At 53.3% G+C, this 57,008-nt stretch carries 51 protein-coding genes, 5 tRNA genes and 3 pseudogenes (2 of these 59 running past the window's edge); 30 read left to right on the top strand and 29 right to left on the bottom strand.

The features are described from left to right. The 12 genes from secY to oxyR all read left to right on the top strand — a co-directional run. Positions 1–1,253 carry the 3' portion of a preprotein translocase subunit SecY gene (gene secY / locus IUJ45_RS07035; protein ID WP_002215450.1) on the top strand. 58 nt of this gene lie to the left of the window's left edge, so 1,253 of the gene's 1,311 nt are visible here — the last part of the coding sequence; its start codon lies beyond the left edge, outside the window; it ends in the stop codon at positions 1,251–1,253. A gap of 4 nt (positions 1,254–1,257) precedes the next feature. Next, on the top strand, positions 1,258–1,476 hold the full coding sequence (gene infA, locus IUJ45_RS07040) for a translation initiation factor IF-1 (protein WP_002215452.1): 219 nt from the start codon (positions 1,258–1,260) through the stop codon (positions 1,474–1,476). 20 nt (positions 1,477–1,496) lie between these two features. Then, entirely contained in the window at positions 1,497–1,610 is a 114-nt protein-coding gene (rpmJ, locus tag IUJ45_RS07045; RefSeq protein WP_002216248.1) for a 50S ribosomal protein L36, read from the top strand. 65 nt (positions 1,611–1,675) lie between these two features. Continuing rightward, positions 1,676–2,038 carry a 30S ribosomal protein S13 gene (rpsM, locus tag IUJ45_RS07050; protein ID WP_002215453.1) on the top strand — a complete coding sequence of 121 codons (363 nt, stop codon included), beginning with the start codon at positions 1,676–1,678 and terminating at the stop codon, positions 2,036–2,038. Between the two features lie 19 nt (positions 2,039–2,057). Next, positions 2,058–2,453, top strand: coding sequence for a 30S ribosomal protein S11 (gene rpsK, locus IUJ45_RS07055; RefSeq protein ID WP_002216249.1), 396 nt, complete (start codon positions 2,058–2,060; stop codon positions 2,451–2,453). Positions 2,454–2,472: 19 nt separating this feature from the next. After that, the gene (rpsD, locus tag IUJ45_RS07060) at positions 2,473–3,093 is read left to right on the top strand and encodes a 30S ribosomal protein S4 (RefSeq protein WP_002215455.1); all 621 of its coding nucleotides are present in this window, start codon (positions 2,473–2,475) and stop codon (positions 3,091–3,093) included. A 25-nt stretch (positions 3,094–3,118) separates the two neighbouring features. Further along, positions 3,119–4,105: a DNA-directed RNA polymerase subunit alpha gene (locus IUJ45_RS07065; protein ID WP_002215457.1), complete on the top strand. Its 987-nt coding sequence runs from the start codon at positions 3,119–3,121 to the stop codon at positions 4,103–4,105. 23 nt (positions 4,106–4,128) lie between these two features. Beyond that, on the top strand, positions 4,129–4,497 hold the full coding sequence (rplQ, locus tag IUJ45_RS07070; RefSeq protein WP_002216251.1) for a 50S ribosomal protein L17: 369 nt from the start codon (positions 4,129–4,131) through the stop codon (positions 4,495–4,497). A gap of 146 nt (positions 4,498–4,643) precedes the next feature. Further along, complete coding sequence (gene minC / locus IUJ45_RS07075) at positions 4,644–5,357, top strand: septum site-determining protein MinC (protein ID WP_002220172.1); 714 nt, start codon at positions 4,644–4,646, stop codon at positions 5,355–5,357. Between the two features lie 28 nt (positions 5,358–5,385). After that, positions 5,386–6,201: a septum site-determining protein MinD gene (gene minD, locus IUJ45_RS07080; RefSeq protein ID WP_082308668.1), complete on the top strand. Its 816-nt coding sequence runs from the start codon at positions 5,386–5,388 to the stop codon at positions 6,199–6,201. A gap of 3 nt (positions 6,202–6,204) precedes the next feature. Then, positions 6,205–6,468, top strand: coding sequence for a cell division topological specificity factor MinE (gene minE, locus IUJ45_RS07085; RefSeq protein ID WP_002215465.1), 264 nt, complete (start codon positions 6,205–6,207; stop codon positions 6,466–6,468). A gap of 3 nt (positions 6,469–6,471) precedes the next feature. Beyond that, positions 6,472–7,392, top strand: coding sequence for a LysR family transcriptional regulator OxyR (gene oxyR, locus IUJ45_RS07090; protein ID WP_002215466.1), 921 nt, complete (start codon positions 6,472–6,474; stop codon positions 7,390–7,392). Here the strand turns inward: oxyR and IUJ45_RS07095 are convergent. Then, complete coding sequence (locus tag IUJ45_RS07095) at positions 7,389–7,622, bottom strand: hypothetical protein (protein WP_042507196.1); 234 nt, start codon at positions 7,620–7,622, stop codon at positions 7,389–7,391. The genes oxyR and IUJ45_RS07095 overlap by 4 nt on opposite strands. A 343-nt stretch (positions 7,623–7,965) precedes the next feature. On the opposite strand from IUJ45_RS07095, the gene IUJ45_RS07100 reads away from it, so the two are divergent. After that, positions 7,966–8,355, top strand: coding sequence for a DUF723 domain-containing protein (locus IUJ45_RS07100; protein WP_002231539.1), 390 nt, complete (start codon positions 7,966–7,968; stop codon positions 8,353–8,355). Positions 8,356–8,725: 370 nt separating this feature from the next. Here the strand turns inward: IUJ45_RS07100 and IUJ45_RS07105 are convergent, their stop codons facing one another. From IUJ45_RS07105 to IUJ45_RS07185, 17 genes and pseudogenes are all read right to left on the bottom strand, one after another. Beyond that, on the bottom strand, positions 8,726–11,563 hold the full coding sequence (locus IUJ45_RS07105; protein WP_002245792.1) for a valine--tRNA ligase: 2,838 nt from the start codon (positions 11,561–11,563) through the stop codon (positions 8,726–8,728). A gap of 96 nt (positions 11,564–11,659) precedes the next feature. Continuing rightward, positions 11,660–12,469, bottom strand: coding sequence for a zinc transporter ZupT (gene zupT, locus IUJ45_RS07110; protein WP_002215472.1), 810 nt, complete (start codon positions 12,467–12,469; stop codon positions 11,660–11,662). Positions 12,470–12,649: 180 nt separating this feature from the next. Next, the gene (locus IUJ45_RS07115) at positions 12,650–13,906 is read right to left on the bottom strand and encodes a D-amino acid dehydrogenase (protein ID WP_002245794.1); all 1,257 of its coding nucleotides are present in this window, start codon (positions 13,904–13,906) and stop codon (positions 12,650–12,652) included. Between the two features lie 78 nt (positions 13,907–13,984). Beyond that, a complete protein-coding gene (locus IUJ45_RS07120) occupies positions 13,985–15,376 on the bottom strand; it encodes an alanine/glycine:cation symporter family protein (RefSeq protein ID WP_002246764.1) in 1,392 nt (463 codons plus the stop codon). Between the two features lie 356 nt (positions 15,377–15,732). Beyond that, positions 15,733–16,509: an acyl-ACP--UDP-N-acetylglucosamine O-acyltransferase gene (gene lpxA / locus IUJ45_RS07125; RefSeq protein WP_002246769.1), complete on the bottom strand. Its 777-nt coding sequence runs from the start codon at positions 16,507–16,509 to the stop codon at positions 15,733–15,735. 42 nt (positions 16,510–16,551) lie between these two features. Beyond that, the gene (locus IUJ45_RS07130; protein WP_010981044.1) at positions 16,552–17,232 is read right to left on the bottom strand and encodes an Abi family protein; all 681 of its coding nucleotides are present in this window, start codon (positions 17,230–17,232) and stop codon (positions 16,552–16,554) included. Between the two features lie 310 nt (positions 17,233–17,542). Next, the gene (gene fabZ / locus IUJ45_RS07135; protein ID WP_002231544.1) at positions 17,543–17,992 is read right to left on the bottom strand and encodes a 3-hydroxyacyl-ACP dehydratase FabZ; all 450 of its coding nucleotides are present in this window, start codon (positions 17,990–17,992) and stop codon (positions 17,543–17,545) included. A 35-nt stretch (positions 17,993–18,027) separates the two neighbouring features. Then, positions 18,028–19,071: a UDP-3-O-(3-hydroxymyristoyl)glucosamine N-acyltransferase gene (gene lpxD, locus IUJ45_RS07140; protein ID WP_002245797.1), complete on the bottom strand. Its 1,044-nt coding sequence runs from the start codon at positions 19,069–19,071 to the stop codon at positions 18,028–18,030. 32 nt (positions 19,072–19,103) lie between these two features. Continuing rightward, complete coding sequence (locus IUJ45_RS07145; RefSeq protein WP_002245798.1) at positions 19,104–19,604, bottom strand: OmpH/Skp family outer membrane protein; 501 nt, start codon at positions 19,602–19,604, stop codon at positions 19,104–19,106. Positions 19,605–19,669: 65 nt separating this feature from the next. Continuing rightward, a complete protein-coding gene (gene bamA / locus IUJ45_RS07150) occupies positions 19,670–22,063 on the bottom strand; it encodes an outer membrane protein assembly factor BamA (RefSeq protein WP_002249222.1) in 2,394 nt (797 codons plus the stop codon). Positions 22,064–22,120: 57 nt separating this feature from the next. After that, positions 22,121–23,461 (bottom strand): annotated as a pseudogene (gene rseP, locus IUJ45_RS07155) (RIP metalloprotease RseP). A gap of 34 nt (positions 23,462–23,495) precedes the next feature. Beyond that, a complete protein-coding gene (gene ispC, locus IUJ45_RS07160) occupies positions 23,496–24,731 on the bottom strand; it encodes a 1-deoxy-D-xylulose-5-phosphate reductoisomerase (protein ID WP_014580704.1) in 1,236 nt (411 codons plus the stop codon). A 4-nt stretch (positions 24,732–24,735) separates the two neighbouring features. After that, positions 24,736–25,533 carry a phosphatidate cytidylyltransferase gene (locus IUJ45_RS07165; RefSeq protein WP_002245802.1) on the bottom strand — a complete coding sequence of 266 codons (798 nt, stop codon included), beginning with the start codon at positions 25,531–25,533 and terminating at the stop codon, positions 24,736–24,738. 2 nt (positions 25,534–25,535) lie between these two features. After that, positions 25,536–26,282, bottom strand: a complete 747-nt coding sequence (locus tag IUJ45_RS07170; protein WP_002230200.1) for an undecaprenyl pyrophosphate synthase — start codon at positions 26,280–26,282, stop codon at positions 25,536–25,538. A gap of 55 nt (positions 26,283–26,337) precedes the next feature. Next, positions 26,338–26,895, bottom strand: coding sequence for a ribosome recycling factor (frr, locus tag IUJ45_RS07175; RefSeq protein ID WP_002216270.1), 558 nt, complete (start codon positions 26,893–26,895; stop codon positions 26,338–26,340). Positions 26,896–27,075: 180 nt separating this feature from the next. Continuing rightward, positions 27,076–28,203 carry an FUSC family protein gene (locus IUJ45_RS07180; protein ID WP_002249224.1) on the bottom strand — a complete coding sequence of 376 codons (1,128 nt, stop codon included), beginning with the start codon at positions 28,201–28,203 and terminating at the stop codon, positions 27,076–27,078. A 75-nt stretch (positions 28,204–28,278) separates the two neighbouring features. Beyond that, positions 28,279–28,354: transfer RNA gene (locus tag IUJ45_RS07185), tRNA-Thr, on the bottom strand. Between the two features lie 258 nt (positions 28,355–28,612). Here IUJ45_RS07185 and IUJ45_RS07190 point away from each other — a divergent pair. The 3 genes and pseudogenes from IUJ45_RS07190 (at position 28,613) to IUJ45_RS07200 (ending at position 30,637) form a co-directional block, all read left to right on the top strand. After that, positions 28,613–29,046 (top strand): annotated as a pseudogene (locus IUJ45_RS07190) (hypothetical protein). A 95-nt stretch (positions 29,047–29,141) separates the two neighbouring features. Then, a complete protein-coding gene (gene rsmG, locus IUJ45_RS07195) occupies positions 29,142–29,765 on the top strand; it encodes a 16S rRNA (guanine(527)-N(7))-methyltransferase RsmG (RefSeq protein ID WP_002225959.1) in 624 nt (207 codons plus the stop codon). A gap of 98 nt (positions 29,766–29,863) precedes the next feature. Beyond that, positions 29,864–30,637: a ParA family protein gene (locus tag IUJ45_RS07200; protein ID WP_002236612.1), complete on the top strand. Its 774-nt coding sequence runs from the start codon at positions 29,864–29,866 to the stop codon at positions 30,635–30,637. Positions 30,638–31,585: 948 nt separating this feature from the next. Here the strand turns inward: IUJ45_RS07200 and rnhB are convergent. The 3 genes from rnhB to IUJ45_RS07215 form a co-directional block, all read right to left on the bottom strand. Then, positions 31,586–32,170 carry a ribonuclease HII gene (rnhB, locus tag IUJ45_RS07205; RefSeq protein ID WP_002236613.1) on the bottom strand — a complete coding sequence of 195 codons (585 nt, stop codon included), beginning with the start codon at positions 32,168–32,170 and terminating at the stop codon, positions 31,586–31,588. Between the two features lie 68 nt (positions 32,171–32,238). Next, positions 32,239–34,134 carry a tRNA uridine-5-carboxymethylaminomethyl(34) synthesis enzyme MnmG gene (gene mnmG / locus IUJ45_RS07210; RefSeq protein WP_033909302.1) on the bottom strand — a complete coding sequence of 632 codons (1,896 nt, stop codon included), beginning with the start codon at positions 34,132–34,134 and terminating at the stop codon, positions 32,239–32,241. 324 nt (positions 34,135–34,458) lie between these two features. Further along, positions 34,459–35,886 (bottom strand): alanine/glycine:cation symporter family protein, encoded by a 1,428-nt coding sequence (locus tag IUJ45_RS07215; protein WP_002215509.1) that lies wholly within the window; start codon positions 35,884–35,886, stop codon positions 34,459–34,461. A 159-nt stretch (positions 35,887–36,045) separates the two neighbouring features. On the opposite strand from IUJ45_RS07215, the gene pdxA reads away from it, so the two are divergent. Next, on the top strand, positions 36,046–37,035 hold the full coding sequence (gene pdxA, locus IUJ45_RS07220) for a 4-hydroxythreonine-4-phosphate dehydrogenase PdxA (RefSeq protein ID WP_002245804.1): 990 nt from the start codon (positions 36,046–36,048) through the stop codon (positions 37,033–37,035). 1,140 nt (positions 37,036–38,175) lie between these two features. Here pdxA and IUJ45_RS07225 read toward each other — a convergent pair. Beyond that, a complete protein-coding gene (locus IUJ45_RS07225) occupies positions 38,176–40,935 on the bottom strand; it encodes an Rne/Rng family ribonuclease (protein ID WP_002243201.1) in 2,760 nt (919 codons plus the stop codon). 493 nt (positions 40,936–41,428) lie between these two features. On the opposite strand from IUJ45_RS07225, the gene IUJ45_RS07230 reads away from it, so the two are divergent. Genes IUJ45_RS07230 through IUJ45_RS07250 form a run of 5 tightly spaced genes read left to right on the top strand, consistent with a single transcriptional unit; the run spans position 41,429 to position 44,570 of the window. Next, entirely contained in the window at positions 41,429–42,421 is a 993-nt protein-coding gene (locus tag IUJ45_RS07230) for an RluA family pseudouridine synthase (protein ID WP_002224797.1), read from the top strand. Between the two features lie 47 nt (positions 42,422–42,468). Continuing rightward, complete coding sequence (gene lpxB, locus IUJ45_RS07235; protein WP_079887158.1) at positions 42,469–43,641, top strand: lipid-A-disaccharide synthase; 1,173 nt, start codon at positions 42,469–42,471, stop codon at positions 43,639–43,641. A gap of 7 nt (positions 43,642–43,648) precedes the next feature. Then, positions 43,649–43,894, top strand: coding sequence for a hypothetical protein (locus IUJ45_RS07240; RefSeq protein ID WP_002246754.1), 246 nt, complete (start codon positions 43,649–43,651; stop codon positions 43,892–43,894). Positions 43,895–43,911: 17 nt separating this feature from the next. After that, on the top strand, positions 43,912–44,307 hold the full coding sequence (locus tag IUJ45_RS07245; RefSeq protein ID WP_029770368.1) for a hypothetical protein: 396 nt from the start codon (positions 43,912–43,914) through the stop codon (positions 44,305–44,307). A gap of 17 nt (positions 44,308–44,324) precedes the next feature. After that, complete coding sequence (locus tag IUJ45_RS07250; protein WP_033909046.1) at positions 44,325–44,570, top strand: hypothetical protein; 246 nt, start codon at positions 44,325–44,327, stop codon at positions 44,568–44,570. Here the strand turns inward: IUJ45_RS07250 and dapB are convergent. Together dapB and IUJ45_RS07260 are read right to left on the bottom strand one after the other, a co-directional pair. Further along, the gene (gene dapB, locus IUJ45_RS07255) at positions 44,567–45,376 is read right to left on the bottom strand and encodes a 4-hydroxy-tetrahydrodipicolinate reductase (protein ID WP_002246737.1); all 810 of its coding nucleotides are present in this window, start codon (positions 45,374–45,376) and stop codon (positions 44,567–44,569) included. The two genes, IUJ45_RS07250 and dapB, sit on opposite strands and share 4 nt — an antisense overlap. 9 nt (positions 45,377–45,385) lie before the next feature. After that, positions 45,386–45,763: an outer membrane protein assembly factor BamE gene (locus tag IUJ45_RS07260; RefSeq protein WP_002228895.1), complete on the bottom strand. Its 378-nt coding sequence runs from the start codon at positions 45,761–45,763 to the stop codon at positions 45,386–45,388. A gap of 218 nt (positions 45,764–45,981) precedes the next feature. On the opposite strand from IUJ45_RS07260, the gene fur reads away from it, so the two are divergent. Both fur and aat read left to right on the top strand, forming a co-directional pair. Continuing rightward, positions 45,982–46,416: a ferric iron uptake transcriptional regulator gene (fur, locus tag IUJ45_RS07265; protein WP_002218609.1), complete on the top strand. Its 435-nt coding sequence runs from the start codon at positions 45,982–45,984 to the stop codon at positions 46,414–46,416. Between the two features lie 69 nt (positions 46,417–46,485). After that, positions 46,486–47,211 carry a leucyl/phenylalanyl-tRNA--protein transferase gene (aat, locus tag IUJ45_RS07270; protein WP_002246766.1) on the top strand — a complete coding sequence of 242 codons (726 nt, stop codon included), beginning with the start codon at positions 46,486–46,488 and terminating at the stop codon, positions 47,209–47,211. Positions 47,212–47,466: 255 nt separating this feature from the next. On the opposite strand, the gene gap is transcribed toward aat, so the two are convergent. Together gap and IUJ45_RS07280 are read right to left on the bottom strand one after the other, a co-directional pair. Further along, the gene (gap, locus tag IUJ45_RS07275) at positions 47,467–48,498 is read right to left on the bottom strand and encodes a type I glyceraldehyde-3-phosphate dehydrogenase (RefSeq protein WP_002221877.1); all 1,032 of its coding nucleotides are present in this window, start codon (positions 48,496–48,498) and stop codon (positions 47,467–47,469) included. A 199-nt stretch (positions 48,499–48,697) separates the two neighbouring features. Then, positions 48,698–49,537, bottom strand: a complete 840-nt coding sequence (locus tag IUJ45_RS07280; RefSeq protein ID WP_002228902.1) for an RnfABCDGE type electron transport complex subunit B — start codon at positions 49,535–49,537, stop codon at positions 48,698–48,700. Positions 49,538–49,685: 148 nt separating this feature from the next. Between IUJ45_RS07280 and IUJ45_RS07285 the strand changes: the two genes are divergently transcribed. The 6 genes from IUJ45_RS07285 (at position 49,686) to IUJ45_RS07310 (ending at position 52,997) form a co-directional block, all read left to right on the top strand. Then, on the top strand, positions 49,686–51,662 hold the full coding sequence (locus tag IUJ45_RS07285; RefSeq protein WP_082308669.1) for a monovalent cation:proton antiporter family protein: 1,977 nt from the start codon (positions 49,686–49,688) through the stop codon (positions 51,660–51,662). 69 nt (positions 51,663–51,731) lie between these two features. Continuing rightward, positions 51,732–51,807: transfer RNA gene (locus IUJ45_RS07290), tRNA-Val, on the top strand. Positions 51,808–51,839: 32 nt separating this feature from the next. Further along, positions 51,840–51,916 (top strand) — tRNA-Asp (locus tag IUJ45_RS07295). Positions 51,917–51,955: 39 nt separating this feature from the next. Continuing rightward, positions 51,956–52,031, top strand: a tRNA-Val gene (locus tag IUJ45_RS07300). 32 nt (positions 52,032–52,063) lie between these two features. Beyond that, positions 52,064–52,140: transfer RNA gene (locus tag IUJ45_RS07305), tRNA-Asp, on the top strand. Positions 52,141–52,898: 758 nt separating this feature from the next. After that, complete coding sequence (locus IUJ45_RS07310) at positions 52,899–52,997, top strand: hypothetical protein (RefSeq protein ID WP_014575118.1); 99 nt, start codon at positions 52,899–52,901, stop codon at positions 52,995–52,997. Between the two features lie 70 nt (positions 52,998–53,067). Here the strand turns inward: IUJ45_RS07310 and IUJ45_RS07315 are convergent, their stop codons facing one another. From IUJ45_RS07315 to gyrB, 3 genes and pseudogenes are all read right to left on the bottom strand, one after another. Beyond that, on the bottom strand, positions 53,068–54,387 hold the full coding sequence (locus tag IUJ45_RS07315; protein WP_002246767.1) for an L-serine ammonia-lyase: 1,320 nt from the start codon (positions 54,385–54,387) through the stop codon (positions 53,068–53,070). Positions 54,388–54,400: 13 nt separating this feature from the next. Next, positions 54,401–54,582: pseudogene (locus tag IUJ45_RS11230) on the bottom strand (hypothetical protein); the annotation flags it as partial. A gap of 123 nt (positions 54,583–54,705) precedes the next feature. After that, positions 54,706–57,008, bottom strand: partial view of a DNA topoisomerase (ATP-hydrolyzing) subunit B gene (gene gyrB, locus IUJ45_RS07320; protein WP_002234479.1) — the 3' portion only. 88 nt of this gene lie beyond the right edge of the window; only the last 2,303 of its 2,391 coding nucleotides appear in the window; its start codon lies off the right edge, out of view; its stop codon occupies positions 54,706–54,708.

Consider the following 57,008-nt stretch of genomic DNA (forward strand, 5'->3'; position numbering starts at 1 on the left):
TTTTGTTTCTATTTGGAGCATTGATTGTTTTTCGAATTGGTGCCCATATACCCGTACCTGGAGTTGATGCTGTTGCTTTAGCTAAATTATACGAAAGCGCTGGAAACGGCATCCTGGGAATATTGAATATGTTTTCCGGTGGGTCGTTAGAGCGCTTTAGTATATTTGCAATAGGAATTATGCCATATATTTCAGCTTCTATTATTGTACAGCTCGCTTCTGAAATTTTGCCATCATTGAAGGCTTTAAAAAAAGAAGGGGAGGCTGGTAGAAAGGTAATTACGAAATATACTAGGTATGGTACTGTTTTGTTAGCAATTCTTCAAAGTCTAGGTGTTGCATCTTTCGTATTTCAGCAAGGAATTGTTGTAACAAGTTCATTTGAGTTTCATGTTTCCACGGTAGTTTCTTTGGTAACGGGAACCATGTTTCTTATGTGGCTTGGGGAGCAAATTACTGAAAGGGGTATCGGGAACGGTATTTCTTTAATCATTACGGCAGGTATTGCTTCAGGTATTCCTTCGGGTATTGCAAAGCTGGTTACACTGACGAACCAAGGTTCTATGAGCATGCTTACGGCGTTGTTTATTGTATTTGGTGCCTTATTATTAATTTATTTGGTTGTATACTTTGAAAGTGCACAGCGGAAGATTCCTATTCATTATGCAAAACGCCAGTTTAATGGTAGGGCGGGTAGTCAAAATACGCATATGCCTTTCAAGTTGAATATGGCTGGTGTTATTCCCCCAATTTTTGCTTCCAGTATTATTCTATTTCCATCTACTCTTTTAGGTTGGTTTGGTTCGGCTGATACAAATAGTGTTTTGCACAAAATAGCTGGATTGTTACAACACGGTCAATTGCTGTATATGGCTTTATTTGCAGCGACAGTTATTTTCTTTTGTTATTTTTATACGGCTTTGGTTTTTAGCCCTAAAGAAATGGCAGAGAATTTAAAAAAGAGTGGTGCTTTTGTTCCTGGGATTAGACCTGGTGAGCAGACCTCTAGGTATTTAGAAAAAGTTGTATTACGTTTGACATTGTTTGGAGCTCTTTATATTACAACTATTTGTTTAATTCCAGAGTTCTTAACTACGGTTTTAAATGTACCTTTTTATTTGGGTGGCACGTCTTTGTTGATTCTAGTTGTTGTAACGATGGATTTTAGTACACAAATAAATTCGTATAGGCTTACTCAACAGTATGATAAGTTAATGACTCGTTCAGAAATGAAATCATTTTCTCGGAAATAGAATTATGGCGAAAGAAGATACTATCCAAATGCAAGGTGAAATTCTTGAAACTTTACCTAATGCAACATTTAAAGTAAAACTTGAGAATGACCATATTGTATTGGGTCATATTTCTGGGAAGATGCGGATGCATTACATTCGTATTTCTCCGGGAGATAAGGTCACAGTAGAGCTGACACCTTATGATCTAACTAGGGCTCGAATCGTTTTCAGAGCAAGATAAACCAATAAAAGGAAAATAAAATGCGTGTACAACCATCTGTTAAGAAAATTTGCCGAAATTGCAAGATTATTCGTCGAAATCGTGTAGTTCGTGTAATTTGTACTGATCTCCGTCACAAACAGCGTCAAGGTTAATGGAATATTTCTTTTAATGTGATTCTGTGATATAGTGACACACTTTGCCCTAAAAAGGAAAAAATATGGCTCGTATTGCAGGGGTAAATATCCCTAATAACGCACACATCGTAATTGGTCTTCAGGCTATTTACGGTATTGGTGCTACTCGTGCTAAATTGATTTGTGAGGCTGCAAATATTGCGCCTGATACTAAAGCAAAAGATTTGGACGAGACTCAATTAGATGCTTTGCGTGACCAAGTTGCCAAGTATGAAGTAGAAGGTGATTTGCGTCGTGAGGTAACTATGAGTATCAAGCGATTGATGGACATGGGCTGCTATCGTGGCTTCCGTCATCGTCGCGGCTTACCATGCCGCGGTCAACGCACTCGTACAAATGCGCGTACCCGCAAAGGTCCGCGTAAAGCGATTGCTGGTAAGAAATAAATTTTAAGGAATTTTATTAATGGCTAAAGCAAACACAGCTTCACGTGTACGTAAAAAAGTACGTAAAACCGTGAGTGAGGGTATTGTGCACGTTCATGCATCTTTCAACAATACCATCATTACAATCACTGACCGTCAAGGCAATGCGTTGTCTTGGGCTACCTCTGGCGGCGCTGGTTTTAAAGGTTCTCGTAAAAGTACACCATTTGCAGCACAAGTTGCAGCAGAAGCAGCTGGTAAAGTTGCCCAAGAGTATGGCGTTAAAAATTTAGAGGTTCGTATTAAAGGTCCAGGTCCAGGTCGTGAATCCTCTGTACGTGCTTTGAATGCTCTTGGTTTCAAGATTACCAGCATTACTGACGTTACCCCGTTGCCTCATAACGGTTGCCGTCCGCCTAAAAAACGTCGTATTTAATATTGGAGTGATTTGAAACATGGCACGTTATATTGGCCCTAAATGTAAGTTGGCACGTCGCGAAGGTACGGATTTGTTTTTGAAGAGTGCGCGCCGCTCTTTGGATTCTAAATGTAAAATTGATTCCGCTCCCGGTCAGCATGGTGCAAAAAAACCGCGTTTGTCAGACTATGGTTTGCAGTTGCGTGAAAAACAAAAAATCCGCCGTATTTATGGCGTATTAGAACGTCAGTTCCGTCGTTATTTCGCAGAAGCTGATCGTCGTAAAGGCTCTACCGGCGAGTTGCTGTTGCAGTTGCTGGAATCTCGTTTGGATAATGTCGTTTATCGTATGGGTTTCGGTTCTACCCGAGCTGAAGCAAGACAGCTTGTTTCTCATAAGGCGATAGTTGTGAATGGACAAGTTGTCAATATTCCTTCTTTCCAAGTGAAAGCTGGTGATGTTGTCTCAGTTCGTGAAAAAGCCAAAAAACAGGTACGTATTCAAGAAGCATTGGGTTTGGCAACTCAAATCGGCTTGCCGGGTTGGGTTTCTGTAGATGCGGATAAACTTGAGGGTGTGTTCAAAAACATGCCGGATCGCTCGGAATTGACCGGTGATATTAATGAACAGCTGGTGGTAGAGTTCTACTCTAAATAATGCTAGCTCAGTGAGGGACAGTTAAATGCAGAATAGCACAACCGAATTTTTGAAACCTCGTCAAATTGATGTAAATACTTTTTCTGCAACTCGTGCAAAAGTATCTATGCAGCCATTTGAACGTGGTTTCGGTCATACCTTAGGTAATGCTTTGCGCCGTATCTTACTGTCATCCATGAATGGTTTTGCTCCTACTGAAGTAGCTATTGCCGGTGTATTACACGAATATTCTACTGTTGATGGTATTCAGGAAGATGTTGTTGACATTTTGCTGAATATTAAAGGTATTGTGTTTAAACTCCATGGTCGTAGCCAAGTTCAACTTGTGTTGAAGAAATCAGGTTCAGGTGTCGTATCTGCCGGTGATATTGAGTTGCCGCATGATGTAGAAATTCTGAATCCTGGTCATGTCATTTGTCATTTGGCTGATAACGGTCAAATTGAGATGGAAATTAAAGTAGAGCAAGGTCGTGGTTATCAATCTGTTTCAGGTCGTCAGGTAGTTCGTGATGAGAACCGTCAGATTGGTGCAATCCAGTTGGATGCGAGCTTTTCGCCCATCAGCCGTGTTAGCTTTGAGGTTGAACCTGCACGTGTAGAGCAGCGGACGGATCTTGATAAGTTGGTTTTGGATATCGAAACCGACGGTTCTATTGATCCTGAGGAAGCTGTACGCAGTGCGGCACGTATTTTGATTGATCAGATGTCTATTTTTGCTGATTTGCAGGGTACGCCTGTGGAGGAGGTTGAAGAAAAAGCACCTCCTATCGACCCTGTTCTTTTGCGTCCGGTGGATGATCTGGAATTGACAGTACGTTCAGCTAATTGTTTGAAAGCTGAGGATATTTATTATATTGGCGATTTGATTCAACGCACTGAAACCGAGCTTCTTAAAACGCCGAATTTGGGACGTAAATCTTTGAATGAGATTAAGGAAGTATTGGCATCTAAAGGTTTGACACTGGGTTCTAAGTTGGAAGCATGGCCACCTGTAGGCTTGGAAAAGCCTTAATGAAGAATTAAAGGATAATTGATATGCGTCATCGTAATGGCAATCGCAAATTAAACCGTACCAGCAGTCATCGTGCTGCAATGCTGCGTAATATGGCGAATTCATTATTGACTCACGAAACTATTGTAACAACTCTGCCTAAGGCCAAGGAATTGCGCCGTGTAGTAGAGCCGTTGATTACATTGGGTAAAAAGCCGTCATTGGCAAACCGCCGTTTGGCATTTGACCGTACTCGCGACCGTGATGTTGTAGTAAAACTGTTTGGCGATTTGGGTCCTCGTTTTACTGCTCGTAACGGTGGTTATGTTCGGGTGTTGAAATACGGATTCCGTAAAGGCGATAATGCACCTCTGGCACTGGTTGAATTGGTTGACAAACCGGCTGCTGAGTAATTTTAGTCATATAACGCCATCTGCCGAAAAGCAGGTGGCGTTATTTTTGCAATATCTGATAGGTAATAGGGTATTGGCTATCATGTTTAAAATATTAATTGAATAGCTAAGGTTTGCGCGGTAAACTTACATCATTAAAAAATTCTATGATGGTTTATATAATGAATGCTTTCGATATAAAGTCGACAAAGATGGACGTATTGTCTATATCTTTGCATACGTCAGACTTGTTTGATTTGGAAGATGTGCTGGTCAAATTGGGCAAGAAGTTTCAAGAGTCTGGTGTTGTTCCATTTGTGCTGGATGTTCAAGAGTTTGATTATCCCGAGTCTTTGGATCTTGCTGCATTGGTTTCGTTGTTTTCAAGGCATGGTATGCAAATTTTGGGTCTGAAGCATTCTAATGAACGTTGGGCTGCTGCGGCTATGAAGTATCATTTGCTGTTTTGTCTGTCTCATTCGGAAAATGTTAAAGAACTGGGTCAGGTTGAGGTGCAGAACACGGAGGATGGTCAGAAAGCAAGGAAAACAGTATTGATTACATCCCCTGTCCGTACCGGTCAGCAGGTTTATGCCGAAGATGGCGATTTGATTGTTACGGGGGCGGTCAGCCAGGGGGCGGAATTGATTGCGGATGGCAATATACATATTTATGCGCCGATGAGGGGGCGTGCTTTGGCCGGTGCCAAGGGTGATACTTCTGCCCGCATATTTATCCACTCCATGCAGGCAGAACTGGTTTCTGTGGCGGGTATTTACCGTAATTTTGAACAGGATTTGCCGAACCATCTGCACAAGCAGCCGGTACAGATATTGTTGCAGGATAACCGATTGGTTATCAGTGCAATTGGCTCAGAGTAATTGTTTGATATTTTAAAAAGGAAATATTGTGGCAAAAATTATTGTAGTAACTTCAGGTAAGGGCGGTGTCGGTAAAACGACTACCAGTGCCAGTATTGCGACAGGTTTGGCATTACGCGGATATAAAACTGCGGTAATTGATTTTGATGTGGGCTTGCGTAACCTCGACCTCATTATGGGTTGTGAGCGTCGTGTCGTTTATGACCTGATCAATGTCATTCAGGGTGAGGCGACGCTCAACCAGGCTTTAATCAAAGATAAGAATTGTGAGAATCTGTTTATCTTGCCTGCCTCTCAAACTCGGGATAAAGACGCTTTGACACGCGAGGGCGTAGAAAAAGTGATGCAGGAGCTGTCCGGCAAGAAAATGGGCTTTGAGTATATTATTTGCGACTCTCCTGCCGGTATTGAGCAGGGTGCATTGATGGCGTTGTATTTTGCTGATGAAGCCATTGTAACGACCAATCCTGAGGTTTCCAGTGTGCGTGACTCCGACAGGATTTTGGGAATTTTGCAAAGCAAATCCCATAAGGTAGAGCAAGGCGGTTCGGTTAAAGAACATCTGTTGATTACGCGTTATTCTCCCGAACGTGTGGCAAAAGGCGAAATGCTGTCTGTACAGGATATTTGCGATATTCTGCATATTCCTTTGCTGGGTGTGATTCCTGAATCCCAAAACGTCTTGCAGGCATCCAATTCCGGAGAACCGGTCATCCATCAGGACAGCGTGGCGGCTTCCGAGGCATATAAGGACGTTATTGCCCGTCTTTTGGGCGAGAACCGTGAAATGCGTTTCTTGGAAGCTGAGAAAAAAAGCTTCTTCAAACGTCTGTTTGGAGGATAAGGTATGTCATTAATCGAATTTTTATTCGGCAGAAAGCAGAAAACGGCAACCGTTGCCCGCGACCGCCTTCAAATCATCATTGCCCAAGAGCGCGCCCAAGAAGGTCAGGCTCCGGATTACCTGCCGACTTTACGTAAAGAGTTGATGGAAGTCCTGTCCAAATATGTGAATGTTTCATTAGACAATATCCGTATTTCCCAGGAAAAACAGGATGGTATGGATGTGCTTGAGTTGAACATTACTTTGCCGGAACAGAAAAAGGTATAGGACATGACCTTAACCGAATTGCGGTACATCGTCGCAGTCGCCCAAGAACGTCATTTCGGCAGGGCGGCGCGGCGTTGTTTTGTCAGTCAGCCCACTTTGTCTATTGCCATTAAGAAATTGGAAGAAGAGCTTGCCGTCTCTTTGTTTGACCGGAGCAGCAACGATATTATTACGACCGAGGCGGGGGAACGTATCGTTGCACAGGCGCGTAAGGTGTTGGAAGAGGCAGAGCTTATCAGGCATTTGGCAAATGAAGAACAAAACGAGCTGGAGGGTGCGTTCAAACTCGGGCTGATTTTTACGGTTGCGCCGTACCTGCTGCCGAAACTGATTGTCTCGTTGCGCCGTACTGCACCGAAAATGCCTTTGATGTTGGAAGAGAATTACACGCATACTTTGACCGAGTCGCTCAAACGCGGGGACGTTGACGCGATTATCGTTGCCGAACCGTTTCAAGAGCCGGGCATTGTTACCGAACCCTTGTATGACGAACCGTTTTTCGTGATTGTCCCGAAAGGGCATTCATTTGAGGAACTGGATGCCGTTTCGCCACGGATGCTGGGTGAGGAGCAGGTTTTGCTGCTGACGGAAGGCAACTGTATGCGGGATCAGGTACTCTCAAGCTGTTCCGAATTGGCGGCGAAACAACGTATACAGGGGTTGACCAATACATTGCAGGGCAGCTCGATTAATACAATCCGCCATATGGTTGCCAGCGGTTTGGCAATCAGCGTGTTACCGGCAACCGCGCTGACCGAAAACGATCATATGCTGTTCAGCATTATTCCGTTTGAAGGTACGCCGCCAAGCCGGCGGGTCGTATTGGCGTACCGCCGCAATTTTGTCCGTCCGAAGGCGTTGTCGGCGATGAAGGCGGCGATTATGCAGTCGCAGCTTCACGGGGTAAGTTTTATCCGCGACTAGGCGCAGGCATTGTTTTCAAAACGCCATTTCCCTGAGCCGACAACACGGTATGCCAAGATATTGCCGTCATCATCGATTTTGAGTATAGCATCGCCACGGAAACTGCCGTCCTGAAGATATTCGACTTTTGCATCACTGTGAATGTTTTCATCAGTGCCGATGCAATGCCATGTATAGTGGATTAACAAAAACCAGTACGGCGTTGCCTCGCCTTGCCGTACTATTGCCAAGGCGTACCAGCCTGATTTGTTGATGTGTGTACTACTGCATGGGTTGTTAAGCCCTGCAAGTGATTTAAGTGTGAAGATTGAGTAATGCCCACTAGTCGCAGGCGCGGGGGGCAGGTGCTAAGTCATTGGTTATCTCCTTACTATCTATCTAACTACAGGGTGTATTATGCGCCTCCTTGTTGTTTTGTGCAAGTGGTTTTCTGATAATTTATGTAAAGATTTGGTAAAGACGTATAGCCTTTTTCTTTGCATTGTGCTTGCGCAGGGTATCAGGTAGGTCTCAAAAAATTTGAAAATTTTTATGTTTTCGTATAAAATCTTTTGCACTTATACGGAGTGAGTTATGCGGTACACCATTAAAACATTTCAAACCCTTGCTGATGAAACTTTCCCCTCTAAGAACTTCAAAATTCTTTCGTTCAATGGGGTGGCACGACCTATAACCATTGTTTGCCCTACACACGGGGTGCAGACTGTTTCTGCGGGGCAAGCATTTATCCGTTCCAAACACGGCTGTCCTGCCTGTGGTTTAGTTTTATCAACCTCCGTTTTGGCCTCTAGGGGTCGGTCAGTCTCCATCCTCGACACCGCCACAGGCGAAACACTCTCGTTCCCCAGCGTACAAGCTGCCGCCAAAGCCCTAAACACCTCCTACGGCTCTATACGAACCAAGCTCGACGGACGTTCGTCCCCCGACAACCTTGTCTGTAACAGGTACAAAGTAATGCCGTAATCTCGAAACTTCGTGCTATAATAAACTCCTAGCTTTTGCAGGAGTTTGTTTTTTATGGATTTAAATGTCGAAATCAAGAATTTTGGCAAGGTTGCCCATGCTAGGGTTTCCATTCGCCCGCTTACCGTCATCACGGGTTGCAACTCCACACTCGCGTTCCCCAGCGTTACTGCCGCAGGCACTGCTTTGGGTGTGCATTTTCAGCAAATTAACCACAGGCTCAAGGGTCGAACGTCCTGTCAGGAGGTGTTGATTTCTACACCGATTATACTGTCTGCGGCTTCGTCGCCTTGTCCTGATTTTTGTTAATCCACTATAAAAGAGGCCGTCTGAAAAACATTTTTCAGACGGCCTTGTTGATTCAATCAAATCAGTCTTTCAACTTCGACAACTGAGTTTGCACTTTTGCCATTTTGTCTTCCAATTCCGCCAAATCGGCTTTGTCTTTTTCCACCAAATGCGCCGGGGCTTTTTCGGTGTAGCCGGGTTTGGAGAGTTTGGCGTTGAGTTTGTCCAAGGCTTTTTGCAGCTTCTCGGCTTCTTTGCTCAAACGGGCGGTTTCGGTGGCTTTGTCGATTTCGACTTTCAGCATCAGGCGCGCGCCGTTGCAGACGGCGACGGGCGCGTCTTCGCTTTCGGGCAGGGTGGCGACTTGCTGTGCTTCGGTCAGGCGGGTCATCATCGGCAGGTATTTGAGGTAGTCCGCCAAGTCGTCCGTGCTTTCGACAAACAGCGGGGCTTTTACGTTGGGCTGGATGCCCATTTCGCCGCGCAGGTTGCGGACTGCGCCAATCAAATCCTGCAACACGGTCATTTGCTCGAATGCCGTCTGAACAATCTCGCCGCTGTCGGCTTCGGGGAAGCGGGCGAGCATGATGCTGTCGGCGGTTTTCGCGTCGCACATAGGAGCGACGGTTTGCCACAGTTCTTCGGTGATGAACGGGATAATCGGGTGCAGCAGGCGCAGGGCGGCTTCGAGTACGCGCAATAAGGTATGGCGTGTGGCGCGTTGGCGGCTGGCGCAGCCGGTTTGAAGCTGCACTTTGGCAAGTTCTAAATACCAGTCGCAATAGTCGTTCCACATGAAGCTGTACAGGGTTTCCGCTGCCAAATCAAAGCGGTAGGTTTCGTAGGCTTGCGTTACTTGCTCGATGGTCTGATTCAGACGGTCTACAATCCACATATCGGGGAAGGAATAGCCGCGCGGCTCAGTGGCGGTTGCGCCGTAGCCGCAGTCTTGGTTTTCGGTGTTCATCAAGACGAAGTTGGTGGCGTTCCAGATTTTGTTGCAGAAGTTGCGGTAGCCTTCGGCGCGTTTGAAGTCGAAGTTCACGCTGCGCCCCAAGCTGGCGTAGCTCGCCATGGTGAAGCGCAAAGCGTCCGCGCCCATACTCGGAATGCCTTCGGGGAAGAGTTTTCTCGAGGCTTCTTCCACTTTCGGCGCGGTTTCGGGTTTGCGCAGACCGGTGGTACGTTTCACCAGCAGTTTTTCCAAGTCGATGCCGTCGATCAAATCCACAGGGTCAATGACGTTGCCTTCGGATTTGGACATTTTTTTGCCTTCGTGGTCGCGCACGATGCCGTGGATGTACACGTCTTTAAACGGTACTTTGCCGGTAAAGTGGGTGGTCATCATAATCATGCGCGCCACCCAGAAGAAGATGATTTCGTAGCCGGTGACCAAGACGTTGGACGGCAGGAAGGCTTTGAGTTCGTCGGTTTCAGACGGCCAGCCGAGCGTGGAGAACGGCACGAGTGCGGAGGAGAACCATGTGTCCAATACGTCTTCTTCTCGGGTCAAGCCTGTTTTGCCGGCTTGTTTTTCGGCTTCTTCCTGATTGCGGGCAACGTACACATTGCCTTCGTTGTCGTACCATGCAGGGATTTGATGCCCCCACCACAGTTGGCGCGAGATGCACCAGTCTTGGATGTTGTTCATCCATTGGTTGTAGGTGTTGACCCAGTTTTCGGGGATAAAGCGCACCGCGCCGCTGTCGACGGCTTTTTTGGCTTTGTCAGCAAGGCTTAAGCCTTTGAATTCGCTGTCAGGCTCGCCGCCGTTTGGCGTGGCGGACATGGCGACAAACCATTGGCTGGTCAGCATCGGCTCAATCACGGAACCGGTACGGTCGCCTTTCGGCGTCATCAGCGTGTGCGCTTTGATTTCGACCAAGAAACCTTGTTCCTGCAAATCGGCAACCATTTGTTTGCGCGCGGCAAAGCGGTCCAAGCCTGCGTATTTTTCAGGCAGGGCAAAGCTTGGTTGCGCTTCGCCTTTGAAGTTGAACACTTCGGCGTTTGCCAATACTTTGGCTTCCAAGTCGAACACATTAACCAAGCGCGTATCGTGGCGTTTGCCGACTTCGTAGTCGTTGAAGTCGTGCGCAGGCGTGATTTTCACGCAGCCGGTGCCGAAGTCTTTTTCAACGTATTCGTCGGCAATCACGGGAATGGTGCGGCCGGTCAGCGGCAGGATTAATTCTTTGCCGATTAAGTGGGTATAACGTTCGTCTTCGGGATTGACGGCAACGGCAACGTCGCCCAACAGCGTTTCGGGACGGGTGGTGGCGACGATGACGGCTTCGGCAGGATTGTCCGCCAGCGGATAGCGGATGTGCCACATAGAGCCTTGTTCTTCCACGCTTTCCACTTCCAAATCAGACACTGCGGTACCCAATACCGGATCCCAGTTCACCAAGCGTTTGCCGCGATAAATCAAGCCCTGTTCATACAGGCGTACGAACACTTCGGTTACGGTTTCGGCGCGTACATCGTCCATTGTGAAATACTCGCGCGTCCAGTCGGCAGAACAGCCCACACGGCGCATCTGCTGCGTAATCGTGCCGCCGGAAACTTCTTTCCATTCCCACACTTTTTCCAAGAATTTTTCACGACCCAAGTCATGACGGGACACGTTTTGCGCGGCAAGCTGACGCTCGACCACGATTTGCGTGGCGATGCCCGCGTGGTCGGTGCCGGGAATCCAGGCGGTGTTGCAGCCTTTCATACGGTAGTAGCGGGTCAGGCCGTCCATAATGGTTTGGTTGAAGGCATGACCCATGTGCAGCGTGCCGGTTACATTGGGCGGCGGCAGTTGGATGGAAAAAGACGGTTTGGTCAAATCCATATCAGGTTGGAAATAGCCCTGCTCTTCCCAGTTTTGATAATGTTTGGATTCGATTTCGGCGGGGGAGTATTTGTCTAACATGATGGAACTTTGTGAAATTAAGGTTATTTTTGATGTGCGGATTATAACGCAAAAAGGCCGTCTGAATCATTTCAGACGGCCTTTGGCATACAGGTTTTAAAAATGGAACAATACCAGGCTGACGGCAATCACCGCCATGCCCATTGTCAGGCCGTAAACGGTTTCATGGCCGTCTGAATAGCGTTTGGCAGCCGGCAGCAGCTCGTCCAACGCCAAAAACACCATCACACCGGCTATCACGCCGAATACCGAACCAAACACGGCAGGCGACAAAAACGGCTGCAAAACCAAATAGCCCAAAGCCGCCCCCAACGGCTCGGCCAAGCCGGATAGCAGACACGCCCACACCGTTTTCTTACGGCTGCGGGTGGCAAAATAAACCGGCGCGGCGATGGAAATGCCCTCCGGAATATTATGGATGGCAATCGCCAAGGCCAAAGGCATCCCGACTGCTGGATTTTCCAATGTGGCAAAAAACGTCGCCAAGCCTTCGGGGAAATTGTGCGCAGTAATCGCAAACGCCGCCATCATGCCGACTCGCGCGATATGGCGGCGTTTGCTTTCTTGAAACGACGGGTCTTGCGCGTCTAAAGTTTCATGCGGGTTCGGCACCAGACGGTCAATCAGCGCAATGCCGCCCATCCCTGCCAAAAATGCCATGGTCGCCGCCGCAAACGCGTGGTCTTTATCATAAATTTCAGCGAACGCCTCGCTGGACTTACTGAAAATCTCCGTCAGGGAAACATACACCATCGCACCGCCGGCAAATGCCAAACCAAACGACAACACGCGCGGATTGGGCGTTTTGGAAAACATCACCAAGCCGCTGCCTAATACGGTAAACAAACCGGCAGCCAACGTAATGGAAAAGGCAACGGCCAAATTGGACATCGAAAAATCGGGCATGGGAAAACCTGCGCTAAAAGCTGGGACAGGTTCAGACTAACACTTTTTAATGCGTATGATAATAGTTATTATTTATTTTATTGATTGGATACCCGAATTTTGAAACAAAAGGCCGTCTGAAAAATGATTTTCAGACGGCCTTTAAATTTGAAATGTCGCTAAACCTTATCGCTTTCCAGCTTAAGCCTGATAGCGCGACAGGCTCAAATCGTCGCTTCGGATTTCGGTGTCTTTGCCGCTCACGATATCGGCGGTTAATTTTGCCGAACCCAGCGACATGGTCCAGCCCAAAGTACCGTGGCCGGTATTCAGAAACAGGTTGTCAAAGCGGGTGCGCCCGATTAACGGCGTGCTGTCAGGCGTCATCGGTCTGAGTCCGCTCCAGAACAATGTTTGGTTTAAATCGCCGCCTTCGGGGAACAAGTCGTTGACGACCAAAGCCAAGGTTTCGCGGCGTTTTTCGGGCAGTTTGATTGCGTAGCCGGACAATTCCGCCATGCCGCCGACGCGGATTCTGTTGTTGAAGCGCGTGATGGCGACTTTGTAGCTCTCATCTAAAACGGTGGACACCGGTGCGCCGTCGGAATTTGTGACCGGCAGAGTCAAGGAATAGCCTTTGACGGGATAAATCGGCAGATTGAGATCCACTTGCGCCAAAACCGTCCTGCTGAAGCAGCCGAGCGCGCAGACAACGGCATCTGCTTCAAACCGCCCTGTTTCGGTTTCAACGGTTTTGATGCGCAGCCCGTTGTGGTCGATGCGGCTGATGGTTTGGTTGAAATGAAACCGTACGCCCTTTTCCTGACACAATTTGTACAGGTTTTCAGTGAAGAGGCGGCAGTCGCCGGTCGCGTCTGCGGGCAGGTGCAGGCCGCCGGCAATTTTGGCGGTAACGCGTGCCAGCGCAGGCTCGAATTCTGCGCATTCTTCGGGCTTCAGACGGCGGTACGGCACGCCGTAGCGTTCCAAAACGGCAATGTCTTGTTTTGCCGCTTCGACTTCTTTGGTTTGGCGGAAAATCTGCAACGTCCCTTTTTTGCGTCCCTCAAAATTCATGCCGGTTTGCGCTTCAAAACGGCGGAACATTTCACGGCTGTATTCGGACATCCTGACCATGCGCTCTTTATTGATTTGATAGCGCGCTGCCGTGCAGTGTTGCAGCATCTGCCACAGCCATTCGATTTGATACAGGCTGCCGTCGGGGCGAAACAGCAAAGGCGGATGGCTTTTAAACAGCCATTTCAGTGCTTTGGTCGGAATACCGGGTGCAGCCCAAGGCGTGGTATAGCCGTAAGAAAGCTGGCCTGCGTTGGCAAAACTGGTTTCCATCGCCACGCCCTCGGCGCGGTCGATGACCGTTACTTCATGTCCTGCCTCTGCCAGATACCACGCGGAAGATACGCCGGCAACACCAGCACCTAAAACAAGCACTTTCATGTTTCTCCCTCCGACTTTTTCAAAACAGACTTAATATGCCGTGCCGTCTGAATATTCGGATTCAGACGGCCTCGGATATTAATGCGGCAATTCGCCGTTTGTGATTTTTTGTTTGAAGTCGCGCGTTTCATTGACGATGACTTTCGCCATCAATAAAAGTGCAATCAGGTTGGGCAATGCCATCAAGCCGTTGAATGTGTCCGAAGCCAGCCACACCAAATCAAGGCTCAACACGGTACCCAGCATAACGGAAGAAACATAACCCACGCGGTACAAACCGGCAAATTTCTCGCCGAAAACATACACCGCGCATTTTTCGCCGTAATAGCACCAGCCCAAAATGGTTGAGTAGGCAAAGAAAATCAGACCGATGGTAACAATCCAGCCGCCGATGCCGGGCAGCATTTTTTGGAATGTGACGGTTGTCAGTGCCGCGCCGCTCACTTCAGGTTTGACAAACTCGCCGCCCGCGCCGAGCAGTCCCATTACCAACACGATGCCGGTAATCGAGCAAACGACGATGGTATCCAAAAACGTACCGGTCATAGAAACCAAGGCCTGACGGACAGGATGGTCGGTTTTCGCGGCTGCGGCGGCAATAGGCGCAGAACCCATACCCGCCTCATTGGAGAACACGCCGCGCGCCACGCCGTAGCGGATGACCGTACCGATTGCGCCGCCTGCCACGGCCTGCGCGCTGAACGCATCGGAGAAAATCAGGTTGACGGCAGGCATCAGCGCATCGGAGTTAATGACGATAATGGAGATGCCGCCCACCACATAAAACACCGCCATAGCAGGCACGATGAAAGAAGCGGCTTTGGCGATGCCTTTGATACCGCCCAACACAACGATGGCAGTCAGAACGGTCAACGTAATGCCGGTATAGGCAGGTTCGATACCGAAGCTGGTTTGCACTGCCTGCGCAACCGAGTTGGACTGCACCGAGCTGCCGATACCGAAGGAAGCGAATGTGCCGAATAAAGCGAACGCCAACGCCATCCATTTCCAGTTTTTGCCCAAGCCTTTTTCGATGTAATACATCGGGCCGCCGGACATTTCGCCTTTGGAATTGGTGACGCGGTATTTCACCGCCAACACGCCTTCGCCGTATTTGGTTGCCATACCGAAAATGGCGGTTATCCACATCCAAAATACCGCGCCCGGGCCGCCGGTTACCACCGCAGTCGCCACGCCGGCGATGTTGCCCGTACCGATAGTGGCGGACAGCGCGGTCATCAACGCCGCGAAATGGGAAATATCGCCTTCGTGGCCTTCGCCGTCTTCATGCTTCTTTGACGGCACAAACGCCTGTTTCAGCGCATAACCCAACATCGTGAACTGCAAACCTTTTAATAAAACAGTCAGCAAAATACCCGTGCCGACCAGCAGCATCAGCATCAAAGGTCCCCAAACCCAGCCGCTGACGGTTTCAAAAAAGGCTTTGGGATTGTCTAAAAACACTTGCATGGCTTTCTCCTTTGTCTGTTTTATTTTTAAAACACCACTTTTGTAGTGTCCTGTAATTTCAGCACAGAATATCCAATAAGACAATATGTTCTTTTGAAAAATACTTTTGGTTTTTTCGCCGAAAGCAGGTCGGTTCAAGCTGCGGAAATTGTTTGCAATTCTTTAAAAGCAGCGGCGGAGGTCACAATGAAATGTCCGAATGGGGATGTGGCGGGCGGCAGAAATCATCAATGCTGCCGACTGCCATACTTCTGAAATCTACAAAATGATGCATCGATCAAACAATATACCGCTTTAAAAAAACCGATGCCGTCTGAAACGCTTTCGGGGTTTCAGACGGCATCAAAAGGGTACGGTCAGCGGATGATGCCGCGCGCCGATTGTGCGAAAAAGTCTCGGAATACGGCAAGCTCGGCTTGGGTTTCGGCGCGGCGGAGGATGTCCGCCTTGGCCTCTTCAAACGGAATGCCGCGATGGTAGAGGGTTTTGTACACGTCTTTGACGGCGGAAATCTGCTCTGCGGTAAAACCGTTGCGGCGCATACCTTCGCTGTTGAGGCCCGCCGGTTCGGCGCGGTAGCCCGATGCCATAAAGTAGGGCGGTACGTCTTTGTGTACGCCTGCGGCGAAGGCGGTCATGGCGTAGTCGCCGATGCGGCAGAATTGGAAAACCAGCGTGTAGCCGCCCAAAACGACGTAGTCGCCGATGGTAACGTGTCCGGCAAGCGAGGCGTTGTTGGCGAAGATGGTGTGGTTGCCGACCACGCAGTCGTGCGCGAGGTGGCAGTACGCCATAATCCAGTTGTCGTCGCCGATACGGGTTTCGCCGATGCCGGTTACCGTGCCTAAATTAAAGGTGGTGAATTCGCGGATGGTGTTGCCGTTGCCGATAATCAGCTTGGTCGGCTCGTCGCGGTATTTTTTGTCCTGCGGGATTTCGCCGAGGCTGGCAAATTGGAAAATGCGGTTGTTTTCGCCGATGCTGGTGTGGCCGTTGATGACGGCGTGCGGACCGATTTCGGTGTTCGCGCCGATTTGGACGTTGGGGCCGATAACAGTGTACGCGCCGACTTTGACGCTTGAGTCGAGTTCGGCTTTGGGGTCGATGACGGCGGTCGGGTGGATGAGGGTCATGTTTTTAATACTCCGCTGCTTGTTAAGACAAATAATAGAAAATCACAGTTTGTCGATTTCATCGCAGACCGCAATCACTTGATCGCTAAAATGGCTAAATACTGAAGCAGTATCTACATCCATGTAATTAAGCAGTTCAAAAATAGATTGGTGGATATTTCTAGCGTAGCCGGTATCTTTTATTGCACCTTTAAAACAAATCGGCTCGTGATGTGCCAAACGATTACGGAAATTATTAATATTGGAAAGTTCTCGAAAAATCCATTTTTGGTTATGTTGCACACTTGGTGTAGATTTGGGCTTTTTTGGAAAAACTTTCATCAATACTTTCCCTGTAGCATCAAATTGGGCATCTTTCCCTCCCGCAAACAGATACCGCCAAAAACCGAATCCTAGTCCTGCGACCAATTGGTTGTGGTCAAACTTTCCTCCGCTATTATTTTGTATTTTAGATAATGCAACCTTGATTAATTCAGCAGATTCTTTCGTACCATTTCTTAAAAAGCAACCTTGATATTTCAATGCAGGATTCGTTTGTGGCTGTATGCTGTTATATAACCAGTTTCCGTCTTTAAACGCCTGCTGAAGGCAAATGTCAATTTTGTTTCTTAAAACAATCTCAAATATTGAAACAACATGAAAAAGTTCTCTTGATAAAGATAAATTCAATAAATACAATTCAGCTGCTTTGTCTTTCCCAACGGCATTTTTATACCGTTCCATTCTGAAATCAGAAAAAATACTACAGCATTCCTTATAATTCACGCTAATACCTGATTCCTTATTGTATAGTGGATTAACAAAAATCAGGACAAGGCGACGAAGCCGCAGACAGTACAAATAGTACGGCAAGGCGAGGCAACGCCGTACTGGTTTAAATTTAATCCACTATAAAATTGACGTTTCAAACTATATTTGATACAGTTAGGTGAAACTAATCCCCACCGCGTCCCTGGGTTTGAATAAACCTAAACCGGTGGGTTTTCTTTTTATTAGGTCGTCTGAAACTTTCAGACGACCTTTTTCCGAACGCTCAAACCACGCGTTTGGCGCACATAATCACGGCTTCGACGGCGACTTGCCCGTCCACTTTGGCAACGGCGTTGAATTTGCCGATGCCGCGCCGGCTGGTCAGCAGCTCGACTTCAAAGACGAGTTGGTCGCCGGGGATGACTTGGCGTTTGAAACGGGCTTCGTCTATGCCGGCGAAGAAGAAGAATTCGTTTTCCTTGCGCCCGCCTTCGCTGAGGATGGCGAGTGTGCCGCAGGCTTGCGCCATGGCTTCGATGATGAGTACGCCGGGCATCACGGGCAGGTCGGGAAAGTGGCCTTGGAACTGGGGTTCGTTTATGGTTACGTTTTTGATGGCGGTTAGGGTTTTCATCGGCTCGAAGGCGGTGATGCGGTCGAGCTGGAGAAACGGGTAGCGGTGGGGGATGAGTTTTTGGATGTCTTTGGCTTCGATGGGGAGTTGAACGTCCATGTCTGTCGTATTCCTTGAATAAAGTCGGTTTGGATTTATTGCGTGTCTTTGCCGTCTGAAAGCTGCTGTTCCAGCGTTTTGAGGCGTTTGTTCATTTCGCTTAAGCGGTGGATGTAAACGGCGTTGCGCGCCCATTCTTTATGGGTGGACATCGGGAAGATGCCGGCGAGGTGTTTGCCGCTTTCGGTAATGCTGTGGGTGACGGACGTGCCGCCGCCGATGGTGGTTTTGTCGGCGATTTCGATGTGTCCGACCGTGCCGACGCCGCCGCCGATGATGCAGTAGCTGCCTATGGTGACGCTGCCTGAGATGCCGGTTTTGGCGGCGATGACGGTGTGCGAGCCGATTTTGCAGTTGTGTCCGATTTGGACTTGGTTGTCGATTTTGGTGCCGTTGCCGACGGTGGTGTCGCTCATCGCGCCCCGGTCGATGTTGGTGTTCGAGCCGATTTCCACGTCGTCGCCCAGCGTTACCGCGCCAGTTTGCGGGATTTTAAACCACGAATCGCCGGCGAAGGCGAGTCCGAATCCGTCCGCGCCGATGACCGCGCCGCTGTGGATTTCAACGCGTCTGCCCAGTGTGCAGCCGTAATAAACGACGGCGTTAGGATGTAAAACAACTTCATCACCTAAACGGCAATCGTGTTGGACGACGGCGTTTGCCAAGATGCGGCAGCCTTCGCCGAGCACGGTGTTTGCGCCGATGTAGGCGTTCGCGCCGATTTCGCAGCTTGCGGGAACGGTGGCACTCTCTTCGACGACGGCGGTCGGATGGATGCCGCCGCGCGCTTTGACGACGGGTGAAAATAGGCGCGCGACTTTGGCGAAATAGAGATAGGGGTCGTCGGCGACAATCAGGTTGCGCCCTTCAAATCCGTCTGCCGCTTTGGCGGAAACGATGACCGCACCCGCGCTGCTGTCGTGGACTTCGGCTTTGTATTTCGGGTTGGCGAGGAAGCTGATGTGTTCCGCCTGCGCGTCTGCGAGCGGGCGCACGGCGGTAACAGAAGTGTCTTCGCCGCGCCATTCGCCGCCGAGCCGCGCGGTGATTTGGGACAGGGTGTAGGTGGCCGGAATCATGGTTTTCCTGTTCGGTATGCCGTCTGAAAGGGTCAGCGGGCGTTCATTTCTTTAATGACGCTGTCGGTAACGTCGTATTGGGTGTTGACGTAAATCACGTCCTGCAAAATGACATCGTAACCTTCCTGTTTGGCGATTTTGACGATGACGCGGTTGGCGTTTTGCTGGAGGGAGGCAAACTCTTCGTTGCGGCGGAGGTTGTAGTCTTCTTCAAACTGCGCCTGTTTTTTGCGGAACGCTGCGACCAGCCCGCACCATTTTTCTTCGGCTTGCGCCTTTTTTGCGTCTTTGAGTTTGCCTTCGGCAAGCTGCCTTTCCAAATCCAGACCTTCGCGTTGCAGTTTTTGCAATTCGTCCTGGCGGGCGGAAAATTCGCTGTCCAGCGTTTTTTGAATCTTGCGCGCCTGCTTGGATTCGAGGTAGATGCGCTCGGTGTTGATAAAGCCGATTTTTTGGAAGGTGTCGGCGTGCGCGCCTGCGGTGCAGCACAAACCGATCAGAGCCGCGGCAAACGCGCGGGTCAAACGGGTCATGGTAAAACTCCTTCGAATGTTGCCGCGAAATGCCGTCTGAAGGGCTTCAGACGGCATTTGCGGGATTAGAACGTCGTGCCGAGTTGGAATTGGAAGCGTTGGATTTCGTCTTCCGGTTTTTTCTTCAGCGGGTAGGCGTAGCTGAATTTCATCGGGCCTAAAGGCGAGAGCCAGGTAACCGCGCCGCCGGCGGAATAGCGCAATTCGTTGGTAAAGGTGGATTTATGGGTATTGCCGGCGCCGTAAATGTTTTGAACCCTGCCGCCGGTCGCGGAACTGCTGTTGTCGTCGTAGGTTTTGCCGTCCCACACGCTGCCTGCGTCGGCAAACAGGCTCAGGCGGACGGTGCGCGCGTCTTTCGCGCCGGGCATCGGGAAGAGCAGCTCGGCGGAGACGTTGGCTTTTTTGTTGCCGCCGTAGCTGATTTTTTCGCCGTATTCGTCATACACTTTCGGACCGAGCGTGCCGCTTTCGTATCCGCGCACCGAACCCAGGCCGCCGCCGTAGAAGTTTTCAAAGAAGGGGATTTCTTTGGTTCTGCCGTAGCCGCCCGCAATGCCGACTTCGCCGCCGAGCATCAGCGTGAAGGTTTTGCTTAAGGGGAAGAACCAGGTTTGGTTGTGGGTGGCGGAGTAGTATTGCAGTTTGCTGCCGGGCAGGGCGATTTCGGCGTTCACGCCCGTCAGGTAGCCGCGCGTCGGCCATAACGCGCTGTCGGTTTTGTTGCGCCCCCAGCCGACGGTACCTTTGTACAGCCAGCCTTTGAAGCTGCCGTCTGTGCCGTCGGTTTTGCCGTATTTCTTGATAAAGTCGGCATAGTGTTTGGGCGCTTTGTTGTAGGTGTTGACGGTCAGGTGTTCTGCCACCAAACCGAAATTCACGCGGTCGTATTCGGTAACAGGCACGCTCATGCGGATGCCTGCGCCTGCCGTGGTGGTTTTATATTGTTTGATGCTGGTCGATGCTTTGCGCGGGTCGAAGGCTTTTCCGTAAACATCGTAGCCCAGGCTGACCCCGTCTGCCGTGAAGTACGGGTCGGTAAACGACAGCGAGCCGTTGAGCGTGGTTTTGCTTCGTGAGGCGCGCAGGGCGGCCGACTTGCCCGTACCGAACAGGTTGTCTTGGGAAACGCCTGCGGACATGACCAGGCCGGTATCCTGTACCCAGCCCGCGCTCAAGTCGAGCGAGCCGGTGGAACGTTCGGTCAGGCTCATGTTCAAATCGACTTTGTCGGGTGTGCCGGCAAGCGGGACGGCATCAAACTGTACGTTGTCGAAGTAGCCCAAAAGCTCGACGCGCTCTTTGGAGCGTTGCAGCTTGGAGGTGTCGTAAGGCGCGGATTCCATTTGGCGCAATTCGCGGCGCACGACTTCGTCGCGAGTTTTGTTGTTGCCGGTGATGTGGATTTCGTTGACGTAGATTTTCCGGCCCGGTTCGATGTGCAGGACGAAATCGACGGTTTTGGTTTCGGCGTTTGGCAGCGGCTGTACGCTGATTTCGCTGTATGCGTAGCCTGCCGAGCCCATGCGGTTTTGGATGGCGCCCAAAACTTCGGTCATCTGCTGGCGTTCGTACCATTTTCCGGGCTTCATCGTCAGCAGTTTTTCCAGTTCGGCTTTGGGGACTTCGTTGGTGTCGCCTTCGATGGAGACTTTGCCCCAACGGAAACGTCCGCCTTCGTGGACGGTGATTTTGATGGTCTGCTTGGTTTTGTCTTCGTTGGTTTGGATGTCGGTATCGAGGATGCGGAAATCGAAGTAGCCGTTGTTCTGGTAGAAGTCGGTTACTTTTTCCATGTCTTGGGCAAATTTCTGCTCGTTAAATTGGTTGCTTCGTGTCAGCCATGTCCAAATGCCGCCTTCGGTCAGCGACATCTGCCGCATCAGTTTGCGGTCGGAATAGACTTGGTTGCCTTCAAATTCGATGTCGGTGATTTTGGCGGATTTGCCCTCGTCAATCGTGATGTCGATGTCGACGCGGTTGCGGGCGAGTTTGGTTACTTTGGGCGTGATTTGGATATTGAGTTTGCCGCGTCCGAGGTATTCTTCTTTCAGGCCGGCGACTGCCTGATTGAGTGTCGCCTGATTAAAGTATTGCGACTGCGCCAGCCCGAACGATTCGAGGTTTTTCTTGATGGCGTCGTTTTGCAGCATTTTGGCGCCGGTGATGTTGAGCGAGCCGATGGTGGGGCGTTCGATAACGGTCAGCAGGAGCTGCCCGTCCGCAGTTTCGACGCGTACGTCGTCAAAGAAACCGGTGGCGTACAGGCTTTTGATGATGGCACTGCCGTGTGTGTCGTTGTAGGTGTCGCCGACTTTGACGGGCAGGTAGTTGAATACGGTGCTCGGCTCGGTACGCTGCAAGCCTTCGACGCGGATGTCTTGGATAGTGAAGTCGGCAAATGCCAAAGGCGATATGCCCAAGACCATCAGTGCGGAAGCAATCTGTTTCAGTTTCATCGTAAGTTCCTTAGTGGTGCGGAATGCGGTTTCAGACGGCATTCCGAAACGTAAAATCTAACCGAGCAGCCGGGTAACGTCGTTGAAGAAAGCGACCGCCATCATCAGCATCATGAGGGCGAGCCCGAAGCGCAAACCGATGTTTTGGACGCGTTCGCCCAAAGGTTTGCCGCGTATCCATTCGGCAGTATAAAACACGAGGTGGCCGCCGTCCAAAACGGGGACGGGCAGCAGGTTCAGCACGCCGAGGCTGATGCTGACCAGTGCCAAAAATTCCAAATAACTTTGCAAGCCGAGTTCGGCGGACTGTCCGGCAATATCGGCAATGGTCAGCGGACCGGAAATATGGCTGACGGAGGCGTTGCCGCTGATTAGTTTGCCGAAAAATTTGAGGGTTGTCCACGAGTGGGAAACGGTTTTTTCCCAGCCCATGCCGAATGCGCGGACAACAGACGGACGGTAGCTGCGGCGGATTTGCGCATCCCACGCCCTGTCCGGCTGCGGACGGAGGCCGACGCGCCCGATCAGGGTGTGGTCGGGCTGTTCGACAGTATCGGGGCGGATGTCGGCGGTATGGGTTTGTCCGGCGCGTTCGTAGGTCAGGGTGATTTTTTTTGCCGGGGCTTTGGCGGGTCAGGTTTGCCCATTCTTGCCATGAGGTAATGGGTTTGCCGTCGGCGGCAGTCAGCCTGTCGCCCGGTTTCAGGCCTGCTTTTTCGGCGGGGCTGCCTTTTCCACGCCGCCGGCAACGGTTGTGATTTTAAAGGGCATCAGTCCGATGTAGCCTTGGTTTTTTGCGATTTTACCGGCTTCCGGCGCGCCTGCGGCATCGATGGTACGGACGGTTTGCGCGCCCGATGCCGTCTGAACGCCGACGGCGACTTTGCCGGCTTCGAGGTTGAGGACGATTTCGGTTTGCGCGCCGCCCCAATCTGCAACGGGTGTGCCGTTGACGGATTGTATTTTGTCGCCGCTTTGGAAGCCGGCGCGGGCGGCAATGGTGTCGGGTTCGACTGTACCGACGTAGGGGCGCAGTTCGGTTACGCCGAAGGAAAAGCTCAGTCCGTACAGCAAAACCGCCAGTGCGAGGTTGGTCAGCGGACCGGCGGCGACGATGGCGATGCGTTTGGCGGGGTGTTGTTTGTCAAAAGCGTAGGGTAAATCGGCTTCTGATACTTCGCCTTCGCGCGTGTCGACCATTTTGACGTAACCGCCCAACGGAATCGGGGCGAGGCACCATTCGGTGTCGCCGCGTTTTCGGGTGAAAAACGGTTTGCCGAAGCCGACGGAAAAGCGTACGACTTTGACGCCACACAATCTGGCGACGATGTAGTGTCCGAATTCGTGCAGGCTGACCAAAATCAGGATGGCGAAGATAAAAGCTAGAAGGGTGTGCAAATGGTTTTCCTTTGATAACGGTGTTCAGACGGCATCAGCGCAGTGTGCCGATAAATGCCCGCGCTTGTGCGCGTGTCTGGGCATCTTGCGCCAAGAGCCCCCCTATATCGCCTATGCCGTCTGAAAAGTCTTGTGCGAGACAATGGGCGACGGTTTTGGCAATGTCGGTAAACTTAATCTGTCCGTCCAAAAAGGCGGCGACGGCGGTTTCGTTGGCGGCGTTCAATACGCAGGGCGCGGCTCCGCCTGCGTTCATGGCTTCATAGGCGAGCTTCAGGCAGGGGAAGCGGTCAAAGTCGGGCTTTTGGAAGGTCAGCGCGGACAATGCGTCGAAATCCAGGTCGCCGACACCCGAATCGATGCGCTCGGGCAAACCCAAACAATAAGCGATGGGCGTTCGCATATCGGGATTGCCCAGTTGCGCCAACACGGAGCCGTCGCGGTAGCGCACCATGCTGTGTATCACGGATTGCGGATGGATGACGACTTCGAGTTTGTCGGGCGGACAGTTGAACAGCCAATGCGCTTCAATCAGCTCCAAACCTTTGTTCATCATGGTGGCGGAATCGACGGAGATTTTGCGTCCCATACGCCAATTGGGGTGTTTGACCGCTTGGTCGGGCGTAATGCTGTCGAACGTGTTTAAATCGGCGGTCAGAAACGGGCCGCCGGAAGCGGTCAGGATAATCGAAGCGATGCCGTGTTCGTTCAGACGGCCGGCGTAATCGCGCGGCAAAACTTGGAAAACGGCGTTGTGTTCGCTGTCGACGGGCAGCACTGCCGCGCCGTTTGCACGGGCGGTTTCCATAAACAACGCGCCGGAAACCACCAGCGTCTCTTTGTTCGCCAGATAAATGGTTTTGCCTTTTTGCGCCGCTGCGAGCGCGGAAGGCAGCCCCACCGCCCCGACGATGGCGCACATGACACCGCTGACTTCGTCGGCAGAGGCAACGTCAACCAATGCCTGCGCGCCGTGTAAAACCTGAGTCGCCGTGCCGTCGCGTTTCAACAGGGCTTCAAGCCGGGCGGCGTGTTCCGCATCGGCAACGACGGCATATTCGGGGTGGAACGTTTGACATTGAGCCGCCAATTTCTCGACCTGCTTATGCCCTGCCAGCGCGAATACGCGGAATTTTTCGGGGTGGCGGGAGACAACGTCCAGCGTGCTTTCGCCTATGCTGCCGGTACTGCCTAATATGGTCAGGACTTGTGGTGTCATAATGGGGATAACTTTATACCGGATGCCGTCTGAAGCGTTTTCAGACGGCATAGAATCAATTTAAAACCGACATCATCGCTGCATAGACGCTGATAACGGCAATCAGGCTGTCGGTACGGTCGAACACGCCGCCGTGTCCGGGCAGCAGCTTGCTGCTGTCTTTGATGCCTGCCGCGCGCTTGAGCCAGCTTTCCAAAAGGTCGCCGCATACGCTGACAACGGTCAGCACCAAACCGATTAACACGGTATCGAACCAGCCTGTATCGAATGCCAGCCAGCCGGCACTTCGTACGGCGGTCATGTACACTGCCACGCAAACCGCGCCGCCGATTGCACCTTCCCAGCTTTTGCCGGGGCTGATTGCCGGCGCGATTTTGTGTTTGCCGAACGCCTTGCCGCTGAAATACGCGCAAACGTCGGCAACCCACACCAAACCCATCACGGCGAGCAGCGGCAGGGCATCATCGGGGTGCGGGCGCAGGGATACGAGCGCGAACCAAAACGGCATAACCAGAAGCCAGCCGACGGCATAAACCTGCCAACTGCCGTTGAGCCTCCATTTGAATCTCAACCATAAAGGCATGATGGCGAGCCAAAATGCCAAAACAACATACCAAACCAAATTAGGCAGCATCCAGCCGCCCGCATAGGCAACCACGCCGAAAACCAAAGTTGCGGCGAGGTAATGGTTGGTTTTGATTTTGCACAAGCCGCTCATACGGGCATATTCCCACAAGGCAATCAGGGCAATCAGTCCGCAAAATGCAGCCCACAACCATTGCGGCGCGTAAAACAGCATGCCCAGCATCAGCGGCAGCAGCCACATAGCAGTTATCACCCGTTGTTTCAGCATATTCAGTTCCTTTGCTGTTCGATAGGCAGTTGCTCGGAGGTGCGTCCGAACCGCCGTTCGCGTTTTTGGAACGAAGCGACGGCATCGTCCAAAGCCTTGCCGTCAAAATCGGGCCACAAAATATCGGTGAAATACAGTTCTGCATATGCCATCTGCCAGAGCAGGAAATTGCTGATGCGCGTTTCGCCGCCGGTGCGGATGAACAAATCCGGTTCCGGTGCATCGCCCAGCATCAAGTGTTTCGCCAGCGTGTCTTCCGTAATCTCGGATACGCCTTCGGCAATCAGTTTGTTTGCCGCCTGCAAAATATCCCATCTGCCGCCGTAATCGGCGGCAATGCTCAGGGTCAGACCGGTATTGTTTGCTGTCAACGCCTCCGCTTCTTCGATGCCCTTCAGGATTTGACGGCTGAAGCGTTCGCGGCTGCCCAGTATTTTCAGGCGCATATTGTTTTCGTGCAGACGGCGTACCTGTTTTTGCAAAGCCTGTAAAAACAGCCCCATCAGGAACGAAACTTCGTCTTCGGGGCGGCGCCAGTTTTCGGTTGAAAAGGCAAACACGGTCAGATATTGCACACCCAGTTTGGCGCAATGCTTCACCATATTTTCCAATGCGTCCAAACCGCGTTTGTGTCCCATTATGCGCGGGAGGAAACGTTTTTTCGCCCAACGGCCGTTGCCGTCCATAATCACGGCGATATGCTTGGGAATGGCGGTGTGTTCTAAAACGGCCTGCGTGCTGCTTTTCATGTCTGCCTTTCGCGGTTCGGCGTTCAAATGCCGTCTGAACGCCGAATCGTGCAGGTTAAATTGCCATCAAATCTTCTTCTTTGGCAGTCAGGAGTTTGTCGGCTTCGGTAATGTATTTGTCGGTCAGTTTTTGAACCGCTTCTTCGCCGCGACGTGCTTCGTCTTCGGAAATTTCTTTGTCTTTGAGGAGTTTTTTGATGTGGTCGTTGGCATCGCGGCGCACGTTGCGGATGGAGACGCGGCCTTCTTCCGCTTCGCCGCGTACGACTTTAATCAGGTCTTTGCGGCGTTCCTCGGTCAGCATGGGCATCGGCACGCGGATCAGGTCGCCGACAGCTGCCGGGTTCAGTCCCAAGTTTGAATCGCGGATGGCTTTCTCGACTTTGGCCGCCATATTGCCCTCAAACGGTTTCACGCCGATGGTGCGCGCGTCCAGAAGCGTTACGTTGGCAACTTGGCTGACGGGGACCATGCTGCCCCAGTATTCGACTTCCACTTGGTCGAGCAGGCCAGTATGCGCGCGGCCGGTACGCACTTTTGCCAGATTTTCTTTCAGTACTTCGACCGAACGCTGCATCTTGCCTTCGGCTGTTTTTTGAATATCGTTGATCATATTGTTCTTTCGGTAAGATAAGGTAGGCGGGCAGCCGTCTGAAACGCGCTTCAAACCTTTCAGACGGCATGAAAACTGTTAACTGCGAATAGTACCGTTATTCGGGCATGACGACAAGGTAGGCGGATTGGGGATGCCGTCTGAAGCGGCAGGCGTTTCAGACGGCATCGTGTTTGACCGTCAACTGTGTTCCCGTGTTTCAAGCAGGCTTTGGCGCAGGTGTTGGCGTTCGTGGGCATCCAGCCATTTGCGGCGGGTGCGTTGCAGCAGGATGACGAGGGCGGAAATTTCCTGACGCATATTGGTGCTGAGCCAGAGGAAGCCCTGCCATTGGTAGTGGAGGTGTTCGGCGAGGGCTTCCAGTTCGGGGTTGATGGCGGTGTCGATGCGGATGCGGCGGGCGTGTCTGCCGTTGATAAGGGCGACGGTTTGTTGCAGGTCGGTTTGGAGCAGTGTGAAGTGGCGGTCAAGCAGCCGGATTTCGCTGCCGTTGAGTTTGGGAGATTGCAGCTTGGCGGCGGTGGTCAGGAGCAGCTCGGTGGTGTTGACAATTTTACGGTGGGCGTGCTGCATGGCTTCCATCATGGCGGGGCTGATGCGGCTTTCGCCCGATGTGGCGGCGAGGTGGCTGCGGCTTTTGACCATGCGTGCGTTGATTTGGCGCATTTTCGCCATGTTCTCTTCGAGGCGTTCGCGGGTCATGCGCCTGCCGTTGCTGATTTCGGCAATCATTTTGCTGCAGTCGGTCAGGTTGTCGGCAAGCATGAAACGCCACATCAGTGTGGATTTCAGCGGCAGCAGTTTGGCGGCGGCGATGGCGATGGCCGCGCCGATGAGGACGTTCATCGCGCGCATCAGGCCGCTGTCGAACCATTCGCTGCCGTTGTCGCCGATGAGCATGCACATCGTCAGCCCCGCCAGCATAGGGACGTAGCCGTTTTTGCCGACCGCCGCCCAGCCGGCCAGTGCGCTTGCCGTGCCGACGGTGAGGTAGAAGAGGAGGTTGCCGTGGAAATAATGCTGGTTCAGCCATAAAACGCCCAAACCCGCGCCCAGCCCGATGACCGTGCCGAGCATACGTTCCACCGCCTTGGAGTAAATCGCCCCTTGAAACTGGAGCATGCCGAGGACGACGAAGACGGTCATCCCTATCCACTCGCCGTGTTGGAGGTGGAGCAGCCGGGCGAGTGCGGTGGCGAACAGGACGGCCCCGCCGAGCCGGACGGCGTGGATGAGGCGGCGGTAGCGGTAGCGTTCGTAGGAGTTGAGCCAGCGGCTGACGAGGCGGTTGCGTTGCGAGGTGTTCATATCGGTTGTGCCGTCTGAAGCGGAAATGTGAAAAAGCACAGGCTTCCCGAGGAAGGGAGGGTCTGTGCTTGGTATTGGTGCCGGAGAAGGGAATCGAACCCCCGACCTTCGCGTTACGAATGCGCTGCTCTACCGACTGAGCTACACCGGCGTTTTTCGTTATGATATATATGAACGGTTGTTTGTGCAACTTTTCTGGCGGGCGGCAAGGCAGTGCGCGGTATAGTGAATTAACAAAAACCAGTACAGCGTTGCCTCGCCTTAGCTCAAAGAGAACGATTCTCTAAGGTGCTGAAGCACCAAGTGAATCGGTTCCGTACTATCTGTACTGTCTGCGGCTTCGTCGCCTTGTCCTGATTTTTGTTAATCCACTATATAATGCGGTCTGCTTCGGAAGAGGGGGACGGCGATGTTTGTGAACGAGAAAGATCCTTATGCGGCTCTGTTTGCGGGACTGGTGTTTTTGACGCTGCCGTTTGCGTTGGCGGTGCATGATGCCTTTGCGCTTGCGTTCGGACGGGCGGGGCTGCTGGTGTCGGTGTCGGACGGCGGATTCGGCTGGCGTGGCGGTTGGGACGGCACTGTTTGGTTTGTGTTCGGTGTGTTTGCGTTTTTGAATGTGGTTGTGTCGGCGGGCCTGACGAAACTGGCGTACAAAAAGATGATGCGGCGGCATTCGCGTGGATTTTCGAGCTGCTGTTTGGCAGTGCCGCCTTGGGCGGGCTGCGTGGGGAGGCGGTGTTGGAATATGCGTTTGCCGTGTGGCTGGTGTCGATGCTGACACTGCCCAAACGCTTGACGCGCGCGCCGGTGCAGCCGGTGGTGTTTCACAGGAAAAAATAGGACGGAACGGGGGATGCCGTCTGAAACCCGACACGCGGTTTCAGACGGCATGTTTTTCCGTTAACATTACGCCTGAACATGGACAGGATAGGGATATGGAACGCAAAGAACGCCTGCGTGCAGGCATCGCCGCATTGGGTTTGGATATTTCCGCAGCGGCGCAGGACAGGCTTTTGGCCTATGTGGATTTGTTGAAAAAGTGGAACAAAACCTACAATCTGACCGCCCTGCGCGACGAGGAAAAAATGGTTGTCCATCATCTTTTGGACAGCCTGACGCTGCTGCCCCATATCGAGGGTGTGCAAACGATGCTGGATGTCGGTTCGGGCGGCGGTCAGCCCGGCATTCCGGCGGCGGTGTGCCGTCCGGATGTGCAAATAACCCTTTTGGATGCGAATACGAAGAAAACGGCTTTTTTACAGCAGGCGGTTATCGAGTTGGGGTTGGACAATGTGCGCGTGGTATCCGGACGCGTGGAGGCGGTTTCGGACGTGCGTGCCGACGTGGTTACCAGCCGTGCGTTTGCAGAACTGGCGGACTTTGTATCGTGGACGGCGCATCTGTTGAAAGACGGCGGCTACTGGGCGGCGATGAAGGGCGTATATCCGCAGGGGGAAATCGGCCGCCTGCCGCAGGATGTGTGCGTTGAAAAAGTCCAAAGGCTCGACGTGCCAGGCTTGGATGCGGAACGCCATATCGTCATCCTGAGCAAGCGTTGAGCGCGCTTCAGACGGCATGAATACCTTTTTTGTGCGGATAAAGGTAAAATTCCGCACTGTTTTTCTTTTTTCAACATCAGACGGGACACGGGCGGGACATGAGTGCGAACATCCTTGCCATCGCCAATCAGAAGGGCGGTGTGGGCAAAACGACGACGACGGTAAATTTGGCGGCTTCGCTGGCATCGCGCGGCAAACGCGTGCTGGTGGTCGATTTGGATCCGCAGGGCAATGCGACGACGGGCAGCGGCATCGACAAGGCGAGTTTGCAGTCCGGCGTTTATCAGGTCTTATTGGGCGATGCGGACGTGAAATCGGCGGCGGTACGCAGCAAAGAGGGCGGATACGGCGTGTTGGGTGCGAACCGCGCGCTGGCCGGCGCGGAAATCGAGCTGGTGCAGGAAATCGCCCGGGAAGTGCGTTTGAAAAACGCGCTCAAGGCAGTGGCGGAAGATTACGACTTTATCCTGATCGACTGCCCGCCTTCGCTGACGCTGTTGACGCTTAACGGCTTGGTGGCGGCAGGCGGCGTGATTGTGCCGATGTTGTGCGAATATTACGCGCTGGAAGGGATTTCCGATTTGATTGCGACCGTGCGCAAAATCCGTCAGGCGGTCAATCCCGATTTGGATATCACGGGCATCGTGCGTACGATGTACGACAGCCGCAGCAGGCTAGTTGCCGAAGTCAGCGAACAGTTGCGCAGCCATTTCGGGGATTTGCTGTTTGAAACCGTCATCCCGCGCAATATCCGCCTTGCGGAAGCGCCGAGCCACGGTATGCCGGTGATGGCTTATGATGCGCAGGCAAAGGGTGCCAAGGCGTATCTTGCCTTGGCGGACGAGCTGATGGCGAGGGTGTCGGGGAAATAGGTCAATCCAAATCGGGCTGCCCGTGCCTTTATGCTGTTTGGCCGGGTGCGTTAATATGGCGGATTAAAATAAAAATACTTATATCGTCATTTATAGTGGATTAACAAAAACCGGTACGGCGTTGCCTCGCCTTAGCTCAAAGAGAACGATTCTCTAAGGTGCTGAAGCACCAAGTGAATCGGTTCCGTACTATTTGTACTGTCTGCGGCTTCGTCGCCTTGTCCTGATTTTTGTTAATCCACTATATCGTCATTCCCGCAAAAACAAAAAAAATCAAAAACACAAAACTGAAATATCGTCATTCCCGCGCAGGCGGGAATCTAGGTCTGTCGGTACGGAAACTTATCGGGAAAAACGGTTTTTCCAAACCTGAGACTCCGGATTCCTGTTTTCGCGGGAATCCGGTTTTTTGAGTTTCAGTCATTTTTGATAAATTCTTGCAGCTTTGAGTTTCTAGATTCCCGCTTTTGCGGGAATGACGCGGAAAAGTTGCTGTGATTTCGGATAAATTTTCGTCACGCTTAATTTCTGTTTTATCCGATAAATGCCTGCAATCTAAAATTTCGTCATTCCCGCGAAGGCGGGAATCTAGGTCTGTCGGTACGGAAACTTATCGGGTAAAACGGTTTTGCCAGCCCTGAGACTCCGGATTCCTGTTTTCGTAGGAATCCGGTTTTTTGAGCTTCAGTCATTTTTGATAAATTCTTGCAGCTTTGAGTTTCTAGATTCCCGCTTTTGCGGGAATGGCGGTTTGGAAGTTACCTGAAATTCAAAAAAAAAAAAACGGAAACCGGACGGATTGGATTCCCGCCTGCGCGGGAATGACGGATTTTAGGTTTTTTTTTGATTTTCTATTTTTCGCGGGAATGACGGTTTGGGTTCTTTCTCTTTGGAGTTGCGATGCCGGAAATGCCGTCTGAAGGCTTCAGACGGCATTTTTGTGCCGGTTTAAAACAAGGCCTGCTGCGCGAGCAGGTTTCTGACGGGGGCGAAGTCGCGGCGGTGTTCGGGCAGCACGCCGTATTTTTCGAGGGCTTCCAAATGCTGCTTCGTGCCGTAACCTTTGTGTTTGTCGAAACCGTATTGGGGATGGCGTTGCGCCAGTGCGTACATTTCCGCATCGCGGGCGGTCTTTGCCAAAACGGATGCGGCGGATATTTCGATGATTTTGCTGTCGCCTTTGACGACGGCTTCGGCAGGGATGTTCAAATGTTCGGGAATGCGGTTGCCGTCGATGAATATTTTTTCGGGACGCACAGCCAAACCGTCAACGGCGCGTTTCATCGCGAGCATGGTGGCGTGCAGGATGTTGAGGCTGGCGATTTCTTCGGGCCCGGCGGCGGCGACGTGCCACGCAACCGCCTGATTTTTTATCATTTCGGCAAGCGCGTCGCGTTTTTTCTCGCTGAGTTTTTTGGAGTCGGTCAGTCCGGGCAGGTCGAATGTTTCCGGAAGGATGACGGCGGCGGCAAACACGCTGCCGACTAAAGGTCCGCGTCCTGCCTCGTCCACGCCGGCGGTCAGTATGTGCATGATGTTTCCTGTCGGGATGGTGGGAATGCCGTCTGAACGGTGTTTCAGACGGCATCGCGCCGATGTGTTTATTTCGCGTCTTTAAATCCGCGCTTCAAATGCACCATCAGCAGTGCGACGGCGGCAGGCGTTACACCGGAAATGCGGCTTGCCTGCCCGACGGTTTCGGGTTTGTGCTGGTTGAGCTTTTGCTGCACTTCTGCCGACAAGCCTTTGACTTTGCCGTAATCGATGCCGTCGGGCAGTTTTAAGGTTTCGATGTCGCGGCGGCTGTCGATTTCTTCGTTTTGGCGGTCGATATAGCCTTGGTATTTGACTTGGATTTCGACTTGTTCGATGACTTCGGCGGAGAGGTTTTCAGACGGCATCGCGCCTTCGAGCGTCATCAGCGCGGCGTAGTCGAGGTTCGGGCGGCGTAACAAATCGTGCAGGTTGGCTTCTCGGCTGAGTTTTTGTCCGAATACGCGGATTTGTTCGTCTTCGGCGAGTTTTTGCGGTGTGTACCACGTTGTTTTCAAACGTTGGATTTCGCGTTCGACGGCTTCGCGTTTTTCGTTGAACATACGCCATTGCGCTTCACCCACCAAGCCGATTTTGTAGCCGTCTTCGGTCAGGCGCATGTCGGCGTTGTCTTCCCTGAGTTGCAGGCGGTATTCGGCGCGGCTGGTGAACATTCGGTAGGGTTCGTTCACGCCTTTGGTGATGAGGTCGTCCACCAATACGCCGAGGTAGGCTTGTTCGCGGCGCAGCAGGAGCGGGTCTTGTCCGCGCACATATTGCACGGCGTTCGCGCCTGCCAATAAACCTTGCGCGGCGGCTTCTTCGTAGCCGGTCGTACCGTTGATTTGCCCAGCGAAAAACAGTCCCTCAATGGTTTTGGTTTCGAGGCTGGCTTTGAGGTTGCGCGGGTCGAAGTAGTCGTATTCGATGGCGTAGCCGGGGCGCAGGATATGGGCGTTTTCCAAACCTTTCATACTGCGGACGAGCGCGATTTGGATGTCGAACGGCAGGCTGGTGGAGATACCGTTAGGATAGTATTCGTACGTAGTCAGGCCTTCGGGTTCTAGGAAAATCTGGTGGCTGTCTTTATCGGCGAAACGGTTGATTTTGTCTTCGATAGACGGACAATAACGCGGGCCCACGCCTTCGATTTTGCCGGTAAACATCGGGCTGCGGTCGAAGCCTGAGCGGATGATGTCGTGGGTTTGCGTGTTGGTATGCGTAATCCAGCAGGACACTTGGCGCGGGTGCATTTCGGCGTTGCCGCGCACGGACATGACGGGAACGGGTGTGTCGCCGGGCTGTTCGGTCAGTTGGGAAAAGTCAATCGTGCGTCCGTCGATGCGCGGCGGCGTGCCGGTTTTCAGACGGCCTTGCGGCAGCTTCAATTCGCGCAAACGTCCGCCCAGCGATTTGGCGGCGGGGTCGCCGGCGCGGCCGCCTTCGTAGTTTTCCAAACCGATATGGATTTTGCCGGACAAAAATGTGCCTGCGGTCAGCACCACGGCGCGGGCTTTGAATTCCACGCCCATCGCGGTGATTACGCCGCTGATGCGTTCGCCGTCGAGCGTTACGTCTTCGACGGCTTGTTGGAAAAGGTCGAGGTTTTCTTGGTTTTCCAACATTTCGCGGATGGCGGCTTTGTACAAAATGCGGTCGGCCTGCGCGCGCGTGGCTCGAACTGCCGCGCCTTTGCTGGCGTTCAGGCGGCGGAACTGGATACCGGATTTGTCGGTGGCCAACGCCATTGCGCCGCCGAGCGCGTCGAGTTCGCGTACCAAATGCCCTTTGCCGATGCCGCCGATGGAAGGGTTGCATGACATTTGTCCGAGCGTTTCGATATTGTGTGTGAGCAAAAGCGTCTGCGCGCCCATGCGGGCGGCGGCGAGCGCGGCTTCGGTACCGGCATGGCCGCCACCGACGACAATCACGTCGTAGGTTTTGGGGTAAATCATGTGGGTCATGTGTGTATTGCCTGACGGTGTTTCAGACGGCATTTATAGTGGATTAACAAAAACCAGTACAGCGTTGCCTCGCCTTAGCTCAAAGAGAACGATTCTCTAAGGTGCTGAAGCACCAAGTGAATCGGTTTCGTACTGCTTGTACTGTCTGCGGCTTCGTCGCCTTGTCCTGATTTTTGTTAAACCACTATATTCAATATGCCGTCTGAAAAACGAAATGGATTCAAAAGTAAAGGGTTGGGATTGTACGCTTGTTCGCCCTGTTTTTACAGTGTGCGGAAAGGGAAAAGCCGCTTCGCGGGGAAGCGGCTCTGGTAAGGGCGGGATTTACCAAACGTCGGATTTGATACGGCGTTTCAGGCCCGGATGTTCGGAAAGTTTGAACTCGGGGTCTTTGCCCATTTTCAGCTTGGCGGTGTAATCGCGCAGCAGCATAAACGCCAAGGGCGAGAGCAGCAGGATGGCGACAAGGTTGATCCACGCCATAATGCCCATCGCCATATCCGCCATATCCCAGACCAAAGGCACATTGGCAACCGCGCCGAAATAGACCCACGCCAAAACCAGCATACGGAAAACGGCGGTAATCAGCCAATGGCTTTTGATGAATTGGACGTTGGACTCGGCATAGGCATAGTTGCCGATAACGGTGGAAAAGGCAAACATAAACAGGATGACGGCGAGGAAGCCCGCGCCCCATTGCCCCACTTGGCTGACAATCGCCGCCTGCGTCAGCGCCGCACCGCTCAAATCGCCGTAAGGCTGTTGGTAAATCAAGATGATGAAGGCGGTGCAAGAACAAACGATGATGGTATCGACAAACACGCCCAGCATTTGAATCATACCTTGCGAAACAGGGTGTTTCACTTCGGCGGCGGCGGCGGCGTTCGGCGCGGAACCCATACCCGCCTCGTTGGAATACAGGCCGCGTTTGATGCCCATCATCATCGTTTGCGAAATCAGACCGCCGAGTAAGCCGCCTGCTGCCGCGTCGAATTTGAACGCGCCCGAAAAAATCTGACCGAACACGTCCGGAATCATCGGAATATTGGTCAAAATGATGAAAAGCGCGATAAAGAGGTACAAAACCGCCATCAGGGGGACGACGATTTCCGCCGCTTTAGATATGCGCCTGATGCCGCCGAAGATAATCGGCGCGGTTAAAATCACCAGGGCGACGCCGACATAATGAGGCTCCCAACCCCACGCCGCTTTGACGGTATCGGCAATGGTATTGGTCTGAACCGCTTCAAACACAAAGCCGAAACAGAAAATCAGGCTCAGGGCGAACAACACGCCCAGCCATTTCTGCCCCAGCCCTTGAGTGATGTAGTAGGCAGGGCCGCCCCGGAAATGGTGGTTGTCGTAGTCGCGGACTTTAAAGAGCTGCGCCAGCGAAGATTCGACAAACGCCGAACTCATACCGATTAAGGCGGTTACCCACATCCAAAACACCGCGCCCGGTCCGCCGACTTTGATGGCGATGGCCACGCCCGCGATATTGCCCACGCCCACGCGGCTGGCAAGGCCGGTTACAAATGCCTGAAACGGCGTGATGCCGTGAGGGTCGTCCCCCTGTTTGCGGCCGCCGAGCATTTCTTTGATGCTGCGCCCGAACAGGCGGAATTGGACAAAGCCCGTGGTTACGGTGAAGAAAAGCCCCGTACCCAAAAGCATATAAACCAAGTATGACCACATCGGATCGTTGATGGCGCCGACCCAGCCGTGCAGCCATTCGGTAAAGTTCTCGTTCATATCGCTTCCTTAAAGTTGAAACCCGCACATATTGGCGGTATGCAAGCAGGGTTTAAATTTTGTAAACGCCCATTCTAGCAGATTGTCAACAAAATCAGAAAAATTTACATCGCCGCGCGGCTGCGGCGTTAGAATCGCATTTTGTTTGGAGCAAACACGATGAAACAGCCTGTTTTTGCCGTTACTTCCGGCGAGCCTGCCGGCATCGGCCCCGATATTTGTTTGGACTTGGCGTTTGCACGCCTGCCCTGCCGCTGCGCGGTATTGGGCGACAAACACCTGTTGCGCGCGCGCGCCGAAGCCTTGGGCAAAAGCGTCGTCTTGCGCGACTTCGATCCGGAATCAGGCGGCGCGGCATACGGCGAGCTGGAAGTGCTGCACATCCCTGCCGTCGAAGCGGTTGAGGCGGGCAAACTCAATCCCGCCAACGCCGCCTATGTGCTGCAACTTTTGGACACCGCGCTCGCAGGCATTTCAGACGGCATTTTCGACGGCATCGTTACCGCGCCGCTGCACAAAGGCATCATCAACGACGCGCGCGCAAGCACAGGTTTTTTCAGCGGACACACCGAATATCTGGCGGAAAAAAGCGGCACGGGGCAGGTTGTGATGATGCTTGCCGGCAAAGACCTGCGCGTCGCCCTCGTAACGACCCACCTGCCGCTGAAAGACGTTGCCGCCGCCATCACGCAACCGCTGATTGAAAGCGTCGCACGCATTCTGCATCACGACTTAAAACACAAATTCGGCATCAAAAATCCCAAAATCCTGGTCGCCGGACTCAACCCCCACGCCGGCGAGGGCGGACACCTCGGACACGAAGAAACCGACACCATTATCCCCGCATTGGAAAACCTGCGCCGCGAAGGGATAAACCTCGCCGGCCCGTATCCGGCAGATACGCTGTTCCAACCGTTTATGCTCGAAGGCGCGGATGCCGTATTGGCGATGTACCACGACCAAGGGCTGCCCGTGTTGAAATACCACAGCTTCGGACAGGGCGTGAACATCACGCTCGGCCTGCCCTTTATCCGCACCTCCGTCGATCACGGCACCGCGCTCGATTTGGCGGCAACCGGCAGGGCGGATTCCGGCAGCCTGATAACTGCCGTGGAGACCGCCGTCGAGATGGCGCGCGGCAGCCTTTAAAGATGATAAAAGACCCGTCATTTCCGCGCAGGCGGGAATCCGGTCTGTTCGGTTTCAGTTGTTTTTGGGTTTCGGGTAATTTCCAAATCGTCATTCCCGCGCAGGCGGGAATCCAGACCTTCGGGCGACGGCAATATTCAAAGATTATCCGAAAGTTTGAGGTTCTAGATTCCCGTTTTCACGGGAATGACGGAATGTTGCGGGAATCCGGCTTGTTCGGTTTCGGTTTTTTTTTTTGAGGTTTCGGGCAACTTCTAAACCGTCATTCCCGCGCAGGCGGGAATCCAGGCCTTTGGGCGACGGCAATATTCAAAGATTATCTGAAAGTTTAGAGGTTCTAGATTCCCGTTTTCACGGGAATGACGAAAGGTGGCGGGAATGACGGGAATGGCGAAGTTTCAGACGGCATCGTCCACCCTCCGCCGTCATTCCCGCGCAGGCGGGAATCCAGACCTTCGGGCGGCAGCAATATTCAAAGATTATCTGAAAGTTTGAGGTTCTAGATTCCCGTTTTCACGGGAATGACGAAAGGTTGCGGGAATCCGGCTTGTTCGGTTTCGGTTTTTTTTGAGGTTTCGGGCAACTTCTAAACCGTCATTCCCGCGCAGGCGGGAATCCAGGCCTTTGGGCGACGGCAATATTCAAAGATTATCTGAAAGTTTAGAGGTTCTAGATTCCCGTTTTCACGGGAATGACGGAATGTTGTGGGAATCCAGACCTTTGGGCGGCGGCAATATTCAAAGATTATCCGAAAGTTTGAGGTTCTAGATTCCCGTTTTCACGGGAATGACGAAAGGTGGCGGGAATGACGAAAGGTTGCGGTAATCATGGGAATGGCGAAGTTTCAGACGGCATCGTCCACCCTCCGCCGTCATTCCCGCGCAGGCGGGAATCCAGGCCTTTGGGCGACGGCAATATTCAAAGATTATCCGAAAGTTTGAGGTTCTAGATTCCCGTTTTCATGGGAATGACGGAATGTTGCGGGAATCATGGGAATGACGGAATGTTGCGGGAATCATGGGAATGGCGGAATGTTTCGGTAATCACGGGAATGGCGAAGTTTCAGACGGCATTGCAGGTATCCGAACCCATGTAAAAAAGAGGTTCTGCGGAACAGAACCTCTTTTTGCCGCCGTCGGTTCAGCCTTGCCGGGTTTCGACTTGGATCATTTCTTCGGCAGGGACGGTTGCGGCTTCAGACGGCTTGGGCTGTTCGGAACGGCGCAAACCGCGTCCGGCTTGGACTTCGGGTTGTGCCGCCCATGCCTTCAATGCGGCAGGGTCGGTTTCGATCAGGACGAGTCCGCCGGTTTGTGCGGTTTCCCGTGCCTGTTCCGCCGCAGCCGTAAAGGTTGCGTTTTCAGACGGCATTTCCTGTGCTTCGGCTTTCGGTGTCGCGCCTTCGGGCAGGATGGCGGCGGTGGCACGGCGGATTTTTTCCGCCGCATCATAAACCGGTGCGTCGCCGTTTGAAACGGCGGGAGATGCTGTCGGAAGATCCCTTTCTGCAACCGGATCGGCAATGCTGACGGTAATCGGCGCGTTTGCGTCGGTTTCGCCGAAAACGTGCGCGGCGGCGGAACGGACTTTGTCGGCGGTGTCGTGAATATTCAGGTACTGCTCGATTTTGGCGGCAGACGGAATATTGCGTTTTTTGCCGTTTTGACGGCGGTCGCGCTGATTGTTGCGCTCGCGGCGTTCTTTGGCATCTCGGCTGTCGCGTTCGCGGCGGTTGCGTTCGGATTTGGGCTTGCTGCCTTTGTCTTCTGCGGTATGCGGTTCGGACGGCGTGTTTTCCGCTGTCTGAACGGTTGTTTCGGCAACGGTGGCGGTTTCCGGCGCGGTTTGGCCGCGTTCGCTGCGGCTGCCGTTGCGGCGGCGTTTTCCGGTTTGCACTTCGGTTTCGGACGGTGCGGCATCTGCAACGGTTGCGGCAGGCTGTATGTTGCGGTCTTGGATTTCCGCTTCGTCGGCGCGTCCGGCGGCACGGTCGCCGCGTTCGTTGCGGCGGCGGTTGCCGTTGTTGCGCGTTTCGGCTTTGTCGGCACGCGCTTCCTGTCCGGCAGTTTTGCCTGCCACTTCGCGGACTTCTACTTTGCTGCCTTCGCGTTTGCTGCGGCGCGGGTTTTGGCGGCGGTTGTTGGCGCGGCTGCCGCTGCGGTTTGCCGTGCTGCGTTTTTCGGAGGTTTCGGCAGCGGGCGCGGCTTGGGTTTCGCTGCCGCCGAAAATGCGTTTGAGCCAAGCTTTGAAGCTGTCCCACCAAGAGGTTTTTTTCTCGGGGGCGGCAGTCGGGGCGGGGCTGGTGTGGCGCACGCCTTTGACGGCGGGTTCGGGACGGGCGGCTTTGGCTTTTTCGCCGCCGAACGGTTTGGCGGATTCGTCTTCTTCAGGCTCGGCGACGCGTTTGTAGCTCGGTTCGCCGTCTTCTTCTACGTCGTCGGTGCGGATGCGGTTGATTTCGTAGTGCGGATTTTCGAGGTGGATGTTCGGAATCAGGACGACGTTGACATCCAAACGCTCTTCCATCGCAAACAGCTCGGCGCGTTTTTCGTTCAGCAGGAAGGTGGCGACATCGACGGGCACTTGTGCGCGCACTTCTCCGGTGTTGTCTTTCATTGCTTCTTCTTGAATGATGCGCAAAACGTGCAGGGCGGTGGATTCGATGCCCCGAATCACGCCGGTGCCGGCGCAGCGCGGACAGGCGACGTGGCTGCTTTCGCCCAAAGCCGGTTTCAAACGTTGGCGGCTCAATTCCAAAAGGCCGAAACGGGACAGTTTGCCCATCTGCACGCGGGCGCGGTCTTTTTTGAGCGCGTCGCGCAGGACGTTTTCCACATCGCGCTGGTGTTTGGGGTTTTCCATATCGATGAAGTCGATGACGACCAAACCGCCCAAGTCGCGCAGGCGCATTTGTCGGGCGACTTCTTCGGCGGCCTCCATATTGGTTTTGAACGCAGTGTCTTCAATGTCAGATCCGCGTGTGGCACGTGCAGAGTTAACGTCGATGGAGACGAGGGCTTCGGTATGGTCGATGACGATCGCGCCGCCGGAGGGCAGGCTGACGCTGCGCGAAAACGCGCTTTCGATTTGGTGTTCGATTTGGAAGCGGGAAAACAGCGGCGTGTGGTCTTCGTAGAGTTTCAGACGGCCTATATTGCCCGGCATGACGTAGCTCATGAACTCGGCAACTTGGTCGTAAACTTCTTGATTGTCCACCAGAATTTCGCCGATGTCGGGGCGGAAATAGTCGCGGATGGCGCGGATGAGCAGCGAGCTTTCCATAAAGAGCAGGTAAGGGTCGTGATGCGCTTTTCCTGCTTCTTCAATCGCCTGCCAGAGTTGTTTGAGATAGTTCAAATCCCATTCCAACTCTTCCGCGCTGCGGCCGATGCCGGCGGTACGGGCGATGATGCTCATGCCGTTCGGAATGTCGAGTTCCGCCATGGCGGCTTTCAACTCTTGACGCTCTTCACCTTCGATACGGCGGGATACGCCGCCGCCGCGCGGGTTGTTCGGCATCAATACCAGATAGCGTCCGGCGAGGCTGATGAAGGTGGTCAGCGCCGCGCCTTTGTTGCCGCGCTCGTCTTTTTCGACTTGGACGATGACTTCCATGCCTTCTTTGAGCACGTCTTGGATGCGCGCGCGTCCGCCTTCGTAGTCTTGGAAGTATGAGCGGGAGACTTCTTTAAACGGCAAGAAGCCGTGGCGGTCGGTTCCGTAATCCACGAAACACGCTTCCAGCGACGGCTCGATGCGGGTAATGATGCCTTTGTAGATATTGCCTTTGCGCTGTTCTTTGCCCAGCGTTTCGATGTCCAAATCCAGCAGGTTTTGTCCGTCGACGATGGCAACGCGCAGCTCTTCGGCCTGCGTTGCGTTGAATAACATTCTTTTCATGATCACCTCGTGGACGGGCGGCATTCGGGCGCGCCGGTCCGGTTCGGCATTCCGTAAGGCTGGGTTTTCCGATGTTTTCGGATAAAACCGGTAATCAGTTTTTGAGTTGAAAATCCGCAGGGATGCACGTTCCGGAGAACCGTGTGCGGAAGGGTCGGATACAGAAGGCTATAAAGATCGATGCGGCGGTTTGTCTGCCGCGTTCCGAACGCTGCGGTCGGAAAAATGGGGGCCGGCTTCTTCTTGTTATCGTGATGCCTGTGTTTTGGGCGGTTTGCGTTTGGGACTTGGGGCCCGGCTGCCGTCTTACTTCCGCGCCGAAACGGCAAAATCAATTCAAACTTGATTACGTTCTGCGCCTGCCGGCTGGGAACAGGCGCAGGGAAAATGCTTTGCGGAGTGCGTTTTTAATATAAAATTCCGTTTTAAAGTAAACCGTTTCAGGGGGGCGCGGCGGGCGCGCTTTTTGCTGAAACGGATGTTCGGATTATAGATGAAAACGCACGAAATAAGCAAAGATTCGGTCAGCTTGATAGGGGTTGCCGAACATGAGGCGGGTCAACGCCTTGATAACTATCTGATAAAAATCCTCAAGGGTGTTCCCAAGAGCCATATCCACCGCATTATCCGCGCCGGCGAGGTGCGGTTGAACAAGAAACGCTGCAAACCCGACAGCCGTATTGCGGAGGGGGATACGGTGCGGATTCCGCCTGTGCGCGTGGCGGAGAAGGAAATGCCGTCTGAAAGGCGTGCCGCCGTACCGGCGCGTGCGTTTGACGTTGTTTACGAAGACGATGCGCTTTTGGTCATCGACAAACCGTCCGGCGTTGCCGTCCACGGCGGCAGCGGCGTGAGTTTCGGCGTTATCGAACAGTTGCGCCGCGCCCGTCCGGAGGCGAAGTATTTGGAGTTGGTTCATCGTTTGGACAAGGATACGAGCGGCTTGTTGATGGTGGCGAAGAAACGCAGCGCGCTCGTCAAACTTCACGAAGCCATCCGTAACGACCACCCCAAAAAAATCTACCTTGCGCTGGGGGTGGGCAAACTGCCGGACGACAATTTCCATGTCAAACTGCCCCTGTTCAAATATACCGGCGCACAAGGCGAAAAGATGGTACGCGTCAGCGAGGACGGGCAGTCGGCGCACACGGTGTTCCGTGTGTTAAGCCGTTTTTCAGACGGCATTTTGCACGGTGTCGGGCTGTCGCACCTGACTTTGGTGCGGGCAACGCTGAAAACGGGTCGTACGCACCAAATCCGCGTCCACCTGCAATCTCAAGGCTGTCCGATTGCGGGCGACGAACGCTACGGCGATTATCAGGCGAACCGTCGTTTGCAGAAGTTGGGTTTGAAGCGGATGTTTTTGCACGCGTCCGAGCTGCACTTGAACCATCCGCTCACGGGCGAGCCGCTGGTGTTGAAGGCGGAGCTGCCGCCGGACTTGGCACAGTTTGCGGTGATGTTGGAAAACGGGACGAAAATGTGAACCCCGATGCCGTCTGAAGCCTTCAGACGGCATCGGGACGTGAAAGTATGTGGGGACAGACGAATATGGTTGATAAAAAAAGCCCTTTGATTGCCGTCAGTGTCGGCGAAGCGTCGGGCGACCTGTTGGGGGCGCACCTGATACGCGCCATCCGCAAGCGTTGTCCGCAGGCGCGTTTTGTCGGTATCGGCGGCGAACTGATGAAGGCGGAAGGTTTCGAGAGCCTTTATGATCAGGAGCGGCTGGCGGTGCGCGGCTTTGTCGAAGTGGTCAGGCGGCTGCCGGAAATTTTACGGATACGCAGGGGGCTGGTACGGGATTTGCTGTCGTTGAAACCTGATGTCTTTGTCGGTATCGATGCGCCCGATTTTAATTTGGGTGTGGCGGAAAAGCTGAAACGGTCGGGGATTCCGACCGTGCATTATGTCAGCCCGTCGGTGTGGGCGTGGCGGCGGGAACGTGTGGGCAAAATCGTGCATCAGGTCAACCGCGTGTTGTGCCTGTTCCCGATGGAGCCGCAGCTTTATCTCGATGCGGGCGGACGTGCGGAGTTTGTCGGTCATCCGATGGCGCAGCTTATGCCCTTGGAAGACGACCGTGAAACGGCGCGGCAAACTTTGGGCGTGGATGCCGGCATCCCCGTATTCGCCCTGCTGCCCGGCAGCCGCGTCAGCGAAATCGACTATATGGCGCCGGTGTTTTTTCAGACGGCATTATTGTTGTTGGAACGCTATCCTGCCGCATGCTTCCTGCTGCCTGCCGCAACGGAGGCGACGAAGCGGCGTTTGGCGGAAGTTTTGCAGCGGCCGGAGTTTGCCGGATTGCCGCTGACGGTAATCGACAGACAGTCTGAAACAGTGTGCAGGGCGGCGGATGCGGTGCTGGTAACGAGCGGTACGGCGACTTTGGAGGTGGCGTTGTGCAAGCGTCCGATGGTCATCAGCTACAAGATTTCGCCGCTGACCTATGCTTATGTGAAACGCAAAATCAAAGTGCCGCATGTTGGCCTGCCGAATATCCTGTTGGGTAAGGAGGCTGTGCCGGAGCTGCTTCAACATGATGCCGTACCGGAAAAACTGGCGGCGGCGTTGGCGGACTGGTACGAACACCCCGATAAGGTTGCCGCGCTGCAACAGGATTTCAGGGTATTGCACCTGCTGTTGAAAAAAGATACGGCGGATTTGGCCGCGCGCGCGGTTTTGGAAGAGGCGGGATGTTGAGCGGTTAATGGATTATCTTCTTGAAGCAGCACGTATTACAAAAGAAGGGGGAGAAATTGTGATTAATGGCACATCAAACAATAAGTATTTAAGAGGAATTCCAAATGAAGCAGAACTGGCCCGAATGGGATTAAGGTTAAAATATAATGGTCTGTTAAAGGAAGAGTTTAAACAACTGAAATTTCATCTGAGCAATGGAGGCGACTTGAGATCAAGTAATTATAAAACCATTGTTTTTGAAAAGGTAAAATAATATGACAACTTAATACTATTCCAAAAAAAGATTATCAATTTCTGTATATATATGAGGGCACTCTATTAAACTATACTTTGAAAAACGATGAGTTCCATATCATCGTTAAGGATGTGGATTATCCAGACTTTCCTCAAGAGATCCCTATGCCCAATTATTCAGAATGGGTAAAAATTAAATTCAAGCAGTTCAGCTATCTGAAATTTATCTATGGATACGCCACGAAGAACCAAGATAAAAATATCAAAAATGTATTGGAACTTGGAGAATTAAAGCAGGATGATGAAATCTTGGATTATGGAGGTGCGCTGGAAGTGATAGGCGGTAGGTATGATCTTCCGACCGGTTTTAGTATAGATATAGTTTGCCGGGAAATAGAGTTAGAATTTTTAGATCAGGAGAGTTTTAATTAAACGAGCCGTAGCTTGTCATGCCGCGCAAGCAACTTTATCGTATTTCCTTTTCGGTTGAAACCCCGCCACTCGGACATCTGTCCTTCGGGGCGGTAGAATCAGACTTTATTTGGGAGGGGCGTAACCCCTTCCGAATCAGGGCAACACATAGGGCGACGCTTTATGTGTCGTCCTGTGTGTTGAAACATATGCCGATACGGAGCCTGTCGGCAAAATGCCGTCTGAACAATATCTTTTCAGACGGCATTTTGTATGGGGGTTAACGGTTGTTCAGCCCGAGTACGTCCTGCATATCGTACAAACCCGTTTTACCGTTTACCCAAACTGCGGCGCGGACGGCGCCGGCGGCAAAGGTCATGCGGCTGCTTGCCTTGTGGGTGATTTCCACGCGCTCGCCGTCGGTGGCGAAGAGGGCGGTGTGGTCGCCGACGATGTCGCCCGCGCGGACGGTGGCAAAGCCGATGGTGGACGGATCGCGCGGGCCGGTGTGGCCTTCGCGGCCGTAAACGGCGCATTGTTTGAGGTCTCTGCCGAGCGCGCCGGCGATGACTTCGCCCATGCGTAACGCGGTGCCGCTAGGTGCGTCGACTTTGTGGCGGTGGTGACCTTCAATGATTTCGATGTCGTAGCCTTCGTTGAGTACGAGGGCGACGGTGTCGAGGATGTGGAAGGTGAGGTTGACGCCGACGCTGAAGTTGGCGGCGAAAACGATGCCTGTTTTTTCGGCGGCAGCGCGGATGGCGGCTTTGCCCGCATCGTCGAAGCCTGTTGTGCCGATGATGATGTTGACTTGTTTTTCAACGCATTTTTGCAGGTGTTTGAGGGTGGGCTCGGGGCGGGTGAAGTCGATGAGTACGTCGCTTTGTGCGAGAACGGTGTCAACGTCGTCTGAAATGGCGATGCCGGTTTTGAGTCCGACGGCGTAGCCTGCGTCCAGCCCGAGGGCTTCTGAGCCTGAGTGTTCAAGCGCACCGGAAAGGACGGTGTCGGGATGGTTGTTGACGGCTTCGACGAGGACGCGCCCCATACGGCCGTTTGCGCCGGCGATGGCGATTTTGAGCGGTGTCATGTGTGTTCCTTATTGTTTGTCTGCGTTTTGTTTTACGCGGAGGGCTTCGGCGGCATTTTGCAGGGCGTTGCCTTCGGTGCGGACGAGCACGCCGTTTTCAAAATAGACGGTCAGATTGCTTCGGTCTTTGATGATGCCGTTGCGGGAGGTGTTGAAGGTATAGTCCCAGCGGTCGGTATGGAATGCGTCGCGCAGTATGGGGCTGCCGAGCAGGAGCAGGACTTGGTCTTTGGTCATACCGGGGCGGAGGGAGGCGACGGCGCGAGGTTCGAGTTCGTTGCCCTGTATGATTTTGAGTTTGTACGAGGGGAACAGTGAAACGCGTTCGACGCTGCACGCGGCAAGGCCGAGGAGGGCGGAAAGGGCGAGGATGAGGGTTTTGTTCACGGAAATGCCTTTCTGTGCAAATCGGGATGGGTAGTGTAACACTGCTTGAATATTTTATAAAAGCGAACGATAATCATACGATTAAGCGGTATCCGCCCTGTCCGCGCATCGGCCGCCGGTGCGGTTTTACTATTGCAAACTGCTATGGTGCGATAGTGGGCAAACAGGCCGAAATTGCGTATTATAACGTCTATTGTTTTACAGGGGTATTGAATATTATGGAAAAATTCAACAATATTGCACAACTGAAAGACAGCGGTCTGAAGGTTACCGGCCCGCGTTTGAAGATTTTGGATTTGTTCGAGACGCATGCGGAAGAGCATTTGAGTGCGGAAGATGTGTACCGCATTTTGTTGGAAGAGGGTGTGGAAATCGGTGTGGCGACGATTTACCGCGTGCTGACGCAATTTGAGCAGGCGGGCATTTTGCAACGCCACCATTTTGAAACGGGCAAGGCGGTTTATGAGTTGGACAAGGGCGACCACCACGACCATATCGTCTGCGTGAAGTGCGGCGAGGTAACGGAGTTCCACAATCCCGAAATCGAAGCCCTGCAAGACAAAATCGCCGAGGAAAACGGCTACCGCATCGTCGATCACGCGCTGTATATGTACGGCGTGTGCAGCGACTGTCAGGCCAAGGGCAAACGTTAAATCCGGACGGTTTGTTGTTCAGACGGCATTCATGATTTTGGATGCCGTCTGTGTTTTTGGAGAACTGCCATGCGTATTCCGCTGCTTGCCCCTGACAATTATGCCTTTCCCGATCCTGCCTATGCTTTGGCCTGGTGCGACGGGCTGGTCGGCGTGAGCGGCGATTTGGATGCGGGGCGGCTGCTCGAGGCGTATCAGAACGGCGTGTTTCCTTGGTTTTTGCGGGACGGTTGGTTTTTTTGGTATGCGGTCGGGCCGCGTGCGGTGATTGTTCCCGAACGTCTGCACGTTCCGTGCTCGCTGGCGAAAACGCTACGCAACGGCAGCTATCGGGTTGCAGTCAACGGCTGTTTTGCGGAAGTGGTCGCGCATTGTGCGGCAGCGGCGCGCCCGAATCAGGACGGAACTTGGATTGCGCCCGAGTTTCAGACGGCATATTTGAAGCTACACGAAATGGGGTACGCGCATTCTTTCGAGTGCCATTATCCCGATGAAAACGGTAAAACGAGGTTGGCGGGCGGCTTTTACGGCGTGCAAATCGGCAGGGTGTTTTACGGCGAATCGATGTTCGCATTACAACCGGATGCGTCGAAAATCGCGTTTGCCTGCGCCGTGCCGTTTTTGGCGGATTTGGGTGTAGAACTGATAGACTGCCAGCAGGACACGGAACATATGCGCCGTTTCGGTTCGGAGCTGCTGCCGTTTGCGGATTTTGCCGAACGTCTGCGGATGTTGAACGCCGTGCCGTTGAAAGAGGAAATCGGGCGGCGCGAAGTGGCGTGCAGGGGGCTTTGATGGCGGCTTATGCTTCGGTCAGGTTCAAATATGGTGGATTATAGTGGATTAAATTTAAACCAGTACGGTGTTGCCTCGCCTTGCCGTACTATTTGTACTGTCTGCGGCTTCGTCGCCTTGTCCTGATTTAAATTTAATCCACTATAAAATTGGAAATGACGACAGCCGGGTAAAATCACGGTGAAAAATGAAAAATGCCGTCTGGAACTTGAAAACATCGGGTTTCAGACGGCATTTTGTTTGACGGTTTATTGCTTATTTGAGCGGGCGCACTTCAAGTCCGAACATACGGCGTGCGGTGTTCAGCATTTGGCAGCTGAAGCCCCATTCGTTGTCATACCATGCGAAGACTTTAATCATGTTGCCGTCAACGACTTTGGTCAGTGTTGCGTCGAAGTGGCTGGCTTCGGTAGTGTGGTTGAAGTCCATGGAAACCAAGGGCAGGGTGTTGTAGCCTAAAACGCCTTTGAGCGCGCCTGCTTCCGAGGCGGCTTTCATCAGTGCGTTGATTTCTTCGATTGTCGTGTCGCGCGCGGCTTGGAAGTTCAAATCTACCAATGATACGTTGACGGTCGGCACGCGGATGGCAAGCCCGTCGAGTTTGTCTTTCAATTCGGGCAGTACCAAACCGACGGCTTTTGCCGCGCCAGTTTTGGTCGGAATCATGTTTTCCACGCCGCTGCGGGCGCGGCGCAGGTCTTTGTGGCGCACGTCGGTAACGGTTTGGTCGTTGGTCAGCGCGTGGATGGTGGTCATCGCGCCTTTGACGATGCCGACGCTTTCGCTCAACACTTTGGCAACCGGCGAGAGGCAGTTGGTGGTGCAGGAAGCGTTGGAAACGACGGTCATGTCGGCGGTCAGGATGCTGTCGTTCACGCCGTACACGACGGTTGCATCGACATCGTCGCCGCCCGGTGCGGAAATGAGGACTTTTTTCGCGCCGCTTTCCAGATGAACTTTGGCTTTTTCTTTGCTGGTGAACGCGCCGGTGCATTCCATGACCAAATCGACACCGAGTTCTTTCCACGGCAGTTCGGCAGGGTTGCGGGTCGAGAAGAAGGGGATTTTGTCGCCGTTGACGATGAGGTTGCCGCCGTCGTGGGATACGTCGGCTTCAAAGCGTCCGTGCACGGTGTCGAATTTGGTGAGGTGGGCGTTGGTTTCAAGGCTGCCGCTGGCGTTGACGGCGACGATTTGGAGTTGGTCTTGAATCTGATAATCGTAGATGGCGCGCAAAACCTGGCGGCCGATGCGTCCGTAGCCGTTGATGGCGACTTTGATGCCCATGGTTCGTTCCTTTGTTGAGGGTTGGGTAGATTTTCGGGGCGGATTATAGCAAATTTGTAGTGGCGTGTAATTAATATTTTATTGAAAACGGCGCGGCCGGAAGGGTGGGCGGTAAGATGCGGACGGCACGGGTGCGGCGGACGGAGAGCTTGATAAAATGCCGTCTGAAACGGTTTTCAGACGGCATATCAGGGAAGGGTCAGGAGGCGGTATTCTGTGCGGCTTCCTGTTTGGCTTTGTATTGTTTGAGATATTCGAGGGCGGCGGCTTTTTCGCTGTCGCTGCCGTATTTCATATCGCGTTGGGCGCGGCGCAACTCGGCGCGTTCGCGGGCTTCGGCTATCTGTTTCGCCTGATAGTCTTTGCGGTTGTCGGCGGCGGCGAGGCGGTCTTGTTGGGTTTGCGCTTTTGCCATGGCTTTGGCGATGAGGTCGGCAGGGTTAAACGCCGGTTTTTTCGGTGTGTCGGGTGTTTGCGGACGCGCGTTGCGGACGGCGGCTTCGCGTTCGGCAAGCATGGCCTTGCGTTCGTCGGCTTCGCGCTGTTTGCGTTCGTTGCGTTTGAGGTAGCGCGCACGCGCGTGTTCGGCGGCGGCAAAACGGCTGTCGGCGGACAGGCTGAAGCGGCGCGCGCGGGGCAGGACGGTGTCGGCAACGGGCTGCATATGGATGCAGTCGACGGGGCAGGGGGCGACGCAGAGTCCGCAGCCGGTGCATTCGTCGGCGATGACGGTGTGCATAAGTTTGCCCGCACCCATAATGGCATCGGCAGGGCAGGCGCGGATGCAGGCGGTGCAGCCGATACAGGCGGTTTCGTCTATCTGGGCGAGTGCTTTGGCTTGGGTTTTGGCAGGTGCGACAAGGGGTTTGCCGAGCAGGGCGGAAATGTCCCGAATGACGGCTTCTCCGCCCGGGGCGCAGAGGTTGTACGCTTCGCCTGTTGCGACTGCCTGTGCGTAGGGCAGGCAGCCGTCGTAGCCGCATTCGCGGCATTGGGTTTGGGGAAGCAGGCGGTCTATGGCGGCGGCTGTGGCGGTCATGTCGGTGTGCGGCTCAAAATCGAAAGGGCGTATTTTAGCAGAATTGTATGCCGCGCCCGTTTCGGATGGTGCGCGGTGTTTTGTTATAATACGGCGGCGTATGCCGTTTCAGACGGCATTTTTCTGTATTTTCCTGTTCGGACGGTCTATGAACGAATTTTCGCTTGCCCCTATTGTGATTGTTTTGCTGGTGTCGGTCATTACGGTGATCCTGTGCCGCAAGTTCAACATTCCCTCCATGCTGGGCTACCTGCTGGTGGGCTTTTTGGCGGGGCCCGGTATGCTCAGCCTGATTCCGAAAAGCCATGCGACGGATTATTTGGGCGAAATCGGGATTGTGTTCCTGATGTTCAGCATCGGTTTGGAGTTCTCGCTGCCCAAGTTGAGGGCGATGAGGCGGCTGGTGTTCGGGCTGGGCGGTTTGCAGGTCGGCGTTACGATGCTGTCGGTAATGGGCATACTGATGCTTACGGGCGTGCCGTTCAATTGGGCGTTTGCCGTGTCGGGCGCGTTGGCGATGTCGTCCACGGCGATTGTGAGCCGGATTTTGTCGGAAAAGACGGAATTGGGGCAGCCGCACGGTCAGATGGCGATGGGCGTGCTGCTGATGCAGGACATCGCCGTCGTGCCGCTGATGATTCTGATTCCCGCGCTGGCGGGCGGAGGGGACGGAAATATTTGGGCGGCCTTGGGTTTGGCGTTTGCAAAAATGCTGCTGACGCTGGGGCTGCTGTTTTTCGTCGGCAGCAAAATTATGTCGCGATGGTTCAGGATGGTGGCAAAACACAAATCGTCCGAACTCTTTATGATCAATGTGCTGCTGGTAACCTTGGGTGTGGCTTATCTGACTGAGCTGGAAGGTTTGTCTATGGCGTTGGGCGCGTTTGTGGCGGGGATGCTGCTTTCGGAAACGGAATACCGTTTCCAAGTCGAAGACGACATCCGCCCGTTCCGCGATATCTTGCTCGGCTTTTTCTTTATCACGGTCGGCATGAAGCTGGACATTCAGGCATTAATCGGCGGCTGGCGGCAGGTATTGATGCTGTTGGCAATGCTGCTGGTGTTGAAGGCACTGGTTGTGTTTGCCATTGCCTTCAAAATGAAACATTCGGTCGGCGACAGCCTCAAAACGGCTTTGTATCTCGCGCAGGGCGGCGAGTTCGGCTTCGTGATGCTGGCCATTGCCGGGCAGCTTGATATGGTTTCGCTAGAATGGGAACAGGCGGCGACGGCGGCGGTTCTGCTGTCGATGATTATCGCGCCCTTCCTCTTGGGCGGCAGCGATGCACTGGTCGGGCGTTTGGTCAAGTCAAGCTGGGACATGAAGTCGCTCGATCTGCACAGTATGCTGGTAGAAACCATGAGCAAGTCCGACCATGTGCTGATTGTCGGCTTCGGCAGGGGCGGGCAGACGGTCGGACGCGTCCTTGCCCAAGAGGATATTCCGTATTTCGCGCTCGACTTGGACATTGCGCGGGTGCAGGTTGCCAGAAGTGCGGGCGAACCGGTGTCGTTCGGCGATGCGAAACGCAGGGAAGTATTGGAAGCCGCCGGTCTGGGACGGGCGAAAATGGTGGTGGTTACGCTCAACAATATGCACGAAACGCAACACGTTTTAGACAATGTGCTGTCCATGTATCCCAATATGCCCGTATATGTGCGCGCCACCAACGACGATTATGTGAAAACGTTTACCGATATAGGTGCGGAAGAAGCCGTGTCGGACACCAAAGAAACCGGACTCGTGCTGGCAGGCTATGCGATGTTAGGCAACGGCGCGTCGTATCGGCACGTCTATCAGACGATGGCAAATATCCGCCACAGCCGTTATGCCGCGTTGGAGGGACTGTTTGTCGGTAGTGATGATGAGGCAGGATTCGGCGAAACCGGCGAAACCGTCCGCCACGCCTTTCCTTTGGCTGCAGAAGCATACGCCGTCGGCAAAACAGTCGGCACGCTTCCGATGGCGGCTTACGGCATCAAACTCTTGTTCGTCCGCCGCCGCACCGGCCGGATTGAAAACCCGGATGCCTCGTTTACATTGGAAGGCGGTGACGTGTTGGTGGTCGCAGGCAAAAAAGAAGAAATTATCTCTTTTGAAAACTGGAGTTTGCAGGGAATATAAATGAAATGCCGAAATAAGGCTTGCGCCATTTCCGGTTATTTGGTTTAATAACGCTTTCGCAAATCGCAAGGGTGATTAGCTCAGTTGGTAGAGCGTCTGCCTTACAAGCAGAATGTCGGCGGTTCGACTCCGTCATCACCCACCAGGTTTCCTTTCATTGTTGCAAACAATGGATGCGCGGTGGTAGCTCAGTTGGTTAGAGTACCGGCCTGTCACGCCGGGGGTCGCGGGTTCGAGCCCCGTCCGCCGCGCCAAGTTTCAAAATACTGACTCTGTCGGTATTTTTTATACACGGGTGATTAGCTCAGTTGGTAGAGCGTCTGCCTTACAAGCAGAATGTCGGCGGTTCGACTCCGTCATCACCCACCAAGTTTTCTTTCATTGTTGCAAACAATGGATGCGCGGTGGTAGCTCAGTTGGTTAGAGTACCGGCCTGTCACGCCGGGGGTCGCGGGTTCGAGCCCCGTCCGCCGCGCCAAAAGTTAAGGAATACCAACCTCCGGTTGGTATTTTTTTGTTTGTATGCTTTGAAAAATGTTTGTTTCCGGATTTTGCCATTCCCATCCGGTTTTGCGCTGTACGATGTGTTTTAGCGCGGACTTGCTCAAAATCGGATGTGGTTCCGGTATTTGGGGCTTTGATTAGGGATGCGGACTTTCAATATATTTTTCTCAGCTACAACAACGAAGGCTTGATGTCTGTCGGGCAGGTAAGGGAGATTTTTGAGCGTTTCGGCAAATATAATTTGGTTCAAACGGAATATCGGCGTTTTAAGGCAGATAAGACAGAAAACCGTAATCATAAGGCAAATTCGATATTCGAATATCTGCATGAGACCTTTGCAAAAATAGTCTGTTAACGAAATTTGACGCATAAAAATGCGCCAAAAAATTTTCAATTGCCTAAAACCTTCCTAATATTGAGCAAAAAGTAGGAAAAATCAGAAAAGTTTTGCATTTTGAAAATGAGATTGAGCATAAAATTTTAGTAACCTATGTTATTGCAAAGGTCTCTGCATATTTTAGAAAAGACCTTTTATAGTGGATTAACAAAAACCAGTACAGCGTTGCCTCGCCTTAGCTCAAAGAGAACGATTCTCTAAGGTGCTGAAGCACCAAGTGAATCGATTCCGTACTATCCGTACTGTCTGCGGCTTCGTCGCCTTGTCCTGATTTTTGTTAATCCACTATAAAAATTCTTGCCGGATACTGCAAACAACGCCGGTTTGCATTCCTGATGGCGGTGGTTTTCTTAGACGAACGCCCGAACACGCAGGAATGGATAGGCTTGGGGCTGGTTACGGCGGGCGTGTTGACGCTGGCACTGAAACGGTAAAGCCGCAAGAAATAAATGAAATGCCGTCTAAAAAACTGTTTTCAGACGGCATTTTCGTTTCTGTCCATCCTCAGCACTCGACCACGCGCACGGATACGGGGACGGCTTTTTTCCGGAGCGTGGCGGCGAGTCCGGCAAGCGAGGTTTCTTTGTAGGTGGACTTCATGTCGCGCCCTGTCTGTAACATGGTTCGGATGACTTCGTCGAGCGAGACTTTTTTGTCCGTGCCGTCTTCCAAAAGCGCGAGGGTGCCGAGTTTGAGGGCTTTTTCGGCGGCGATGCCGTTGCGCTCGATGCAGGGGATTTGCACCAGTCCGCCGACGGGGTCGCAAGTCAGCCCCAAATGGTGTTCCATCGCCATTTCGGCGGCGTTTTCCACTTGTTTGGGCGTGCCGCCGATGACTTCGGCATATGCGCCCGCCGCCATCGAACACGCTACGCCGACTTCGCCCTGACAGCCGACATCCGCACCGGAAATGGAGGCGTTGGTCTTGTAGAGGATGCCGATTGCGCCTGCGGTGAGCAGGAAGTTTTCGACGCGTTCCTGTGTGGCGTGCGGATTGAACTTGCGGAAATAGTGCAATACGGCGGGAATGATGCCTGCCGCGCCGTTGGTCGGTGCGGTAACGACGCGTCCGCCGACGGCGTTTTCTTCGTTGACCGCCATGGCGTACACCATCGGCCAGAGCTGGGTGTTGACGATTTCGGTTTCGCGCAGGACTTTGAGCTTGGCGGCAAGCTGCGGGGCGCGGCGGCGGACGTTCAATCCGCCGGGCAGTTCGCCGTCCGCACCCAAGCCGCGTTTGATGCAGCCTTCCATAACCTCGGCAACGGCAGCGGCGCGGCGGCGGATTTCGGCTTCGCCGCATCCGGCAAGCGCGGCTTCGTTTGCCAACACGACTTCGGAGATGTCGAGCCGGTTCAGACGGCATCGGGCAAGCAGTTCGGCGCAACTGGTATAGGGATAGGGAACGGCTTTTTCCGTTTCCGCCTGCCGGTCAAAATCTTCTTCGGTAACGACAAAGCCGCCGCCGACCGAATAATAAACCTGTTCCTTCAATACCGTGCCGTCTGAAGCATAGGCGGTAAAACGCAGACCGTTGGGGTGTTTGGGCAGCACTTGATTGCCGAGTATGTTCAGGTCGCGGTCGGGGATGAAGCGGATTTCTTGCCCGTTGAGCCGGAGGATGTGCTGCGTGCGGATGCGTTCGAGGCGTTCGGGAATGCCGGCAAGCGGGATGTCGTGCGGCAGGCTGCCTTCCAAACCGAGCATCAGCGCGTCAAATGTACCGTGTCCGTATCCGGTCAGTGCGAGCGAGCCGTAAATGTCGATGACGATGCGAACAGCCTGTGCATCCAAACCTGTCGCAAAGGCGGCGGCTGCCTTCATCGGGCCGACCGTATGCGAACTGGAAGGCCCGATACCGATTTTGAAAATATAGTGGATTAAATTTAAACCAGTACAGCGTTGCCTCGCCTTAGCTCAAAGAGAACGATTCTCTAAGGTGCTGAAGCACCAAGTGAATCGGTTCCGTACTATTTGTACTGTCTGCGGCTTCGTCGCCTTGTCCTGATTTTTGTTAATCCACTATATCAAAAATGCTGATCATGGTTTTGCTCCGAAAGGCGGTTTCAGACGGCATGGCTTCCGTTTGACAAACCAAAAGGAGACGCGGCACGATGCCCGTCTCCTTTTTTAAAACGGCACTTATGCGTCGATATTTTGGGCAATCAGCGCGTTGTTTTCGATAAAGGCACGGCGCGGCTCGACCTCGTCGCCCATCAGCGTAACGAACACTTCGTCGGCGGCAATGGCATCTTCGATGCGCACTTTCAACAGGCGGCGCACGGCGGGATCCATCGTGGTTTCCCACAGCTGCTCGGGGTTCATCTCGCCCAAGCCTTTGTATCGTTGGATGGACATACCTTTTTGGGCAACGCTCATCAAGATGTCCAAAGCGGTTTCAAAGCTGTCCGCGTCGTACCCGTTTTCGCCTTTGTAAAGCTTGGCACCCTCGCCGACCATGCCTTTGAGCGCGGCGGCGGTTTGGGTGAGGGTTTGGTAGGCTTTGCTGTTGAGGAACTTGGGTTCGATGTAGCTGACCATGACGTTGCCGTGCAGCTTGCGCGTGATTTTGATGAACCGGTGTCCTTCATGACCTTCGATGCGTTCGAGGGCGACTTCTTTTTCGTCAAGCAGACCGGAAAGTTCGGCAACGGCTTTATCGGCGTTTTCAGACGACGTCAAATCAATGGGCGACGCGTGTAGCATGGCGCGCAGGACGAGTTCGTCTACGAAGCGGCTTTCCTGTTCGATGACGGTTTTTGCCAACAGGAATTGTTTGGCGGTGTCGGCAAGTTCTGCGCCTTCGATGGTGCGGCCGTCTGAAATGATTTTGGCTTTTTCCAAGGCAAGACCGAGCAGCCATTGGTCTTTTTCCAACTCGTCCTTGAGGTAACGTTCCTGTTTGCCGTATTTCGCTTTATACAAAGGCGGCTGGGCGATATAGATGTAGCCGCGCTCGACCAGTTCGGGCATTTGGCGGTAGAAGAAGGTCAAAAGCAAGGTGCGGATATGCGCGCCGTCCACATCGGCATCGGTCATGATAATGATGCGGTGGTAACGCAGCTTCTCGGCATTGAATTCTTCTTTGCCGATGCCCGCGCCCAACGCGGTAATCAAAGCGGCTACTTCCTGACTGGCGAGCATTTTTTCAAAGCGCGCTTTTTCGACGTTCAAAATCTTGCCCTTAAGCGGCAAAATCGCTTGGAATTTGCGGTCGCGCCCCTGCATGGCGGAACCGCCTGCAGAATCGCCCTCGACCAGATAAAGTTCTGACAATGCGGGGTCTTTTTCTTGGCAGTCGGCGAGTTTACCGGGTAGCCCCAAGCCGTCCATCACGCCTTTGCGGCGGGTGATTTCGCGGGCTTTGCGGGCGGCTTCGCGCGCGCGGGCGGCATCGACGATTTTGCCGGTGATGATTTTGGCTTCGGCAGGGTTTTCTTCGAGGAAGTCGGTCAGGGCTTGGCTGATGACTTCGTTGACGACGGGACCGATTTCGCCGGAAACCAGTTTGTCTTTGGTTTGGGACGAAAATTTGGGGTCGGGCAGTTTGACGGACAACACGCAGGTCAAACCTTCGCGCATATCGTCGCCGGCGGTTTCCACTTTGGCTTTTTTGGCGACTTCGTTGGCTTCGATGTAGCTGTTGATGGTGCGCGTCATCACTTGGCGCAACGCGGTCAGGTGCGTACCGCCGTCGCGCTGAGGGATGTTGTTGGTGAAGCACTGCACGCTTTCCTGATAGCTGTCGTTCCATTGCATTGCGCATTCGACGCTCATGCCGTCTTTCTCGCCGAACGCGTAGAAGATTTTTTCGTGCAAGGGCGTTTTTTTGCGGTTCATGTATTGCACGAATCCAGCCACGCCGCCGGAAAGGGCGAAGCTTTCGTGTTTGCCGTCGCGCTCGTCGGTCAATTCGATGTCCACGCCGTTGTTCAGGAACGAAAGTTCGCGGATGCGTTTGGCAAGGATGTCGAAGCTGTATTCGACGTTGCCGAAGGTTTCCGTACTGGCGAGGAAGCGCACGGTCGTGCCTTTTTTATCGGAATCGCCGACCACTTTCAGCGGCTCTTCGGTTTCGCCGCGCACGAAGCGGACGAAGTGTTCTTTGCCGTCGCGGTAGATGGTCAGCGTTACCCAGTCGGACAGCGCGTTGACGACCGACACGCCCACGCCGTGCAGGCCGCCGGAGATTTTGTAGCTGTTGTTGTCGAATTTACCGCCCGCGTGCAATACGGTCATGATGACTTCGGCGGCGGAGCGTCCTTCTTTCGGGTGGATGCCGGTGGGCATACCGCGCCCGTTGTCGGCGACGCTGACGGAATGGTCGGCGTGGATGGTAACGGTGATTTTGTCGCAATGTCCGGCGAGTGCTTCGTCAATGGCGTTGTCCAATACTTCGAACACCATGTGGTGCAGGCCGCTGCCGTCCTGCGTGTCGCCGATGT

This window comes from Neisseria meningitidis, assembly GCF_022869645.1.
Taxonomy (GTDB): Bacteria; Pseudomonadota; Gammaproteobacteria; order Burkholderiales; family Neisseriaceae; genus Neisseria; species Neisseria meningitidis.

Coding starts and splice junctions, on each gene's coding strand:
- infA (WP_002215452.1), top strand. CDS start 1,258: ATGGCGAAAGAAGATACTATCCAAATGCAAGGTGAAATTCTTGAAACT.
- rpmJ (WP_002216248.1), top strand. CDS start 1,497: ATGCGTGTACAACCATCTGTTAAGAAAATTTGCCGAAATTGCAAGATT.
- rpsM (WP_002215453.1), top strand. CDS start 1,676: ATGGCTCGTATTGCAGGGGTAAATATCCCTAATAACGCACACATCGTA.
- rpsK (WP_002216249.1), top strand. CDS start 2,058: ATGGCTAAAGCAAACACAGCTTCACGTGTACGTAAAAAAGTACGTAAA.
- rpsD (WP_002215455.1), top strand. CDS start 2,473: ATGGCACGTTATATTGGCCCTAAATGTAAGTTGGCACGTCGCGAAGGT.
- IUJ45_RS07065 (WP_002215457.1), top strand. CDS start 3,119: ATGCAGAATAGCACAACCGAATTTTTGAAACCTCGTCAAATTGATGTA.
- rplQ (WP_002216251.1), top strand. CDS start 4,129: ATGCGTCATCGTAATGGCAATCGCAAATTAAACCGTACCAGCAGTCAT.
- minC (WP_002220172.1), top strand. CDS start 4,644: ATGATGGTTTATATAATGAATGCTTTCGATATAAAGTCGACAAAGATG.
- minE (WP_002215465.1), top strand. CDS start 6,205: ATGTCATTAATCGAATTTTTATTCGGCAGAAAGCAGAAAACGGCAACC.
- oxyR (WP_002215466.1), top strand. CDS start 6,472: ATGACCTTAACCGAATTGCGGTACATCGTCGCAGTCGCCCAAGAACGT.
- IUJ45_RS07100 (WP_002231539.1), top strand. CDS start 7,966: ATGCGGTACACCATTAAAACATTTCAAACCCTTGCTGATGAAACTTTC.
- IUJ45_RS07105 (WP_002245792.1), bottom strand. CDS start 11,563: ATGTTAGACAAATACTCCCCCGCCGAAATCGAATCCAAACATTATCAA.
- zupT (WP_002215472.1), bottom strand. CDS start 12,469: ATGCCCGATTTTTCGATGTCCAATTTGGCCGTTGCCTTTTCCATTACG.
- IUJ45_RS07115 (WP_002245794.1), bottom strand. CDS start 13,906: ATGAAAGTGCTTGTTTTAGGTGCTGGTGTTGCCGGCGTATCTTCCGCG.
- IUJ45_RS07120 (WP_002246764.1), bottom strand. CDS start 15,376: ATGCAAGTGTTTTTAGACAATCCCAAAGCCTTTTTTGAAACCGTCAGC.
- lpxA (WP_002246769.1), bottom strand. CDS start 16,509: ATGACCCTCATCCACCCGACCGCCGTCATCGACCCCAAAGCCGAACTC.
- IUJ45_RS07130 (WP_010981044.1), bottom strand. CDS start 17,232: ATGGAACGGTATAAAAATGCCGTTGGGAAAGACAAAGCAGCTGAATTG.
- fabZ (WP_002231544.1), bottom strand. CDS start 17,992: ATGGACGTTCAACTCCCCATCGAAGCCAAAGACATCCAAAAACTCATC.
- lpxD (WP_002245797.1), bottom strand. CDS start 19,071: ATGATTCCGGCCACCTACACCCTGTCCCAAATCACCGCGCGGCTCGGC.
- IUJ45_RS07145 (WP_002245798.1), bottom strand. CDS start 19,604: ATGACCCGTTTGACCCGCGCGTTTGCCGCGGCTCTGATCGGTTTGTGC.
- bamA (WP_002249222.1), bottom strand. CDS start 22,063: ATGAAACTGAAACAGATTGCTTCCGCACTGATGGTCTTGGGCATATCG.
- ispC (WP_014580704.1), bottom strand. CDS start 24,731: ATGCCGTCTGAAAACGCTTCAGACGGCATCCGGTATAAAGTTATCCCC.
- IUJ45_RS07165 (WP_002245802.1), bottom strand. CDS start 25,533: ATGCTGAAACAACGGGTGATAACTGCTATGTGGCTGCTGCCGCTGATG.
- IUJ45_RS07170 (WP_002230200.1), bottom strand. CDS start 26,282: ATGAAAAGCAGCACGCAGGCCGTTTTAGAACACACCGCCATTCCCAAG.
- frr (WP_002216270.1), bottom strand. CDS start 26,895: ATGATCAACGATATTCAAAAAACAGCCGAAGGCAAGATGCAGCGTTCG.
- IUJ45_RS07180 (WP_002249224.1), bottom strand. CDS start 28,203: ATGAACACCTCGCAACGCAACCGCCTCGTCAGCCGCTGGCTCAACTCC.
- rsmG (WP_002225959.1), top strand. CDS start 29,142: ATGGAACGCAAAGAACGCCTGCGTGCAGGCATCGCCGCATTGGGTTTG.
- IUJ45_RS07200 (WP_002236612.1), top strand. CDS start 29,864: ATGAGTGCGAACATCCTTGCCATCGCCAATCAGAAGGGCGGTGTGGGC.
- rnhB (WP_002236613.1), bottom strand. CDS start 32,170: ATGCACATACTGACCGCCGGCGTGGACGAGGCAGGACGCGGACCTTTA.
- mnmG (WP_033909302.1), bottom strand. CDS start 34,134: ATGACCCACATGATTTACCCCAAAACCTACGACGTGATTGTCGTCGGT.
- IUJ45_RS07215 (WP_002215509.1), bottom strand. CDS start 35,886: ATGAACGAGAACTTTACCGAATGGCTGCACGGCTGGGTCGGCGCCATC.
- pdxA (WP_002245804.1), top strand. CDS start 36,046: ATGAAACAGCCTGTTTTTGCCGTTACTTCCGGCGAGCCTGCCGGCATC.
- IUJ45_RS07225 (WP_002243201.1), bottom strand. CDS start 40,935: ATGAAAAGAATGTTATTCAACGCAACGCAGGCCGAAGAGCTGCGCGTT.
- IUJ45_RS07230 (WP_002224797.1), top strand. CDS start 41,429: ATGAAAACGCACGAAATAAGCAAAGATTCGGTCAGCTTGATAGGGGTT.
- lpxB (WP_079887158.1), top strand. CDS start 42,469: ATGTGGGGACAGACGAATATGGTTGATAAAAAAAGCCCTTTGATTGCC.
- IUJ45_RS07240 (WP_002246754.1), top strand. CDS start 43,649: ATGGATTATCTTCTTGAAGCAGCACGTATTACAAAAGAAGGGGGAGAA.
- IUJ45_RS07250 (WP_033909046.1), top strand. CDS start 44,325: ATGCCGCGCAAGCAACTTTATCGTATTTCCTTTTCGGTTGAAACCCCG.
- dapB (WP_002246737.1), bottom strand. CDS start 45,376: ATGACACCGCTCAAAATCGCCATCGCCGGCGCAAACGGCCGTATGGGG.
- fur (WP_002218609.1), top strand. CDS start 45,982: ATGGAAAAATTCAACAATATTGCACAACTGAAAGACAGCGGTCTGAAG.
- aat (WP_002246766.1), top strand. CDS start 46,486: ATGCGTATTCCGCTGCTTGCCCCTGACAATTATGCCTTTCCCGATCCT.
- gap (WP_002221877.1), bottom strand. CDS start 48,498: ATGGGCATCAAAGTCGCCATCAACGGCTACGGACGCATCGGCCGCCAG.
- IUJ45_RS07280 (WP_002228902.1), bottom strand. CDS start 49,537: ATGACCGCCACAGCCGCCGCCATAGACCGCCTGCTTCCCCAAACCCAA.
- IUJ45_RS07285 (WP_082308669.1), top strand. CDS start 49,686: ATGAACGAATTTTCGCTTGCCCCTATTGTGATTGTTTTGCTGGTGTCG.
- IUJ45_RS07310 (WP_014575118.1), top strand. CDS start 52,899: ATGGCGGTGGTTTTCTTAGACGAACGCCCGAACACGCAGGAATGGATA.
- IUJ45_RS07315 (WP_002246767.1), bottom strand. CDS start 54,387: ATGAAGGCAGCCGCCGCCTTTGCGACAGGTTTGGATGCACAGGCTGTT.